Origin of the sequence: Streptomyces sp. VTCC 41912, assembly GCF_045799175.1 — a bacterium.
In the GTDB taxonomy this organism is placed as follows: Bacteria; Actinomycetota; Actinomycetes; order Streptomycetales; family Streptomycetaceae; genus Streptomyces; species Streptomyces albulus_C.
Window position 1 is genome coordinate 1 of record NZ_JBJMAB010000056.1, and the last position, 45,869, is coordinate 45,869.

Annotated in this window: 48 protein-coding genes, 1 tRNA gene and 1 riboswitch; of the genes, 13 read left to right on the forward strand and 36 right to left on the reverse strand. The window is 72.3% G+C overall.

From position 1 onward, the window contains the following. Window positions 1-148: 148 nt before the first annotated feature. From ACJ6WD_RS38410 to ACJ6WD_RS38440, 7 genes are all read right to left on the reverse strand, one after another. Window positions 149-1,006, reverse strand: a complete 858-nt coding sequence (locus ACJ6WD_RS38410) for a fumarylacetoacetate hydrolase family protein (protein ID WP_038519667.1) — start codon at window positions 1,004-1,006, stop codon at window positions 149-151. A gap of 139 nt (window positions 1,007-1,145) precedes the next feature. Beyond that, window positions 1,146-2,063 (reverse strand): YidC/Oxa1 family membrane protein insertase, encoded by a 918-nt coding sequence (locus ACJ6WD_RS38415; RefSeq protein ID WP_407617581.1) that lies wholly within the window; start codon window positions 2,061-2,063, stop codon window positions 1,146-1,148. 143 nt (window positions 2,064-2,206) lie between these two features. After that, window positions 2,207-2,512, reverse strand: coding sequence for a DUF6412 domain-containing protein (locus tag ACJ6WD_RS38420; RefSeq protein ID WP_055584800.1), 306 nt, complete (start codon window positions 2,510-2,512; stop codon window positions 2,207-2,209). Window positions 2,513-2,736: 224 nt separating this feature from the next. Continuing rightward, window positions 2,737-4,257 (reverse strand): sodium:solute symporter family protein, encoded by a 1,521-nt coding sequence (locus ACJ6WD_RS38425; protein WP_331250139.1) that lies wholly within the window; start codon window positions 4,255-4,257, stop codon window positions 2,737-2,739. After that, entirely contained in the window at window positions 4,254-4,517 is a 264-nt protein-coding gene (locus tag ACJ6WD_RS38430) for a DUF3311 domain-containing protein (protein ID WP_233659445.1), read from the reverse strand. Before ACJ6WD_RS38430 ends, ACJ6WD_RS38425 begins: the two co-directional genes overlap by 4 nt. A gap of 68 nt (window positions 4,518-4,585) precedes the next feature. Continuing rightward, window positions 4,586-5,383 (reverse strand): class E sortase, encoded by a 798-nt coding sequence (locus ACJ6WD_RS38435; RefSeq protein WP_407617582.1) that lies wholly within the window; start codon window positions 5,381-5,383, stop codon window positions 4,586-4,588. A gap of 83 nt (window positions 5,384-5,466) precedes the next feature. After that, on the reverse strand, window positions 5,467-6,837 hold the full coding sequence (locus tag ACJ6WD_RS38440) for a DUF445 domain-containing protein (protein ID WP_407617583.1): 1,371 nt from the start codon (window positions 6,835-6,837) through the stop codon (window positions 5,467-5,469). Window positions 6,838-7,220: 383 nt separating this feature from the next. Here ACJ6WD_RS38440 and ACJ6WD_RS38445 point away from each other — a divergent pair, with 383 nt between their 5' ends. Further along, a complete protein-coding gene (locus ACJ6WD_RS38445; protein ID WP_233659443.1) occupies window positions 7,221-8,531 on the forward strand; it encodes an SGNH/GDSL hydrolase family protein in 1,311 nt (436 codons plus the stop codon). A 16-nt stretch (window positions 8,532-8,547) separates the two neighbouring features. Here the strand turns inward: ACJ6WD_RS38445 and ACJ6WD_RS38450 are convergent, their stop codons facing one another. From ACJ6WD_RS38450 to ACJ6WD_RS38465, 4 genes are read right to left on the reverse strand one after another with little or no spacing between them, the layout of a single operon-like run. After that, complete coding sequence (locus ACJ6WD_RS38450; RefSeq protein ID WP_233659442.1) at window positions 8,548-9,258, reverse strand: DUF1707 domain-containing protein; 711 nt, start codon at window positions 9,256-9,258, stop codon at window positions 8,548-8,550. Window positions 9,259-9,280: 22 nt separating this feature from the next. Further along, window positions 9,281-10,306: an ATP-binding cassette domain-containing protein gene (locus tag ACJ6WD_RS38455; RefSeq protein WP_233659441.1), complete on the reverse strand. Its 1,026-nt coding sequence runs from the start codon at window positions 10,304-10,306 to the stop codon at window positions 9,281-9,283. 44 nt (window positions 10,307-10,350) lie between these two features. Beyond that, window positions 10,351-11,211 (reverse strand): ABC transporter permease, encoded by an 861-nt coding sequence (locus ACJ6WD_RS38460; RefSeq protein WP_200884765.1) that lies wholly within the window; start codon window positions 11,209-11,211, stop codon window positions 10,351-10,353. Beyond that, window positions 11,204-11,998, reverse strand: coding sequence for an ABC transporter permease (locus tag ACJ6WD_RS38465; protein ID WP_407617584.1), 795 nt, complete (start codon window positions 11,996-11,998; stop codon window positions 11,204-11,206). The genes ACJ6WD_RS38460 and ACJ6WD_RS38465 overlap by 8 nt, the downstream gene beginning before the upstream one ends. Before the next feature lie 351 nt (window positions 11,999-12,349). On the opposite strand from ACJ6WD_RS38465, the gene ACJ6WD_RS38470 reads away from it, so the two are divergent. Next, window positions 12,350-14,641 (forward strand): transglycosylase domain-containing protein, encoded by a 2,292-nt coding sequence (locus ACJ6WD_RS38470; protein ID WP_407617585.1) that lies wholly within the window; start codon window positions 12,350-12,352, stop codon window positions 14,639-14,641. 34 nt (window positions 14,642-14,675) lie between these two features. Here ACJ6WD_RS38470 and ACJ6WD_RS38475 read toward each other — a convergent pair whose 3' ends face one another. The 3 genes from ACJ6WD_RS38475 to ACJ6WD_RS38485 all read right to left on the reverse strand — a co-directional run bounded on the left by ACJ6WD_RS38475 (window position 14,676) and on the right by ACJ6WD_RS38485 (window position 15,939). After that, window positions 14,676-14,996 carry a DMT family transporter gene (locus tag ACJ6WD_RS38475; protein WP_407617586.1) on the reverse strand — a complete coding sequence of 107 codons (321 nt, stop codon included), beginning with the start codon at window positions 14,994-14,996 and terminating at the stop codon, window positions 14,676-14,678. Between the two features lie 31 nt (window positions 14,997-15,027). Then, window positions 15,028-15,089, reverse strand: a riboswitch (guanidine-III (ykkC-III) riboswitch). A 56-nt stretch (window positions 15,090-15,145) separates the two neighbouring features. Continuing rightward, window positions 15,146-15,448, reverse strand: a complete 303-nt coding sequence (locus tag ACJ6WD_RS38480) for a co-chaperone GroES (RefSeq protein ID WP_052287519.1) — start codon at window positions 15,446-15,448, stop codon at window positions 15,146-15,148. A gap of 170 nt (window positions 15,449-15,618) precedes the next feature. Beyond that, window positions 15,619-15,939, reverse strand: a complete 321-nt coding sequence (locus ACJ6WD_RS38485) for a DUF3618 domain-containing protein (RefSeq protein WP_016574829.1) — start codon at window positions 15,937-15,939, stop codon at window positions 15,619-15,621. A 255-nt stretch (window positions 15,940-16,194) separates the two neighbouring features. On the opposite strand from ACJ6WD_RS38485, the gene bcp reads away from it, so the two are divergent. Further along, complete coding sequence (gene bcp, locus ACJ6WD_RS38490; RefSeq protein WP_016574828.1) at window positions 16,195-16,662, forward strand: thioredoxin-dependent thiol peroxidase; 468 nt, start codon at window positions 16,195-16,197, stop codon at window positions 16,660-16,662. Between the two features lie 31 nt (window positions 16,663-16,693). On the opposite strand, the gene ACJ6WD_RS38495 is transcribed toward bcp, so the two are convergent. Both ACJ6WD_RS38495 and ACJ6WD_RS38500 read right to left on the reverse strand, forming a co-directional pair. Continuing rightward, a complete protein-coding gene (locus ACJ6WD_RS38495; protein WP_233659438.1) occupies window positions 16,694-17,938 on the reverse strand; it encodes a sensor histidine kinase KdpD in 1,245 nt (414 codons plus the stop codon). Window positions 17,939-17,976: 38 nt separating this feature from the next. Next, on the reverse strand, window positions 17,977-18,483 hold the full coding sequence (locus ACJ6WD_RS38500) for a hypothetical protein (RefSeq protein WP_233659437.1): 507 nt from the start codon (window positions 18,481-18,483) through the stop codon (window positions 17,977-17,979). A gap of 452 nt (window positions 18,484-18,935) precedes the next feature. On the opposite strand from ACJ6WD_RS38500, the gene ACJ6WD_RS38505 reads away from it, so the two are divergent. The 4 genes from ACJ6WD_RS38505 to ACJ6WD_RS38520 all read left to right on the forward strand — a co-directional run bounded on the left by ACJ6WD_RS38505 (window position 18,936) and on the right by ACJ6WD_RS38520 (window position 22,064). Then, window positions 18,936-20,477: an MFS transporter gene (locus tag ACJ6WD_RS38505; protein WP_233659436.1), complete on the forward strand. Its 1,542-nt coding sequence runs from the start codon at window positions 18,936-18,938 to the stop codon at window positions 20,475-20,477. 117 nt (window positions 20,478-20,594) lie between these two features. Beyond that, on the forward strand, window positions 20,595-21,257 hold the full coding sequence (locus tag ACJ6WD_RS38510; RefSeq protein WP_407617587.1) for an HNH endonuclease signature motif containing protein: 663 nt from the start codon (window positions 20,595-20,597) through the stop codon (window positions 21,255-21,257). After that, a complete protein-coding gene (locus ACJ6WD_RS38515; RefSeq protein WP_331249988.1) occupies window positions 21,254-21,931 on the forward strand; it encodes an HNH endonuclease signature motif containing protein in 678 nt (225 codons plus the stop codon). The genes ACJ6WD_RS38510 and ACJ6WD_RS38515 overlap by 4 nt, the downstream gene beginning before the upstream one ends. Window positions 21,932-21,980: 49 nt before the next feature. Further along, a tRNA-Leu gene (locus tag ACJ6WD_RS38520) sits at window positions 21,981-22,064 on the forward strand. 60 nt (window positions 22,065-22,124) lie between these two features. Here ACJ6WD_RS38520 and rdgB read toward each other — a convergent pair. The 4 genes from rdgB to ACJ6WD_RS38540 form a co-directional block, all read right to left on the reverse strand. Then, complete coding sequence (gene rdgB / locus ACJ6WD_RS38525) at window positions 22,125-22,760, reverse strand: RdgB/HAM1 family non-canonical purine NTP pyrophosphatase (protein ID WP_055584819.1); 636 nt, start codon at window positions 22,758-22,760, stop codon at window positions 22,125-22,127. Between the two features lie 9 nt (window positions 22,761-22,769). Beyond that, the gene (locus ACJ6WD_RS38530) at window positions 22,770-23,201 is read right to left on the reverse strand and encodes a hypothetical protein (protein WP_331249987.1); all 432 of its coding nucleotides are present in this window, start codon (window positions 23,199-23,201) and stop codon (window positions 22,770-22,772) included. Window positions 23,202-23,436: 235 nt separating this feature from the next. After that, window positions 23,437-24,168 (reverse strand): ribonuclease PH, encoded by a 732-nt coding sequence (gene rph, locus ACJ6WD_RS38535; protein WP_016577395.1) that lies wholly within the window; start codon window positions 24,166-24,168, stop codon window positions 23,437-23,439. Between the two features lie 91 nt (window positions 24,169-24,259). Next, window positions 24,260-24,535, reverse strand: a complete 276-nt coding sequence (locus ACJ6WD_RS38540) for a PTS glucose/sucrose transporter subunit IIB (protein ID WP_308401779.1) — start codon at window positions 24,533-24,535, stop codon at window positions 24,260-24,262. 188 nt (window positions 24,536-24,723) lie between these two features. Between ACJ6WD_RS38540 and ACJ6WD_RS38545 the strand changes: the two genes are divergently transcribed. Then, a complete protein-coding gene (locus ACJ6WD_RS38545) occupies window positions 24,724-26,055 on the forward strand; it encodes a PTS transporter subunit EIIC (RefSeq protein WP_020930345.1) in 1,332 nt (443 codons plus the stop codon). Window positions 26,056-26,354: 299 nt separating this feature from the next. Next, window positions 26,355-27,566, forward strand: coding sequence for a PTS transporter subunit EIIC (locus ACJ6WD_RS38550; protein WP_267952973.1), 1,212 nt, complete (start codon window positions 26,355-26,357; stop codon window positions 27,564-27,566). 292 nt (window positions 27,567-27,858) lie between these two features. Here ACJ6WD_RS38550 and ACJ6WD_RS38555 read toward each other — a convergent pair whose 3' ends face one another. From ACJ6WD_RS38555 to clpS, 8 genes are all read right to left on the reverse strand, one after another. Next, window positions 27,859-28,611 (reverse strand): MBL fold metallo-hydrolase, encoded by a 753-nt coding sequence (locus ACJ6WD_RS38555; RefSeq protein WP_233659431.1) that lies wholly within the window; start codon window positions 28,609-28,611, stop codon window positions 27,859-27,861. Window positions 28,612-28,959: 348 nt separating this feature from the next. Next, the gene (locus ACJ6WD_RS38560; RefSeq protein WP_038519691.1) at window positions 28,960-29,910 is read right to left on the reverse strand and encodes a PLP-dependent cysteine synthase family protein; all 951 of its coding nucleotides are present in this window, start codon (window positions 29,908-29,910) and stop codon (window positions 28,960-28,962) included. 1 nt (window position 29,911) lies between these two features. Further along, window positions 29,912-30,244: a MoaD/ThiS family protein gene (locus ACJ6WD_RS38565; protein WP_016573882.1), complete on the reverse strand. Its 333-nt coding sequence runs from the start codon at window positions 30,242-30,244 to the stop codon at window positions 29,912-29,914. A 170-nt stretch (window positions 30,245-30,414) separates the two neighbouring features. Next, a complete protein-coding gene (locus tag ACJ6WD_RS38570) occupies window positions 30,415-30,600 on the reverse strand; it encodes a putative leader peptide (RefSeq protein ID WP_016573883.1) in 186 nt (61 codons plus the stop codon). A 174-nt stretch (window positions 30,601-30,774) separates the two neighbouring features. Next, on the reverse strand, window positions 30,775-31,200 hold the full coding sequence (locus tag ACJ6WD_RS38575; RefSeq protein WP_233659430.1) for a Mov34/MPN/PAD-1 family protein: 426 nt from the start codon (window positions 31,198-31,200) through the stop codon (window positions 30,775-30,777). A gap of 102 nt (window positions 31,201-31,302) precedes the next feature. After that, complete coding sequence (locus ACJ6WD_RS38580) at window positions 31,303-32,751, reverse strand: amino acid permease (RefSeq protein ID WP_233659429.1); 1,449 nt, start codon at window positions 32,749-32,751, stop codon at window positions 31,303-31,305. 352 nt (window positions 32,752-33,103) lie between these two features. Continuing rightward, window positions 33,104-33,697, reverse strand: coding sequence for a DUF2017 domain-containing protein (locus ACJ6WD_RS38585; RefSeq protein WP_233659428.1), 594 nt, complete (start codon window positions 33,695-33,697; stop codon window positions 33,104-33,106). Beyond that, a complete protein-coding gene (clpS, locus tag ACJ6WD_RS38590) occupies window positions 33,697-34,026 on the reverse strand; it encodes an ATP-dependent Clp protease adapter ClpS (protein ID WP_020930347.1) in 330 nt (109 codons plus the stop codon). The genes ACJ6WD_RS38585 and clpS overlap by 1 nt, the downstream gene beginning before the upstream one ends. 174 nt (window positions 34,027-34,200) lie before the next feature. Here clpS and ACJ6WD_RS38595 point away from each other — a divergent pair, with 174 nt between their 5' ends. Beyond that, complete coding sequence (locus ACJ6WD_RS38595) at window positions 34,201-35,529, forward strand: nicotinate phosphoribosyltransferase (protein WP_233659427.1); 1,329 nt, start codon at window positions 34,201-34,203, stop codon at window positions 35,527-35,529. 125 nt (window positions 35,530-35,654) lie between these two features. Continuing rightward, window positions 35,655-36,251 (forward strand): isochorismatase family protein, encoded by a 597-nt coding sequence (locus ACJ6WD_RS38600; protein ID WP_233659426.1) that lies wholly within the window; start codon window positions 35,655-35,657, stop codon window positions 36,249-36,251. 33 nt (window positions 36,252-36,284) lie between these two features. Here ACJ6WD_RS38600 and ACJ6WD_RS38605 read toward each other — a convergent pair whose 3' ends face one another. Continuing rightward, window positions 36,285-36,653: a hypothetical protein gene (locus ACJ6WD_RS38605; RefSeq protein ID WP_233659457.1), complete on the reverse strand. Its 369-nt coding sequence runs from the start codon at window positions 36,651-36,653 to the stop codon at window positions 36,285-36,287. Between the two features lie 123 nt (window positions 36,654-36,776). Continuing rightward, on the reverse strand, window positions 36,777-39,167 hold the full coding sequence (locus ACJ6WD_RS38610; RefSeq protein WP_233659425.1) for an immune inhibitor A domain-containing protein: 2,391 nt from the start codon (window positions 39,165-39,167) through the stop codon (window positions 36,777-36,779). A gap of 412 nt (window positions 39,168-39,579) precedes the next feature. On the opposite strand from ACJ6WD_RS38610, the gene ACJ6WD_RS38615 reads away from it, so the two are divergent. Continuing rightward, the gene (locus ACJ6WD_RS38615) at window positions 39,580-39,888 is read left to right on the forward strand and encodes a hypothetical protein (RefSeq protein WP_233659424.1); all 309 of its coding nucleotides are present in this window, start codon (window positions 39,580-39,582) and stop codon (window positions 39,886-39,888) included. 40 nt (window positions 39,889-39,928) lie between these two features. On the opposite strand, the gene ACJ6WD_RS38620 is transcribed toward ACJ6WD_RS38615, so the two are convergent. Together ACJ6WD_RS38620 and ACJ6WD_RS38625 are read right to left on the reverse strand one after the other, a co-directional pair. Continuing rightward, the gene (locus tag ACJ6WD_RS38620) at window positions 39,929-40,693 is read right to left on the reverse strand and encodes an RDD family protein (RefSeq protein WP_233659423.1); all 765 of its coding nucleotides are present in this window, start codon (window positions 40,691-40,693) and stop codon (window positions 39,929-39,931) included. A 105-nt stretch (window positions 40,694-40,798) separates the two neighbouring features. After that, window positions 40,799-42,358, reverse strand: a complete 1,560-nt coding sequence (locus ACJ6WD_RS38625; protein WP_376557321.1) for an RDD family protein — start codon at window positions 42,356-42,358, stop codon at window positions 40,799-40,801. 252 nt (window positions 42,359-42,610) lie between these two features. Between ACJ6WD_RS38625 and ACJ6WD_RS38630 the strand changes: the two genes are divergently transcribed. Then, complete coding sequence (locus ACJ6WD_RS38630) at window positions 42,611-43,087, forward strand: SsgA family sporulation/cell division regulator (protein WP_233659421.1); 477 nt, start codon at window positions 42,611-42,613, stop codon at window positions 43,085-43,087. A 156-nt stretch (window positions 43,088-43,243) separates the two neighbouring features. Here ACJ6WD_RS38630 and ACJ6WD_RS38635 read toward each other — a convergent pair whose 3' ends face one another. The 4 genes from ACJ6WD_RS38635 to ACJ6WD_RS38650 all read right to left on the reverse strand — a co-directional run bounded on the left by ACJ6WD_RS38635 (window position 43,244) and on the right by ACJ6WD_RS38650 (window position 45,857). Further along, window positions 43,244-44,755: an NAD(P)/FAD-dependent oxidoreductase gene (locus tag ACJ6WD_RS38635; RefSeq protein ID WP_331248897.1), complete on the reverse strand. Its 1,512-nt coding sequence runs from the start codon at window positions 44,753-44,755 to the stop codon at window positions 43,244-43,246. A gap of 76 nt (window positions 44,756-44,831) precedes the next feature. Then, window positions 44,832-45,122 (reverse strand): hypothetical protein, encoded by a 291-nt coding sequence (locus tag ACJ6WD_RS38640; RefSeq protein WP_016579222.1) that lies wholly within the window; start codon window positions 45,120-45,122, stop codon window positions 44,832-44,834. 122 nt (window positions 45,123-45,244) lie between these two features. Beyond that, on the reverse strand, window positions 45,245-45,709 hold the full coding sequence (locus ACJ6WD_RS38645; protein WP_044375385.1) for an NUDIX domain-containing protein: 465 nt from the start codon (window positions 45,707-45,709) through the stop codon (window positions 45,245-45,247). Window positions 45,710-45,719: 10 nt separating this feature from the next. Next, window positions 45,720-45,857, reverse strand: a complete 138-nt coding sequence (locus ACJ6WD_RS38650; protein WP_407617588.1) for a DUF397 domain-containing protein — start codon at window positions 45,855-45,857, stop codon at window positions 45,720-45,722. Window positions 45,858-45,869: the final 12 nt, after the last annotated feature.

Consider the following 45,869-nt stretch of genomic DNA (forward strand, 5'->3'; position numbering starts at 1 on the left):
CCGTCACCGCACCCAACAGCCCCGCGCAGCGGACAACGCCCGCGCCGCAGGCGCAAACAGCAACCCCCACGGCGGGACAGCCGACCACGCCCGCGCCGTCAGGCGCAAACGGCAACCACCACGGCGGGAAAGCCGACAACGTGGGAAATCAAGCCGAGCGCAGCTCCTGCCGCTGGCGGCCCAGGCCGTCGATTTCCAGTTCCACCACGTCGCCGGCCCGAAGGTACGGCTTGGGTTCGGGTTGGCCCATCGCCACTCCGGCGGGGGTGCCGGTGTTGATGACGTCGCCTGGGTAGAGCGTCATGAACTGGCTGACGTAGCGGACCACTTCGGCCACCGGGAAGATCTGTTCGGCGGTCGTGCCGTCCTGCTTCAGTTCGCCGTTGACCCAGAGGCGGACGCCCAGTGCCTGGGGGTCGGGTACCTCGTCGGCGGTGACCAGCCACGGGCCGAGCGGGTTGAACGTCTCGCAATTCTTGCCCTTGTCCCATTGGCCGCCGCGCTCGATCTGGAAGGCCCGCTCGGAGACGTCGTGTGCCACCGTGTAGCCGGCCACGGCCGCCAGTGCCTGCTCGTCGGTCTCCAGGTAGCGGGCGGTCCGGCCGATGACGACGGCCAGTTCGACCTCCCAGTCGGTCTTCACGCTGCCGCGCGGCACGAGGACCGTGTCGTCGGGGCCGACGACGGTGTCCGGGGCCTTCATGAAGATGATCGGCTCCTCGGGGGTGGCCGCCCCGGTCTCCCTTGCGTGGTCGTGGTAGTTCAGCCCGATGCACACGACCTTGCCGATCCGGGCGACGGGCGGGCCGACGCGGAGTCCGGTGGCGTCCAGTACGGGCAGGTCGCCGGCGGCCGCGGCGGACCGCACCCGGGCCAGCGCGGCGTCGTCCGCGAGCAGGGCGCCGTCGACGTCCGGGACCAGGCCCGACAGGTCTCGCAGCACGCCGGCCTCGTCGAGCAGCGCCGGGCGTTCCGCCCCCACCTTTCCGACACGCAGCAGCTTCATCGGTACAACTCCCGTGGTCGAAGGGTCGGCCTGGGAGGGGTTCTCGCAGGCCGGCCGATGGGGGACGGCCATCGAGCGATTTGGCCGATCCTCCAAGAAGGTGGTCCACTCCGCAAGACCCCGTTCACGGACTGGACCGTTACTGAGGGGTAATAACGATTGGGTCGGTGCCGGCGGCTCGGTGGTCCGGGTCGGCCGGCCGGTCCGACGCACCCGTCCGGGCCGCGGCGTTGGCCCGGGCGCGGGCCGCCTGCTGCCGCGCGGCACGCGTCTTGGGGCCGCTCCGGCGCGCGGGCCGCGGGGTCTGCGCCGCCGGTTCCGGGGCCGTCGCCGGCTCGGGCGCCGCCGCGGGCCGGCGGTCGCGGTGCAGCAGGGCCCGCTCGCACGCCGTCCAGGTCGTGCTGGTCACCACGTAGAGCGCGGCGGCCAACGGCACCACCGCCACGGTGATCAGCGTGCCGAAGGACAGCAGCGGCATCAGCTTGTTCAGCGCGCCCAGGCCGGGCGCTGCGGTGCCCGCCGCGGGCGTCGGGGCCGCGGCCGCCGCCCTGGCCCGCCGGTAGTTCCAGGTGGCGACGGCCGCGATCAGGGCGAACAGCGCGAGGTAGACCAGGCCGTGCGGCCCGAACGGCCCGCCGTCGGCGAGCGCCTGGCGCCAGGAGCCGCCCAGCGGCGCGCCCAGCAGGGTGTGGTCGAGCAGCGTGCCGTTCCCGGTGGAGAAGAGGTGGTACATCACGAAGAAGACCGGGAGTTGGAGCAGCGTCGGCAGGCACCCGGCCAGCGGCGAGGAGCCGGAGTCGGCGTACAGGTCGGTCGTCGCCTGTTGGAGCCGCTCCCGGTCGCCGCGGTGCTTGCGCTGGAGGGCGGCGAGTTGCGGGGCGAGGGCGGCGCGGGCCTTCTCGCCGCGGGCCGCCGCGCGGGCCAGCGGGTGCAGGGCGGCGCGCACGCCGAGGGTGAACAGGATGATGGCGGCCGCGGTGGCCGCGGTGCCGAAGAGCGGTTCGATGGCCTGGGCGCCGCGCTCCAGCGCAGCACCGAGCAGGTCGAAAACGGACATGGGTGAGCCCTCCACGGGTCTCGTCGTGCCGAACGGGAGATACGGCGTGACGGACCGCGCGGGCGCGCACCGGCGCAGCAGCGGGGGAGGATCAGGACACGCATCGGGCGACTGCCGGGCGTGCGGGGAGTGCGCCGGAGCGGCTACGCGGCCGCCGGGAGGGGGCGGCCGGGTGCTCGCGGGCGCGGACGGCCGGCGGCGTCGGGATCACGCTGGGGCAGGAACGCCGTGCGGCGTTCGCGGTCGCGGATGGCCGTGCGTATGCGGCCCGGTGGGACCGGGCGGGCGGCGGCGGCCAGGGCGAGGGCGCTGCACAGCAGCAGCACCGCGGCGGTGGTCGCGGCGGCGGCGAGGGTCGTCGTCAGACCGCTCTGCGCGAGCAGGAGTCCGGCCAGCAGGAAGAACAGCGCGCTGGTGTAGAGCCGCCAGGCATCGGCGATGCGGTACATCCGGCGTCCCCCTTCCCGCGCTCCCCCGCGCCTCGTCGGTCCTCGGCCACCGGCCGGCGGTGCGAACCGCCTCGCGTACCAGGGTAACCGCACGCACGAGCGAGGGCGACAACCCGTTCGAGGGGTTCCGCGCGGCGGTCAACGGCGGTCCGCGGGGCGGGAGGTGGCGGCAGCCGGCGGGGGCGGGGTCGGCCGCCGCGGCGCGGGGCCGCGGCGGCCGTCCGTCAGCGCGGGGCGCCCGCGGCGGTCCCGGCCCGGGGGAACTCGTCCTCCAGGGCCAGGACTTCGGCGTCCGGCCGGTCGTCGGCCCGTTCCCGCGGGCCGAGCCAGGTCACCGCCAACGTCACCACGACGTTCACCGCGAGTCCGACGATGCCGGCGTTCACGCCCCAGATCGGGTCGTGGCCGCCGAAGACCAGGACGCACACCAGGGCGAAGCCCGCGGCCAGGCCGCTGACCGCCGCATACATCGTCAACCGCCGCCACACCAGGCCCAACAGCAGCATCGGCACCAGCTGCGCCATGCCCTCGTAGGAGATCAGGGAGAGGCGGACCAAGGTGGTGGGCGCGGTGTAGGTGAGCAGCAGCGCGAGCGCCCCGGCGACCACCACGACCACCTGCGACCAGGTCTTCTGCCGGGACGCCAGGCGGGGCACCGCCCCCAGCACGCTCCTGCCCCACATCGTGCCGATGACCAGCATGAAGACGGCCATCGGCACGATCGAGGAGAGCGCCGCGGCGACCCCGATCACGCCGACCGCCCAGGCCGGCAGCGAGTCCACGACCAGTTTGAACAGCGCCAGGTTGGACCCGGCGCCGGTCAGCCCCGGAACGACGAACAGCGCCGCCAGCCCCAGCAGCATCGGCACGAACAACAGCACGTTGTAGAACGGCAGGTACATCGCGTTGCGGCGGAGCACGTCGGCGTTGCGGGCGCCCAGGTAGCCGGCCACCGTCGTCGGGAAGATCACCACCGTCAGGGAGTTGATCAGGGTGGTGGTCACGAACCAGGACTGGCCCAGGCCGCCGGAGGCGTGTCCGGGGAAGGTCAGCCACTGCGGCTTCTCGGCGACGATCCGGTCCAGGAAGGGGCCGTAGCCACCGAAGTAGTGCAGCGGCACGTACACGGCGAGGAACCCGAGGGTGACGATGACCAGCACGTCCTTGAGGACCGACACCCAGGCGCTGCCGCGCAGTCCGCTGACGACGACGAAGCCGGTGGTGACCGCGAAGCCGATGAAGTAGGCCCAGTTGAGGCTGATCGTGCCGTAGGAGATGGTCGAGACGACCACGCCCATGCCGGTGATCTGGAGCTGGATGTACGGCAGCAGGCAGACGGTGGCGAGGACCGCGACGGCGGCGCCGAGCCAGGGCCGGCGGTAGCGGTGGGCGATGATGTCGGTGATGCCGACCAGCCCGTGCCGGCGGGCGTAGGCCCACAGCATCGGGCCGACGACGTAACCGATCGCGTAGCCGCAGGACATGTAGGCCAGGACGTAGAGCACCGGTGCGCCGAAGTTGTAGCCCCAGCCGGCCGCGCCGAGGTAGCTGAAGCTGGTGTAGCTCTCACCCGCCATCAGCACCCAGATGAAGACGGTGCCCAGGCTGCGCCCGCCCACCGACCACTCGGCGAGGCCCGCCCCGGAGCCGTTTCCGCCGCGCCGGCCGCGGACCGCGAGCAGACCCAGGACGACGGTCAGCACCATGAACGCGGCGAAGATCGTGGTGGAGACGGTGGCGTTCACGCGCGGCCCCCGCTCGGTGCGTCGGCCCGGCCGTGGCCCCGCCGGCGGTCGCCGCGGCGGGCCAGCCACACCGACACCGGGGTCAGCAGCGTCGCGAGCAGCATCCAGAAGAAGAGGAACGGCAGGCCGAGGACGGTCGGCGTGACCCGGTTGACGAACGGCAGCACCACCAGGAACAGCACATACGGCAGCAGCAGCCAGAGCAGCGCGGGGCGCTTTCGGGATCCCGGGGGCGGGCCGCCGGGGAACTGGTTTCGCACGTGGGGAGAGCCTAGGCGACCGGCCGGTGGGCCGGTACGGGACCTCGGCGGTCGGCGGCGGTCCGCGCTCACCGCGGCTGCGCCGTCCGCAGCACGGCCCAGACGACCAGGCGGTAGGTGGAGGTGTACTCGGGCGTGCAGGTGGTCAGGGTGAGGTACGCGCCCGGGGCGGTGAAGCCGTGGCCGGGGTGGACGGTACTGCGGGGAACGGGTGCCAGCACGCCGGTGTCGCCCGGCGTGGTCTCGGGCAGCGTCGCGCGCACCACGTAGGTGGCGCGCACCCGGGCGGTGTCGACGACGACCGTGTCGCCGGGGCGCAGCCGGTCCAGGTGGCGGAACGGCTCGCCGTGGGTGTTGCGATGGCCGGCCAGCGCGGTGTTGCCCGGCTCGCCGGGCTGTGCGGTGCCCGGGTAGTGGCCGACGTAGCCGCGGTTGAGGACGGCGGTGCGGTCGATGCCCTCGGCGACCGGGGCGGTCAGGCCGATGCGGGGGATGCGCAGGACCGCGTAGGCGAGGTCGCGGGGCGGGACCGCCGGGGCGGTGTCGGGGCCGCGCGGCGGTGCGGTGGGCGCGGCGGCGCCCGGCGCGGCCGGCCGCGCGGCCCCGGTGTCGGCCGCCGGCGGGCGGCGCACCGGTCCGGCCGCGGCCCCGTCCCGCCACTGCCGCTCCAACTGGCCGACCTCGTCGCGGGCGGCGCCCTGGGCCACGCGGTTGGTCCACCACAGTTGGTGGGCGACGAACAGCAGCAGCACCACGCCGAGCGTGACGGCCAGTTCCGCGCCGGTCCACAGGGCCCGAACGGCCGGCGGGCGGCGCCCGTAGCGCCCCCGCCGCCCTTGTACGACCACCGGTATCCGCTCCCGCACGCGGGCACCGTAAGCCCTGGGGCCGCAGCCCGCCAGGGTCGGTGCGGGTCCGGTCCGGGGGTGCGGCCCGGGGCCCGGCCGGGTCAGCCGCCGAACGCCTGGGAGACGGCGTAGATGCACAGCCCGGCGAGGGCGCCGACGACCGTGCCGTTGATGCGGATGAACTGCAGGTCGCGGCCGATGTGCGCCTCGATCTTCTTGGAGGTGTGCTCGGCGTCCCAGCCGGCGACGGTGTCGGTGATCAGTGCGGTGATCTCGCCCTGGTACGTCGTCACCACGTAGACGGCGGCGCCCTCCAGCCAGCCGTCGACCTTGTCGCGCAGCCGGTCGTCGGCCGCGAGCCGGCCGCCCAGGGACAGCAGCGCCCCGCGCACCCGGAGCCGCAGCTCGCTGTGCTCGTCCTCGGCGGCCGCCACGATCATCGCGCGGACCGCGCCCCAGGCGGAGGCGATCAGGTCCTGCACCTCGCCGCGGCCCAGCACCTCGGACTTGAGCCGCTCGACCTTCTCGCGGGTGCCCGGGTCGGAGCGCAGGTCGCCGGCGAAGTCGGTCAGGAAGCGGTCCACCGCGCCGCGCGCCGGGTGGTCGGGCATGTCCCGCATCTCGGTGACGAAGCGCAGCAGTTCCTTGTAGACGCGGTCGCCGACCTTGCGGTCGACGAACCGCGGCGTCCATCCGGGGGCGCCGCCGGAGACCGCGGCGACGACCGAGTCGCCGTGGTAGACCAGCCAGTCGTGGGCGCGGGCGCAGACCAGGTCCACCACCCGCGCGTGGCCGCCCTCGGCGACGATCTTCTCCAGCAGGGAGCCGATGCCGGGCGCGATCTCCTTGGCGTCGGCGCGGCGGGTGATGGCCTCGCCGACCACCGCCTGGACGTCGGAGTCGCGCAGCACGGTCAGCGCGCCGCGCAGCGCGGTGGACAGCTCGGCGGTGACCCGGTCGGCGTTGCGCGGCTCGGCGAGCCAGGTGCCGAGCCGGGCGGCGACGCCGACCGAGCGCAGCCGGCGGCGGACCACGTCCCCGGAGAGGAAGTTCTCCCCGACGAAGTCGCCCAGGCTCTGTCCGAGCTGGTCCTTCTTGGTGGGGATGATCGCGGTGTGCGGGATCGGCAGTCCCATGGGGCGCTTGAACAGCGCGGTGACCGCGAACCAGTCGGCCAGCGCGCCGACCATGCCGGCCTCGGCGGCCGCCGCGACGTAGCCGGTCCAGCCGCCCGCGCCGGCCGCACCGGCCCACTTCGCCAGCGCGTACACCACGGCGACGACCAGCAGCAGACCGGTCGCCAGGGCCTTCATCCGGCGGACGGCCCGCCGCTTGTCCTCGTCGGCGGCGCTGTAGCCGAAGCCGCCGGGTGCCGTCCGGCCGCCCGGGGCGCCGGCCGCTGCCCCTTCCACGGCCCGTGCCGCCCGCGGCCCGCGCGGCCCCTCCGTCTGGGTGCGTTCCATCCGCTCCACCACTCCCACCGTGTCCCCCGCCTTCCGTACGCCGTCCGGTCCGCACCGCCCGGGCCGGCCGTGCGGACGGCGCGGACCGGACCGCGCGGTCCGTCCCGGGGCGCCGGGAGCCGTCCGTACCGGCCGTACGCCCGTATGTGTCCCACAGTGCCCTACTCCCGGAACCCACCACGAGTTCCCGGTGTCCCGGACGCCGGGGCGGACCGGGGTGGCAGGCGGCCCCCCGGGGGTCCGTGGGATCATGGACCCCCGGCCGGACCGCGACGGCACCGCCGTCGACCGGGCGTCCGCCGTCCGGCCTTCCCGGTCCGGACGTCCGCGTCCCGCCGTGCCCTGTCCGCCCGGAGCACGCCGCTCCGCCAGCCCCAGGAGACGCCTGCGGCATGACCAGACGTGTGGGTTTCCTCCTGCTCGCCGGCCTGGCGGCGCTGGTACTGCTGATCTCGGCCGGCATATTCGTCGGCTTCGGCGGCTCCCGCGGCATCCCCGGCACGCCTCCGCACGAACCGCAGACCTCGGCGGCGCCGGCGGTCTCCGGGCAGTGGGTGGGCACCTGGTCGGCGGCCGCGGCGTCGGCCGAGCCAGGCACCCAGGACGGCTACGGCCAGATGTCGATCCGCAACGTCGTGCACACCAGCGTCGGCGGCTCCAGCGCCCGGATCCAGCTCTCCAACCTCTACGGCACCCGCCCGCTGGCGATCAGCCACGCCTCGCTCGCGCTGTCCGCGGGCAGCGGCGGCCCGATCGCCACGGCCGGCACCATGCGCCGGATCACCTTCGACGGGAAGCCGTCGGTGACCCTCCCGGCCGGCGGCGAGATCACCAGCGACCCGGTGCGGCTGGCCGTCCCCGGCAACGCCGACCTGCTGGTCACCACCTACTCGCCGGCCCCCTCGGGACCCGCCACCTACCACCCGTACGCCCGCCAGACGTCCTACCTGGCGCGCGGCGACCGCACCGAGGACCCGGCCGGCACCGCCTACACCGAGCAGAGCCCCTACTGGCGCTACCTGACCGGCGTGGACGTGTTCAGCACCCAGGCGCACGGCGCGGTGGTGGCGATCGGCGACTCGATCACCGACGGCATCACCTCCACCCCGGGCGCCAACCACCGCTGGACCGACTTCCTCGCCGACCGCCTGCGCAACGAGCCGGGCGCCCCCCGCTACGGCGTCCTCAACGCCGGCATCAGCGGCAACCGCCTGCTGACCGACAGCAACCGCCTCTCCCCCACCAACGGCCCCAGCCTGCTCTCCCGCCTGGACCGCGACGCGCTGTCCCGTACGGGGGTGAAGGCGGTGGTGGTCGAGATCGGCGTCAACGACCTGTTCAAGGCGCCGCGGCAGCTCGACGCGCAGAAGATCGTGGCGGGCATGCGGGAGGTGGTGCGCCGGGCGCACGCCCACGGGCTGCGGGTCACCGGCTCCACCCTCACCCCGTTCGGCGGGCACCGCGGCTACTCCCGACAGCTCAACGCGGTACGCGAACAGGTCAACCACGTGATCCGGTCCGGCACCGTCTACGACGAGGTCGTCGACTTCGACCGGACGCTGCGCGATCCGGCGCACCCGCTGCGCCTGCGGCCGGCCTACGACTCCGGGGACCACCTGCACCCCAGCGACACCGGCTACCGCGCGATGGCCGACGCGGTGGACGTCGACCACCTCCGGCAGGCCGCCCCCGCCGCGCTCTGACCGCGGCGGCGGCCGGTCAGTCCAGTTCCCGGCGCTCGCGCCGGTCCTGCCGCAGCCGCCGCTTCTCCTCCTGGCGCTCGGCCTTCAGCCGCCGCTGCTCCTCCTTGGGCAGCTTGCGCTCCACGCCGACGCCGCCCATCAGGGCCAGCCCCGAGACGATCACCCGGGGCGCCCCGGGGTCGCCCGGCACCCCGTCCTCCCGGGAGTCGAAGCCGCCCATGATGCCCAGTCCGCGGGTCTCGACCTCGACGCCCGGCGGCACGATGACGTTGACCCCGCCCATCAGCGTCCAGACGCTGATCTCGACCTCCCCGGCGGCGAAGTTGGCCTCGCGCAGGTCGAGTTCGCCGCCGCCCATGAGGCAGACCGCGGTGAACCGGCGTCCGATCGTCCACCGGCCCTTGCGCTCGAAGCCGCCCATGACGGCGATGCCCGACGTGGAGCCCTTGGCGCCCTCGGTGATCCGCTCGGACCAGGCCGTCACCGCGCCGCCGGCCGCCGGCTCCTTGCGCAGCGACAGCGGGGCCGGGGCCTGGGCGGACGCCGGCAGGTCGGCGGTGATCAGCTCCAGTTCGCCGTAGGTGCGGGCCCGGTAGGTGGCGTCGAACCGCTCGTCGAACTCGGCCATGTCCAGCCGGCCTTCGGCGAGGGCGTCCCGCAGGATCTCGGCGACCCGCTCGCGGTCGGCGTCGGAGGCACGCAGTTGGGGCAGCCGTTCGTCAGTCATGCGGACAGATTACGGCCCGGCCCTACGGCACGGGCCGGGTCGCGCCGCCCGGTGCGACGCGGGCCGCGCCGCCGCCCGCGTACAGCTCGGCGATCAGGGTCTCGACGTCGGGTTCGCGGACCGAGAGGTCCACCAGCGGATAGCGGGCGGCGACCGCCGTCACCAGGGGCGCCGCGCTGTCCGCCGCCGGGAACGCCAGCCACTGCCGGGGGCCGTCCACCTTGATCGTGCGGGCCCCGGGGACGCCCTCGATGGGCGGGAGTTCCGCCGCCAGGTCCACCACCAGCAGGCGTTCGCCGTCGGCGGCCGCCCGCAGCCCGGCCAGGTCCCCGTCGAAGACCAGCCGGCCGTGGTCGATGACCATCACCCGGCGGCACAACTGCTCGATGTCGGTGAGGTCGTGGGTGGTCAGCAGCACCGTGGTGCCCCGCTCGGCGTTGACCTCGTGCAGGAACGCGCGGACCTTCGCCTTGCTGATGACGTCCAGGCCGATGGTCGGCTCGTCCAGGTAGAGCACCTCCGGGTCGTGCAGCAGCGCCGCGGCGATGTCGCCGCGCATCCGCTGGCCGAGGGAGAGTTGACGGACCGGGACGTCCAACAGCGGTGCCAGGTCGAGGAGTTCGACGCAGCGGTCGAGGTTGGTGCGGAAGGCGCCGGCCGGGACCCGGTACATCCGGCGCACCAGTTCGTAGGAGTCCTTCAGCGGCAGGTCCCACCACAAGGTGGTGCGCTGCCCGAAGACGACGCCGATCCGGCGGGCGAGGCGGGTGCGTTCGCGGGACGGGTCGATGCCCGCGACCCGCAGCCGGCCGCCGCTGGGCGTCAGGATGCCGGTCAGCATCTTGATGGTGGTCGACTTCCCGGCGCCGTTCGGCCCGATGTAGCCGACCATCTCGCCGCGCGGCACCTGGAAGGTGAGGCCGTCGACGGCCCGCACCTGGTGCCGGGCCCGCCGCAGCCGGCCCACCTTGCGCCGCACGGTGAAGACCTTCTCGACGCCGGCCACCTCGATCAGCGGCTCCGTGTCCGCCGCGTCCGTCCCGCCCACTGCTCTCGCCTTCCCTTCTTCTCCAACTCGTTCGGTGCGTGCGGTCAGCTGCCGGTGCTGCGGTAGGCGCGCACCCCGTGCCGCCAGGCCAGGGCCGCGCCGGCGGCCATCAGCGCGGCCACCGCCGGCCCGAGGAAGGCGGTCCAGACCGGCAGCCCGAGGGGGTAGGGGCGGCCCAACAGCCACAGCGCGGGCAGCCAGTTGACGAAGGCCAACGGGACGATGAAGGTGACCCCGCGCACCAGGTCCCGGGCGAACACCGTCGGCGGGTACTGGAGCAGGGCGTTGCCGCCGTAGGTGAGGGAGTTCTGCAGCTCGGCGGCGTCCTGGGCCCAGAACTGGAAGGCCGCGCCGACGGTGTAGACCGCGCCGAAGATCACCGCGCCGCACACCGCCATCAGCGGCACCATCAGGACCCGGCCGGCCGTCCACTCCACGTCGAGCCGGCCGACGGACCACAGCAGCACCAGCAGACCCTGGGTGGTGCGGCCCAGCCGGCGCAGCGCGAAGCGGTCCGCGGCGATCTGGACGTAGACCGGGACCGGGCGCAGCAGCAGGGTGTCCAGGGTGCCGTCGCGGATCCGGGCGCCCAGCCGCTCCACGTTGCCGACCAGCAGGTCCGCCAGGCCCAGCGCGAGACTGCAGGTGCCGTAGAGGAAGGCGACCTCGGGCAGGGTGAAGCCACCGAGCGCGTCGACCCGGGAGAACATCAGCAGGATCGCGACGAAGTCCAGCCCGCTGGCGGCGAAGTTGCCGAACGTCATCAGCACGAACGACGTCCGGTAGGCGAGCGTGGAACGCACCCACATCCAGGCGATCAGCCCGAACGCGAACAGCGCGTGCCCGACGGCGCGCAGCCGCCCGTCCGCTCCGTCGTCGTCCCATCCGGGCCGGGTGCTAGCCACCGTGGACCACCACCTTGCGGGTGGCCGCGGACTGCACCAGCCGTCCCACCGCCAGCAGCGCCACGGCCCAGGCCGCCTGGAACGCCAGCCCGCCGAGCAGCGCCCGGCCGGTGCGCGCGCCGATCAGCACGTCGGCCGGCACCTGGAGCAGCGCCGCCCAGGGCAGCAGTTGGGCGAGGTCGGCGAGCCCGCCGGGGAAGACCCGCAGCGGCAGCACCATCCCGGAGAAGAACATGCACGACAGCCCGCTGATCATGGCCAGTCCGGAACTGTCCAGCAGCCAGAACGCGGAGAGCGCCACGAGGTAGCGCAGCGCGAAGCTGACGAGCACGCCCAGCAGCGCCGACAGCAGGAACCAGGCCCAGGTCAGCGGGTTGCCGGGGAGCGCCAGCGGGAACGCCAGGGCCCCCACCGCCATCGGCACCACCCCGCGGCCGATCAGTTGGAGCCCGGCCCGGCCGAGGTCCGCGGCGAGCCACCACAGCTGGAGGTCGGCGGGCCGGTAGAGGTCCACCGCGACGTCGCCGCTGCGGATGCGGTCCTGGAGCTCGTCCAGACCCCCGGTGGCGATCATGGCGACGGCCAGCAGTGCCTGCCCGGCCCAGACGAAGGTCAGGGCCTGCGCGGGGCCGTAGCCGCCGAGGTGCGGCCGCTGGTCCCACAGGGCGAGGTAGGTGTAGGCGATGATGAAGCCGAAGACGGTGTTGGTGGCGACGCCCGCGGCGGTGGCCGCGCGGTAGGTCGCGTACCGCCGGAAGCTGCCGGCCGCCACGGCCACGTACAACACGCCGTGCTCCCCCTGCTCTTGGTCGGTTCCGTCCGGTCCGTGCGAACCGCAAGGCACCGGAGCCTAAGGTCCGCGTGCAGTGGGCACCATCGATTTATCACCCGTCCGGGTGAGGCGAGGGCGCCATTCAGCCGGTCGCCGGGCGGACGCGGGTGCGCGCCACCCCTGGCGACCGGGACGGATGATGCGAAAGTTGTCCCTCGGGTGCCCGTCGACCTTCCGGCACGGTGCAGCACGGCGCAGCAGCACCGCACGCTCCGCACGGCACTCCGCACGACCCCGCACCGGTCCTGACACGACACCGCTCCGCCGCGGCCCGACCTCCGGCGGCGGCCGAGGAGTCACACAGACATGAGCGACGACGCGCGGCACGACGGCACGGGCGACGAGACCGACCACGACAGTACGGACGGCGGGACCGACGAGGAGGTCCCCGCCCGCCCCCGACGCACCGGCTGGCGCCGACTGGTGCCCACCTGGCGGATGGTGGTGGGGTCCGTCCTGCTCCTCCTGCTGCTGGTCGTGGGCGGACTGACCGCCGGCTACCTCCTGGTCGGCATCCCGCCCGCCAACAGCGCGGCCAAGGCGCAGAGCAACGTCTACCTCTACTCCGACGGCACCGAACTGGCCCGCGACGGCGACGTCAACCGCGAGAACGTGCCACTGGGTCAGGTCCCCAAGGCCGTCCAACGGGCCGTACTCGCCGCCGAGGACCGGGACTTCTACACCGAGTCCGCGGTCGACCCGGCCGCGATGCTGCGAGCCGCCTGGAACACCGTTACAGGCAAGGGCAAGCAGTCGGGCTCCACCATCACCCAGCAGTACGTCAAGAACTACTACCTCGGCCAGGAACAGACCGTCACCCGCAAGGCCAAGGAGTTCTTCATCGCCATCAAGCTGGACCGCGAGGCGAGCAAGGACGACATCCTGGAGGGCTACCTCAACACCAGCTACTACGGCCGCAACGCCTACGGCATCCAGGCCGCCGCCCGCGCCTACTACGGCAAGGACGTCGGCTCCCTGACCACCGCCGAGGGCGCCTACCTCGCGGCGCTGCTCAACGCCCCCAGCGCGTACGACGTCACCGCCCACCCCGAGAACCGACCGCGCGTTCTGGCCCGTTGGAACTACGTCCTGGACGGCATGGTCAAGCAGAAGTGGCTCAGCGCCGGCGAACGCGCCGGGCTGGCGTTCCCCGCCCTCACCAGGGCGCGCACCTCCGCCGGCCTCTCCGGCCAGCGCGGCTACCTCGTCGAAGCGGTCCGGGACTACCTCACCGACCACGACGTGCTCGACGACAACACCCTGCGGGCGGGCGGCTACCGCATCACCACCACCATCGACCACAAGCGGCAGAACGCCTTCGTCAAGGCCGTCCGCACCCAACTGATGGAGCAGCTCAGCGAGGACCGCGCGGTCGACGGCTACGTACGGGCCGGCGGCGCCTCCATCGACCCCGCCACCGGCAAGGTCGTCGCCCTCTACGGCGGCGTCGACTACGCCAAGCAGTACGTCAACAGCGCCACCCGCCGCGACTACCAGGTCGGCTCCACCTTCAAGCCGCTGGTCTTCGCCTCCGCCGTGCAGAACGGCTCGGTCACCCAGGACGGCTCCGCGATCACGCCCAACACCGTCTACGACGGCACCAGCAAGCGGATGACGATCAACCACGGCCGCCCCACCGGCTTCGCCCCCGGCAACGAGGACGACCGCTCCTACGGCCCGATCACCGTCACCGAGGCCACCGACAAGTCCGTCAACGCGGTCTACGCCCAGATGGGCATCGACGTCGGCCCGGACACCGTCCGCAAGACCGCGGTCGCCCTCGGCATCCCGGCCCGGACCCCCAGCCTCGCCACCTCCCAGGGCGCCATCTCCCTGGGCACCGCGACCCCCAGCGTGCTGGACATGACCCAGGTCTACGCGACCCTCGCGCACCACGGCCGGCAACTCCCGTACACCCTGGTCGACCACGTCACCAAGGGCGGCGAGGACGTCGACCTGCCGGAGCGAGAGGAGAGCACCGCCGTCGAGCGGGCCGCCGCCGACACCACCACCCAGATCCTGCGCAGCGTCGTCGACGGCGGCACCGGCACCGCCGCCCAGGGCGCCGGCCGCCCGGCCGCCGGCAAGACCGGCACCGCGGAGGGCGACAAGGCCGCCTGGTTCGCCGGCTACACCCCCGACCTGGCCACCGTCGTCGCGGTCCTGGGGCAGCACCCGCAGACCGCCGTCCAGGAACCGCTGTACGGCGCGGCCGGCCGGGACCGGCTCAACGGCGGCGACTTCCCCGCCCAGATCTGGGCGGACTACACCGCGGCGGCGCTCGCCGGCCACCCCGTCCACGACTTCGACCTGCAACTCCAACAGGGCGCCGAGGCGAGCGAGTCCCCCTCGCCGTCCGCCGACGACTCGGCGTCGGCGAGCGCCTCGGCCTCGCCGAGCACCGGCCCGACCGACAGCACCGGCCCGACCGGCACCGGGGCGCCGACCGGAACCGGCGCCCCCACCGGACCGACCGGCGAACCGACCCTCCCACCGATCCCCACCGAGGCGCCGACCACCGCCGCGCCCACCGAGGAGTTCCCGACCGTGGGCCCGCCGGACGTCGACGCGTACGCGCGACGATGGGGCGACGGATAGCCCACGGACAGCCGGCGACGGCCTCGCGGGCGCCTCAGTGGCCGGAGGTGGCCTTCAGCCCGACCACGGCCACCAGCAACAGGCAGATGAAGAAGATCCGCGCGGCGGTCGCGGGCTCACCGAGCACCAGCATCCCGACCACCGCGGCCCCGGCCGCACCGATGCCGACCCAGACGCCGTAGGCGGTGCCGATCGGCAGCGTCCGGGCGGCGTAGGAGAGCAGCACCATGCTGACGACGATGCCCCCGCCGGTGAACACACTCGGCCACAGCCGGGTGAACCCGTCGGTGAACTTCATGCCGATCGACCAACCGACCTCCAACAGGCCGGCGACGACGAGCAGGATCCATGCCATGACGGCACCTCCGTGAAAGGACTTCAACAGGGGTGCGTCGTCTTGTCGTGACCCGGTACGGCGCGTCTCGTCGGGTAATCACCGAGGCTAGCAAAAGGCTCCCCCGCAGGTGGTGACGTGGATCACCACCCGCAGGGGAGCCGGGTCCGTTACAGGTACAGGCCGGTCGAGTCCTCCGCGCCCTCCAGGCGCTCCGCGGCCACCGCGTGCAGGTCGCGCTCGCGCATCAGCACGTACGCCACCCCGCGCACCTCGACCTCGGCCCGGTCCTCCGGGTCGTACAGCACCCGGTCGCCCACCTCGACGGTCCGTACGTTCTGCCCCACCGCGACCACCTCGGCCCAGGCCAGGCGGCGGCCGACCGCCGCGGTCGCGGGAATGACGATGCCGCCGGACGAGCGGCGCTCGCCCTCGGGGATGTCCGTCCGGACCAGCACGCGGTCGTGCAGCATCCGGATCGGCAGCTTGTCGTGGGTGTCCTTGGCGTTATTCGGGCTCACGGCATGACCGTACCTGCCCCACGACGCCGCCCACGCACCGCGGGCGGATCCAGAAGACCCCCGCGACCCCGCGGGACGGGGCCGCTCGGCCGCTGCCCCTGCCCGTGCCGCTGCCCGTACCTCTACTTATGCCGCTTCTTGGAGCCCAGCACCAGCAGGCCCACCACGGCCACGCCCACCACGGCCACCGGAATGACCCGCTCCAGACGGGGCGCCCCGTCCTCGGACACCAGCTGGCCGCGCACGTCGGAGACCAGGCGGTTGACGGCCACGTAGGCCCGCCCCGCCGTGCGGTCCACGGCCGCGGACGCCTTCGCCTTCGCATCGTCCATGATCGTCCTGGGGTGCAGTCGAACGCCGATCTCGTCGAGCGTCACGGCGAGATCCTGCCGCCTGCGGACGATGTCCGCCTCGATCTGCGCAGGGGTCCTGGCTTCCGACACCGCGCCGCCTCCGTCATCTCGTGCCGATGCTTACGAGGTCCCAACGCCTGCCGGAACCGCCCCGTACCGAACCGGCCACCTCGATCACGTGCCGATTCGTCAGGGACAGTCTGTCAGCTCGCACCGGCAGGCGCCCCACAGCACCCCCGTTTCGTGCCGCCGCGGCGCCCCCGGCACCGGCCGGGCCCCGCGCTGGCTAGGGTCAGGGGCGTACCGACCCAGCTGCACGACCACGCAAGGAGACGGAGACCCACCATGAGCGAGCGACTCCAGCCCGGCGACACCGCGCCCGCCTTCACGCTCCCCGACGCCGACGGCCAGCAGGTCTCGCTCGCCGACCGCAAGGGCCGCAAGGTCATCGTCTACTTCTACCCGGCCGCGCTGACCCCCGGCTGCACCAAGCAGGCGTGCGACTTCACCGACAACCTCGACTTCCTCGCCGGCCACGGCTACGACGTCATCGGCATCTCCCCCGACAAGCCGGAGAAGCTCGCGAAGTTCCGCGAGAAGGAGGAGCTCAAGGTCACCCTGCTCGGTGACCCCGACAAGGAGGTCCTCACCGCCTACGGCGCCTTCGGCGAGAAGAAGCTCTACGGCAAGACGGTCACCGGAGTGATCCGCTCCACCGTCATCGTCGACGAGGACGGCAAGGTCGAGCGCGCGCTGTACAACGTCAAGGCCACCGGCCACGTCGCCAAGATCATCAAGGATCTGGGCCTGTAACACCGTTACGGACGCCAGGCGGACCACACCGCTACGGCATCGGAGCCGCAACCTCCTCCGGGACCGTCACCACGGCCCGGTCCGGCAGCTCCAACACGGCCTCGGCGCCGCCGCCCGCGGCGGCGCCGAACTCCAACCGCGCCCCCAGGACCTCCGCCTGCCCGGCCGCGATCGTCAACCCCAGCCCGTGCCCCGTACCGCGCTCCGGCGCCGCCGTACGGAACCGCCGCGGCCCCTCCGCACACAGGTCCGCCGGATACCCCGGCCCGTGGTCCCGCACCACGATCCGCGCCCCGGCGACCACCACCTCGATCGGCGGCTCGCCATGCTTGGCCGCGTTCGCCAGCAGGTTCACCAACACCCGCTCGACCCGCCGCCGGTCCGTCTCCACGATCCGCGGCTCACCCTCGACCGTCACCGACACCGACAGGTCGTCCACCCCGCGCTGCCGCGCCGCCCGCTGCACGATCCCGCGCACCAACGACGGCAACTCACAGGCGTCCAGATCGGCCCGCTCCACCCCGGCGTCCAACCGCGACACCTCCAACAGGTCCTCCACCAGCCGCCGCATCGCCTGCGCCCGATCCCGCACCAGCTCCACCGCCCGCGGCTCCGGCAACAACTCGGCCGCCGCCACCAGACCCGCCACCGGCGTCCGCAACTCGTGCGCCACGTCAGCGGTGAACTCCCGCTCGGCCTCCACCCGCGCCGCCAACGACGTCGCCATGTGGTGCACACTGCGCCCCAACTCGGCCACCTCGTCCCGGCCGTGGCTCGCCAACGCGTCCGCGTCCGGCGGCTCCCCCGCCGCGATCCGCCGCGCCGCCGCCGCACTCAACCGCAGCCGCCGCGACAACCGCTGCGCCACGAACCACGACACCACCGCCATCAGCACGACCGTCCCGCACCCCGCGATCAGCAGCGCCCGGTCCAGCGCCACCTGCGCCGGATCGTCGTCCGGGTACGCCGCCGACACCGACAGCGAACGCGTCGGCCGGTCACCGTCCCCGCCGACCCCGGTCGCCGCCCACACCCGCGGGTCGTCACCCCCGCTGAGATACGTCCCCGACCGGTTGTGGAACACCGCCTCGCGCAGCGGCGACGGCAGCGTCGCGTCGTCCAACTGCGCACCGAGCGCCAACGTCCCGTCCCGCTCGTAGACGAGCAGGGCCGCACTCAACCGCTCGTCCTGATAGGACCGGGCCGACCGCTCCCGCTCGACGTCCGCGATGTGGTGCACGGCAAAGCCGAGCACCACCACCGCAAGCGCCGTCATACACGAAATGGCCAGGGCGATCCGGCCTCGAATGCCCATCACGCGAGGTTGTACATCTCCGTCGTGTCACCGAGCGGGGTGGAGCCGTCGTACGTCACCTCCAGACCCGTGAAGGCCCGCGCGCCGTCGACCTCCTTCGCCCCGTAGAGCCGGAACGTCGCCCGGTACCCGGCGTCCGTACCGACCCCCGCCGCGGTCTTCTCCACCTGCACCACGCCCCGCCCCTCGGCCTCGTCCGCGTCATAGCGGGTCCACGTGATCCCGGTCGCCACCATCCCGGCGTCCGCACAGGTCAACGTGATCACCTGGGGCTTGATCTCCGGCTCCCCGATCCCGCAGTCGCGGACGCCCGGCAGATCACCGCTCGGCGGACCGTCCGACTTCACGTCCTGCACGGCCGAGGTCTTCGGCGCGGCGTCCACCGCCGACGCCCGGTCCGACGCCTGGCCGAACCACACCCCACCGGCCGCCACCGCCGTCACCACGAGGAAGGCCAGCAGGGCGGTGCGCCCGCGCCTCCAGCGGGCCCCTTCGCGGTCGGTCATCACACACTCCTCCCGAGGCACCTTCGCCCCGTCAACCCCACCAGCAAACACGACCGCCGCGGCAGCCCCGCACCGGCCCGGACCCCGATCACACCGTTCCGCCACCGCACCACGGCCGCCACGTCCCGCGACGAAAGGGCACCCTTCGACGGGCCTGCGACAGAAAAGGGCGGTTTCGCCACCGCCACTCTCCTCTCCCCCCGACACAGGCTGATTGCCCGAATGCCGCGGTGACCCCTCGGCTTTGTACCAGTCGTGTAACAAGCCGCCGCCGCACGGCAACCCTCCACCCCCCTGACATGCGCCGTACGGACCGGCTCCACGTGACATACCTCGCGTTCGCCGTCCACAGTGTTTTGACCCGCCCTCCAGCGTGCAGGCGCACACGTCGAAGCCCCAACGCCCCACCCGCGCAACCGAACCGCGCGCCGACCCAACGGGAGGACCGCCGCGTGCCGCACCTGAGTACCGAAGACAGCCACTCCGCGCCGGAACCGGACCGAGAGGCACGCAGACGCCACTGGGCCCTCTTCCGCGCCATCGACCGCCGCCGCAACCCCCCACTGCGCCGCACCGACATCACCGTCACGGACGAACCCACCGTCCGCCGCGCCGTGAAGGCCGCCGCACTCGGCAACGCCATGGAGTGGTTCGACTTCGGGATCTACAGCTACCTCGCCCTCACCATCGGCAAGGTCTTCTTCCCCAGCGGCAGCGCCACCACCAGCCTGTTGTCCTCCTTCGCCACCTTCGCCGTGGCCTTCCTCGTACGGCCGCTCGGCGGCGCCTACTTCGGCCCCCTCGGCGACCGCATCGGCCGCAAGAAGGTCCTCGCGCTCACCATGATCATGATGGCGCTGGGCACCCTCTGCATCGGCCTCATCCCCTCCTACACGACCATCGGCCTGTGGTCCCCGGCCCTGCTCATCCTCTTCCGACTCATCCAGGGCTTCTCCACCGGCGGCGAATACGGCGGCGCCTCCACCTTCATCGCCGAGTACGCCCCCGACAAGAAGCGCGGATTCTTCGGCAGCTTCCTGGAAATGGGCACCCTGATCGGCTACACCGGCGCCGCCGGCATCGTCCTCGTGCTCAACACCACACTCGGCCCGGACTCCATGCTCGCCTGGGGCTGGCGGATCCCGTTCCTCATCGCCGGCCCACTCGGCCTGGTCGGCCTCTACCTCCGGCTCCGACTCGACGAGACCCCGGCCTTCCAGAAGTTCGAAGCCGCCCAACACCACGCCCCCGCCGAACCCCCCGCCGGAACCGAGGACGAATCCGCCCACCCGCCCGCCGGCACCCCGGGCAAGAAGCTGGGCGAGATCCTCACCCAGCACTGGCCGGCACTCATCCTCTGCATCGCCCTGGTCGGCGCCTACAACATCACCGACTACATGCTCCTGTCCTACATGCCGACCTACCTCACGGACACCCTCAAGTACAACGAGGCCCACGGCCTGCTGATCCTCCTGGTCACCATGGTCGTGCTCATCTGCCTGCTCCCCACCGTCGGCCGGCTCAACGACCGCTACGGCCGCAAACCGCTCCTCATGACCGGCATGCTCGGCTTCCTGGTCCTCGCCATCCCGGCGTTCCTCCTGGTCAAACAGGGCTCCCTGCTCGCCGTCTCGTGCGGCATGGCCCTCCTCGGCCTCTGCCTGCTGTGCCTCCTGGGCACCATGTCCGCCGCCCTGCCGGCCCTCTTCCCCACCAGCGTCCGCTACGGCTCGCTCTCCATCGGCTACAACCTCGCGGTCTCCCTGTTCGGCGGCACCACCCCCCTGGTCATCACCGCCCTCATGGACGCCTTCAACAAGAACGTCATGGTCCCCGCCTACTACACGATGGGCGCCGCCCTGGTCGGCGTCGTCGCCGTCGCCTGCATGAAGGAGACCGCCCGACAACCCCTCGAAGGCTCCCCGCCCTCGGTCGCCACCAAGGAAGAAGCCCTCGCCCTGATCGCCGAACGCACCCAGGAGCCGCGCTTCTGAGGCCGGTCCCCCGGCCCGCCCCGGCGTGACCGCAGGCCCCTCCGATCGTTCTCCAGTTCGGCAGACGAGAGAACGCACGGAGGGGCCTGCGGCTCTCCTGCCCACGAAGGGGGAGCCATGCCGACGAGCCCGTACACCCGCGAACGGCTGGAGGCCGCGGCAGCGTCGTCGCGGACGCTGTCGGAGGCGTTGCGGAAGCTGGGGGTGGACCCGCGGAGTTCGAAGCGGGACTACCTCAGAGAGCGGATGCGAAAGCTGGGGGTGGACACGTCGCACTTCGAGCGGGAAGGGGTGCGATGGACGAGGGAAGCGCTCCAGGCCGCGGTCTCCGCCTCGACGAGTACGTACGGAGTTCTCCGGCATCTCGGGCTTGAGGCCGTCGGTGGGCACCACACGCACATCAGCCGCAGGATCAGGGCGTACGGGATCGACACCTCGCACTTCACGCCGGTGGTCCGCACCGCGCGCATGAGGGACAACCGGCGCCGTCGGACAGCCGAAGAGATCCTCGTCGAGACCACGTCAGCGCAGGCCAGGCGCACGTCGAACACCCGGCTCAAGAGGGCGCTGCGCGAGCTGGGAGTCAAGGAGCGCTGCGCCCTGTGCGGCATCGAACCGGTCTGGCTGGGGAAGCCGCTCCCCTTGGAGGTCGACCACGTCGACGGCGACTGGCGCGACAACCGGATCGAGAACCTTCGCTTCCTCTGCCCCAACTGCCATTCGACGACGGACAGTTATCGAGGGCGCGGCAAGGGACGCGGCAGGGGCGCCGCCGTATGAGCAGTGGCGTGCGCTACACCCGCGAGAGGCTGGCCGAGGCCGCCGCGCGATGCTCCGACATCGACGAGGTCATCGCGTTCTTGGGCACCCGGCCGTACGGCACTCTCCGCCGCCATCTGTTCCGTCGGTTCGACCACTTCAGTATCGACGTGGCGCACATGCCCCGTCAGCAGCGGGCGACGCCCGCGAAGCCGGACGCGGACGAACTGCGCCGGGTGGTCGCCGGGGCGACGTCCGTCGCCGGCGCCCTCCGCGCACTCGGTATGAACCCGTACAACAGCCGGATCCGCGCACTGTTCCCCACGTGGGTCGACCAGGACGGCCTCGACGTCTCGCACTTCCTGGGGCAGGCACACCAGCGCGGCAAGCCGAGCGCGACTCCTCTCAAGCGTCCCGACGACATCTTGATCAAGCACGAGGGGAGGCGCCGGACGCGCACCCTCCTCCTGCGTCGGGCGCTCCGCGAAGTCGGCGCCCCCGAGGCATGCGCCGCATGCGGCGTCGGCCCGGAATGGCTGGGGAAGCCCATGACCCTGGAGATCGACCACATCAACGGCGACTGGAGCGACGACCGTAGGGATAACCTTCGCTTGCTGTGCCCCAACTGCCATGCGGTCACGGACACTTGGTGCCGGGGTGGTCACCCGGACAGCCGCAGCCGCACGAGCCGCTAATCCGCACCCGCCACGCCGGTGGCGGGGCCGGTACGATGACTGGGAGCTGGCGGCCGTGGCGGAATTGGCCTACGCGCAGCACTTAGGATGCTGTGGGAGAAATCCCTTGAGGGTTCGAGTCCCTCCGGCCGCACTCGCAAATGGCCTGCGAATCGAAGGTTCGATGCGCAGGCCATTGGGCTGTCCGGACGTCTCAGCCCAGCAGTTCCCGCACCACCGGTGCCAGCGCGCGGAAGGCCTTGCCGCGGTGGCTGATGGCGTTCTTCTCGTCGGCGGTGAGTTCGGCGCAGGTCCGACTCTCGCCGTGGGGCTGGAGGACGGGGTCGTAGCCGAAGCCGCCGGTGCCGGCGGGGGTGCGGCGCAGGGTGCCGTCCAAGGTGCCTTCGACGACCCGTTCGGTGCCGTCGGGGAGGGCGAGGGCCGCGGCGCAGGCGAAGTGCGCGGCGCGGTGTTCGTCGTCGATGTCGGAGAGCTGGGCGAGGAGCAGGTCGAGGTTGGCCTGGTCGTCGCCGTGCCGGCCGGCCCAGCGGGCGGAGAAGATGCCGGGGGCGCCGCCGAGGACCTCGACGCAGAGGCCGGAGTCGTCGGCGACGGCCGGGTGGCCGGTGGCCTGGGCGAGGGCGTGTGCCTTGAGGAGGGCGTTCTCGGCGAAGGTGACGCCGGTCTCCTTGACGTCGGGGACGTCGGGGTAGGCGTCGGCGCCGACGAGTTCGACGTCGAGGTCGGCCGCGGCGAGGATGGCGCGGAGTTCGGTGATCTTGCCGGTGTTGCGGGTGGCGAGGACGAGGCGGCGGGGGGCCGCGGGGTGGTCGCCGGTTTGTGACTCCATGGGTGGTGATTATTCCTCGTCGCCGGGGGTGCAGGCGCTGGTGATCCGGCCCAGGGAGTTGCCGATGGGGGTGAGGTCGGGGGCCTCGTCGTCCGCGAGGGCTTGGCGGGCGTTCTTGATGCCGGTGCTCATGGTGTCGACGGCTCCGGCGAGCTCGGGGTCGTCGGTGGAGGCGCTGAGCCGGTGCAGGTCGGCGTCGAGGGTGTCCAGGGCCTTGGTGGCTTGTTGGGGGTCGTCGGTGGCGTGGTCGGCTGCGGTGCGGAGGGTGTCGACGCCGTCGACGAGGGCGGTGGCGGTGTGGGTGCAGTCGACGGCCCGTTGGACGGTGCCGCAGGCGGTCAGGAGCGGGAGGGCGATGCTCGCGGCGGCCAGTGCGGCCAGTGCGGCGAGCGGGGTGGCGGTGGGGCGGCGCGGGCGGAGGTGGCGGTGGGGGCGGGCCATGGGGCGTTTCTTCCCTTGCGGCGTACGGGGGATGCGTACGGGTGCCGGGCGCGCGGTGGTGCGTGGCGGTGCGTGCGGCGGGCGCGGCAAGGGAGGAAGCGCCGGGTGGAGGAAGCGCCGGGTGGAGGAAGCGCCGGGTGGGGGAAGCGCCGGGTGGGGAAGGGGGGTTGCCCGGTGGTGGGGGGAGCGGGGTGGAGGGGGTGTTCCGGTCCGCTCCCCCGGGTGGGGCGGCCGGTCAGAGGGTGCGGGCCAGTGCTTCCTGCTGGGCGGCGTCGAGGGTGGTGCAGCCGGCGACCGCGAGGTCGAGCAGGGAGTTGAGTTCGTCGCGGGCGAAGGGGGCGGCCTCGGCGGTGCCCTGGACCTCGACGAAGCGGCCGTCGCCGGTGCAGACGACGTTCATGTCGGTCTCGGCGCGGACGTCTTCCTCGTAGCAGAGGTCGAGGAGCGGGGTGCCGTCGACGATGCCGACGCTGACGGCGCTGATGGTGCCGGTGAGCGGGCGGCGGCCGTGCTTGATGAGCTTCTTGCCCTGGGCCCAGCCGATGGCGTCGGCGAGGGCGACGTAGGAGCCGGTGATGGCGGCGGTGCGGGTGCCGCCGTCGGCCTGGAGGACGTCGCAGTCGAGGACGACGGTGTTCTCGCCGAGGGCCTTGAAGTCGATGACGGCGCGCAGGGAGCGGCCGATGAGGCGGGAGATCTCGTGTGTGCGGCCGCCGATCTTGCCGCGGACGGATTCCCGGTCGCCGCGGGTGTTGGTGGAGCGGGGCAGCATCGCGTATTCGGCGGTGACCCAGCCTTCGCCGGTGCCCTTGCGCCAGCGCGGTACGCCTTCGGTGACCGAGGCGGTGCAGAAGACCTTGGTGTCGCCGAAGGAGACGAGGACGGAGCCTTCGGCGTGCTTGCTCCAGCCGCGTTCGATGGTGACGGGGCGGAGCTGTTCGGGGGTGCGGCCGTCGATGCGAGACATGGTCCCGACCCTATCGGCTGTGTGAAGGGCCCCGTTCCGGTTCCGGAATGCCGGGAACTTCGGGAGCGGGGCCCTGGTCATGAGCGGTGGCTCACATCATGTCTTCGATTTCGGCGGCGATCGGGTCGGCGTCGGTGCCGATGACGACCTGGATGGCGGTGCCCATCTTCACGACGCCGTGTGCGCCGGCGGCCTTGAGGGCGGCTTCGTCGACCAGGGAGGCGTCGTTGACCTCGGTGCGGAGGCGGGTGATGCAGCCCTCGACCTCTTCGATGTTGTCGAGTCCGCCGAGCCCGGCGACGATCTTCTCAGCCTTGGTGGCCATGTCCACTCCTGCTTGTCTCGGCCGTCGGCGGTTCCGCCGCACGGTTTTCTCACGGTAACGCACGTTCAGCCCACTTCTGCGGGCGTTTGACCGCAATCTGACGAAGGATGGCGATCGTCGGAGGGGGTGTCCGGAAGGCCCCCTCCGACAAGTGGTCTACACCACCAGTATGCGGCAGACGGTGGGTCGGGCGCCGCCGGGTCGGCGCCGGGGACAGGCGGAGGGCGCGGATGAGTTCGGACGCAGCGGGCGCGGCACCGGGGCAGGGGCCGAGCCCCGTCAAGGTCCGGGCGGCGGGCCTGTTCCAGGGGCTGCAGAAGATGGGGCGCAGCCTGCAGTTGCCGATCGCGGTGCTGCCGGCGGCGGGCATCTTGAACCGGCTGGGTCAGCCGGACGTCTTCGGCGCCGAGGGGCTGGGCTGGGGGAACGTCGCCAAGGTGTTCGCGGGGGCGGGCGGGGCGCTGCTGGATTCCGGGTTGGGGTTGCCGCTGCTGTTCTGCATCGGTGTGGCGATCGGGATGGCGAAGAAGGCGGACGGGTCGACGGCGCTGGCGGCGGTGGTCGGGTTCCTCGTCTACTACTCGGTGCTGCACGCGTTCCCGGCGCGCTGTGCCGTGGGGCAGCAGTACACGCAGACCGGCCAGTGGGCCGGGGTGTGCGTGGACACGTCCGCGAAGGTGACCCAGGCGGCGTTCCAGAATCCGGGGGTGTTCGGCGGGATCGTGATGGGGTTCCTGGCGGCCTGGCTCTGGCAGCGTTTCCACCGGGTGCGGCTGGTGGACTGGCTGGGCTTCTTCAACGGCCGGCGGTTGGTGCCGATCATCATGGCCTTCGTCGGGCTGGCCTTCGCGGTGGTGTGCCTGTTCGTGTGGCCGCCGATCGGCGACGGGCTGATGCGCTTCAGCGAGTGGTTGACGGCGCTGAGTGCGTGGGGTGCGGGGATCTTCGGGGTGGCGAACCGGGCGCTGCTGGTGGTGGGGCTGCACCAGTTCCTGAACATTCCGTTGTGGTTCCAGTTCGGGAGCTTCACCAAGCCGGACGGGACGGTGGTGCACGGCGACATCAACCGGTTCATGGCCGGTGATCCGACGGCGGGGCAGTTCACCACCGGTTTCTTCCCGATCATGATGTTCGCGCTGCCGGCCGCGGCGCTGGCGATGACGCACTGCGCGAAGCCGCACCGGCGCAAGGAGATCGCGGGGATGATGCTGTCGATCGGTCTGACGTCGTGCGTCACCGGCATCACCGAGCCGATCGAGTACGCGTTCATGTTCGTGGCGCCGGCGCTGTACGTGCTGCACGCGGTGCTGACGGGTGTGTCGATGGCAGTGAGCTGGGGGCTGGGGGTGCACGACGGCTTCAGCTTCTCGGCCGGTCTGATCGACTACGTCATCAACTGGGGATTGGCGACGAAGCCCTGGTTGCTCATTCCGATCGGGCTGTGCTTCGCGGCGGTGTACTACGCGGTGTTCCGTTTCGCGATCAAGCGGTTCGACCTCCAGACCCCGGGGCGGGAGCCGGACGAGGTGGGGGACGCGATGGAGCGGGAGAACGTGAAGTAGCGCTCGTCGGGGCGGGCGGGGGCCGGTCGGCCGGGTCGCGCCCGGTGCGGGGTGGTCCGGTTGGTGCCCTATGGCAGGTTCCTTGCGGTGCCCCCGCCGTGCTACAACAGGTCTACACCACCGCAGGTCTACACCACCTCGTGTGTGGTGTAGACCTGCGGCCGGTTCTGGCCGCGTCCCCCCGAGACGCCGCCATCTCCCACCACTTCGTCCAGGCGGCGCCTTGTCCACTGGAGGAAGTTGTGTCCACGGCCAGTGCCGTCCCCGCGGCCGAGAAGAAAAAGAAGGGTTCCGGCGCGATGGCTGTCATGCAGCGCATCGGTCGCAGCCTGATGCTGCCGGTCGCCGTGCTGCCCGCAGCCGCCCTGCTCGTCCGCCTCGGCAACAGCGACATGCTCGGCCGGGAGTCGTTCCCGACCTTCATCACCAAGATCGCCAGCTACATGGCCGCCGGCGGCGGCGCGATCCTCGACAACATGCCGCTGCTGTTCGCCGTCGGCATCGCGATCGGCTACGCCAAGAAGTCGGACGGCTCGACCGCGCTGGCCGCGGTGACGGGCTACCTCGTCTTCCAGAAGGTGCTCGCGACCTTCACCGACAAGAACCTGCCCAAGGTCGCCGCGGTCGTGGACGGCAAGATCGTCATGAATGAGGCGCCGGTCAACGCCGGCGTGCTCGGCGGTGTCGTGATGGGCCTCGTGGTGGCGCTGCTCTACCAGCGCTACTACCGCAAGAAGCTGCCCGAGTGGCTGGGCTTCTTCGGCGGTCGCCGGCTGGTGCCGATCCTGTCGGCCTTCGCGGGCCTGGTCGTGGGCATCGTCTTCGGCCTCATCTGGCCGGTGCTCGGCGCGGGTCTGCACAACTTCGGCGAATGGCTGGTCGGCTCGGGCGCCGTGGGCGCGGGCATCTTCGGCGTCGCCAACCGCGCGCTGATCCCGGTGGGCATGCACCACCTGCTGAACTCCTTCCCGTGGCTCCAGGCGGGCGACTACCACGGCAAGCACGGCGACATCGCGCGCTTCCTCGCCGGCGACCCGAGCGCCGGCCAGTTCATGACCGGCTTCTTCCCGATCATGATGTTCGCGCTGCCGGCCGCCTGCCTCGCCATCGTGCACTGCGCGCGCCCCGAGCGCCGCAAGGTCGTCGGCGGCATGATGCTCTCGCTCGCGCTCACCGCGTTCGTCACCGGTGTGACCGAGCCGATCGAGTTCACGTTCATGTTCATCGCCCCGGTGCTGTACGCGATCCACGCGGTGCTCACCGGTGTGTCGATGGCCCTGACGTGGGCGCTGGGCATGAAGGACGGCTTCGGCTTCTCGGCCGGTCTGATCGACTACGTGCTCAACCTCGGCATCGCCTCGAACCCGTTGGGCCTGGCGCTGGTGGGCTTGTGCTTCGCCGCGCTCTACTACGTGGTCTTCCGCTTCGCCATCACCAAGTTCAACCTCCCCACGCCGGGCCGCGAGTCCGACGAGGAACTGGCGGAACTGCAGAAGGCCGAGTCCAAGTAGCCGCTGCCGCACCGCCGTTCACCGCCGGGTTCCCCTTCCGCACCGGAAGGGGAACCCGGTTTTCTTGGCGCCACGGCTCCGGCGCGAGGCCGGCGAGGGCTGGGTGTTCCCCGTCGACGCCGACGAGGTGCGGCACTCGGAGCACGCCGGACGGCTGCGCCGGGTGCCGCGGGCGCTGGGCCGCGTCCGGCCCGACACCGGCCTCGTGGGCCGCCCCACCCTCGTGGACGTCGACGGCACCGCCTCCACCGAGGGGCGCCGCGGGTCTACGTGTCGGTGCGACGGGCCCGGCTCAGACCTCGTAGACCGCGCCGGCCTTGGCGACCTCGACCGGTCCGTCGTAGACCTTCTGCGCGTCGCGGACGCTGATGTCCGGGTCGGTCCACGGCGGGATGTGGGTGAGCACCAGGCGCCCCGCGCCGGCCCGCCGGGCGTGCTCGCCGGCCTCCCGGCCGTTGAGGTGGAGGTCGGGGATGTCCTCCTTGCCGTGCGTGAAGGACGCCTCGCACAGGAAGAGGTCGCTGTCCTCGGCGAGGTCCTCCAGCGCCGCGCAGGGGCCGGTGTCGCCGGAGTACGTCAGGGTGCGGCCGCCGTGCTCGATGCGGAAGCCGAACGCCTCGACGGGGTGGCTGACCCGTTCGGTGCGGACGGTGAACGGGCCGATGGTCGAGGTGCCCGGCGTCAGCGTCCGGAAGTCGAAGACCTCGCTCATCGCGCCCTCGTGCGGGAGGTCGTCGTGGGCGGCGGTCAGCCGGCGTTCGGTGCCGGTCGGCCCGTAGAGCGGCAGCGGCGCGCAGCGGCCGCCGTCGGGGCGGTAGTAGCGGACGACGAAGTAGCCGCACAGGTCGATGCAGTGATCGGCGTGCAGGTGCGACAGGAGGATGGCGTCCAGGTCGTAGAGACCGCAGTGGCGCTGCAACTCGCCGAGGGCGCCGTTGCCCATGTCGAGGAGCAGCCTGAAGCCGTCGGCCTCCAGGAGGTAGCTCGAACAGGCCGATTCCATGGAGGGGAACGACCCCGAGCATCCGACGACGGTGAGCTTCATGCGGGCGTGAACCTCCGTGGGCTGGGGGCACCTCCCAGCGGGAGCTGGGGGAGGAGGGCGGCCGGCACCCCCGTCACGGGTGGTCCCGGCAGTGCCGGGCCGGGCTGCTGCCGGGCCCGTGGCGGTCGGTGCGGTGCCCCCGAGCGTAAGGCGCGAAGGGGCCCGTGGCGCCTTAGGTGGGGCGAGCTGTGGGCGGAATCACCAGTCCGGGTGGGGGTTCGGCGGCGGGGCGCGCGCCGGCCTTCCGGTGGGCGGAAAGTCGGCCCGGAGCCGGCCTTTCGGGACCGATGCCGAAGGGGGTGGTCACCGGCGTGTGCCGGTGACCACCCCCTGGGGGTCGCGCGGGGCCTACGCCCAGAGCTGTCCGTGCAGCGTCGCGATGGCCGCCTCGGTCGACTCGGCGGTGTAGACGCCGGTGGAGAGGTATTTCCACCCGCCGTCGGCGACGACGAAGACGATGTCCGCGGACTCGCCGGCGCGGACCGCCTTGCGGGCGACGCCGAGGGCGGCGTGCAGCGCCGCGCCGGTGGAGATGCCGGCGAAGATGCCCTCTTCCGCGAGGAGTTCGCGGGTGCGGCGGACCGCGTCCTCGGAGCCGACGGAGAAGCGGGTGGTGAGCACCGACTCGTCGTAGAGCTCGGGGATGAAGCCCTCGTCGAGGTTGCGCAGGCCGTAGACCACGTCGTCGTAGCGGGGTTCGGCGGCGACGATGCGGACTCCGGGGACGTGCTCGCGCAGGTAGCGGCCGACGCCCATCAGGGTGCCGGTGGTGCCCAGACCGGCCACGAAGTGGGTGATCGAGGGCAGGTCGGCGAGGATCTCGGGGCCGGTGGTGGCGTAGTGGGCGCCGGCGTTGTCCGGGTTGCCGTACTGGTAGAGCATCACCCAGTCGGGGTGCTCGGCGGCGAGTTCCTTGGCGACCTTGACGGCCGTGTTGGAGCCGCCCGCCGCGGGCGAGGAGATGATCTCCGCGCCCCACATGGCGAGCAGTTCGCGCCGCTCGGCGGAGGTGTTCTCCGGCATCACGCAGACGATGCGGTAGCCCTTGAGCTTGGCCGCCATGGCGAGTGAGATGCCGGTGTTGCCGCTGGTGGGCTCCAGGATCGTGCAGCCGGGGGTGAGCCGGCCGTCCTTCTCGGCCTGCTCGATCATGTGGAGCGCGGGCCGGTCCTTGACGGAGCCCGTGGGGTTGCGGTCCTCCAGCTTCGCCCAGATGCGGACGTCCTCGGAGGGCGAGAGGCGCGGGAGGCGGACGAGGGGGGTGTTCCCGACCGCCGCCAGCGGGGAGTCGTACCGCACGTCAGACCTGCCCGACCCGTCGTCCGACCGCCGCCCCGGCGGGACGCGTCGACGCGGCGGCGGATCCGCCCGCGACGGCCGGCAGGATCGTCACGCTGTCGCCGTCGGAGAGCTTGGTGGAGATGCCCTCCAGGAAGCGCACGTCCTCGTCGTTGAGGTAGACGTTGACGAAGCGGCGCAGCTGCTCGCCGTCGACCAGGCGCTCGCGGATGCCGGCGTGCCGGCTCTCCAGGTCGGTGAAGAGCTCGCCGACGGTCGCGCCGGAGCCCTCGACTGCCTTCTCGCCGTCGGTGTAGCTGCGCAGGATGGTCGGGATGCGGACCTCGATGGCCATGGGAGTGCTCCTGTCGGAGTTCGGGGTGCGGTGGCGGGTGCGGGGTGCGTGCGGCGCGGTCGGTGTGTGCGCGGTGCGCCGCGGGGGTGCGGACGGAGCGGGCGGTGCGGGGCGCCGCAGGGCGCGGGGGCCGTGCGCGGGAGGGTGCGGCGACGCCGCGGGCGGCGGCGTCAGCCGGCGGCGCAGCGCGGACAGATGGCGCTGGAGAGGCGGCACAGGTCGATGTGCAGCCGGGCGGCTCCGCAGCCGAAGGCGCCCAGGAGGGCCGATGCGGAGCGGCGCGTGGCGAGCGGGGCGTGCGTCAGCAGCGCACCCGGCCTCTGCTCGCTCGCTCCGCACACGACATGGTCAACCATGCGGTCATCGTATCGATTCCCGGTCCGGGTTCTGGAACCTCGTCCCATGATGCGGACGTTCGCTGTACGCCAGGTGGGACGCGGGGCGGGGCCGGTCGTCCGCGCGGGCCGCGCCCGGGGGCGAACCCCCAGGTCACGGCCGCCGACCGGGCCGGACATGAGGTCGACCACGCGTCAGGCGTAGCTCTCCACGATCCGGACTTCCTCCTCGGTGACCTCGCCGTCCACGATGCGGTACGAGCGGAACTGGAAGGGGCCCGCGTCGTCGGCGTCGGCGGTGGAGACCAGGACGTAGTGCGCGCCGGGCTCGTTGGCGTAGGTGATGTCGGTGCGCGAGGGGTACGCCTCGGTGGCCGTGTGCGAGTGGTAGATGACGACCGGCTCCTCGTCCCGGTCGTCCATCTCGCGGTACAGCTTGAGGAGGTCGGCGGAGTCGAACTCGTAGAACGTGGGCGAGCGGGCGGCGTTGAGCATCGGGATGAACCGCTCGGGGCGGCCGCTGCCGGCCGGGCCCGCGACCACGCCGCAGGCCTCGTCGGGGTGATCCTGGCGGGCGTGCTCGACGATCTGGTCGTGGAGGGCCTTGGTGAGGGTCAGCATGCGGCCAAGAATAGACAGCTGGCCCGCGCGTACCGAGGGGTGGTACGCGCGGGCCCGAATGCTGGACAGCCGGTGCAATTCCGGCCGGTTCGGCGCGGTGTGTCAGCTCTTCTCGGCGGCCTTCGCCGGCCCCTGGGACAGCTGGGCGGTGTCCCGGCGCTTGATGGCCAGGTAGCCCACGGCCATGATGATCGCCCAGACGGGAGCCGCGTAGAGCGAGATCCGGGTGTCCGGGTCGACGCCCATCATCACGATCACCATGCCGATGAAGGCCAGCGCGAAGATCGAGGTGTACGGGGCGCCGGGGGCCTTGAACTCGGACTGCGGCAGCTCGCCGCGGTTCGCCTTGGCCCGGTAGCGCAGTTGCGAGAGCAGGATGACGATCCACGCCCACATGCCGGAGATGGTGGCGAAGGAGACGACGTAGTTGAACGCCTCGCCGGGCCACTGGTAGTTGATGTAGACGCCGAACAGCATCAGGGCGACCGAGATGCCGGTGCCCCGGGTGGGCAGGCCGTTCTTGCTGAGCTTGGTGAAGAACTGCGGGCCCTGGCCGTTGAGCGCGAGGTCGCGCAGCATCCGGCCGGTGGAGTACATCCCGGAGTTGGCCGAGGACAGCGCCGCGGTCAGCACGACGAAGTTGACGATGCCCGCGCCGGCCGGCAGGCCGATCTGCTGGAAGGCGGCGACGAAGGGGCTGACGCCCGGCTTGAAGACCGTCCAGCTGACCACGGACAGGATGATGATGAGCGCGCCGACGTAGAAGAGGCCGATCCGCCACGGCACGGTGTTGATGGCCTTGGGGAGCACCTTCTTCGGGTCGGTCGCCTCGCCCGCGGTGACGCCGACGAGTTCGACGGCGAGGAAGGCGAACATCACGATCTGCAACGTCATCAGCGTGCCGCCGATGCCCTTGGGGAAGAAGCCGCCGTCCGACCAGAGCAGGGTGAACGAGGCGGTGTCACCGGCCTTGGAGAAACCGAGGGTGATGACGCCGATGCCGATCAGGATCATGCCGATGATCGCGGTGACCTTGACCATCGAGAACCAGAATTCGAGTTCACCGAAGATCTTCACCGAGATCAGGTTGATGCCGAAGAGCGCGACGGTGAAGACCAACGCGGAAACCCATTGCGGTATGCCCTTGTTCCAGTACTGGATATAGGTGGCCGCAGCAGTTACTTCGGTGATGCCGGTGACGACCCAGAAGAGCCAGTAGGTCCAGCCCGTCACGAACCCGATGAACGGGCCGAGGAATTCCCGGCCGTACTCGGAGAACGAGCCGGAAACGGGCCGGTACATGAGCAGTTCGCCCAGGGCCCGCATGATGAGGAAGATGACCAGACCGACGATGGCGTACGCCAGGATGATGCTCGGCCCGGCCTTGGAAATGGCCTTGCCTGCTCCGAGGAACAGACCGGTACCGATGGCGCCACCAATGGCGATCATCTGGATCTGGCGATTGCCCAGACCCCGCTGGTAGCCCTCTTCGGGAGCCTCGCCAGCGGCCTCGTTGCCGTCGTGATTCTTGTCGACCTGCACAGAGGTCATGAGTGGTGCGCCTTTCTCCATACCGACCCGGTTCTTTCCGGATCGGGTCCCGATCCCCCCGGATGGAGTTCCTGCACGCCGACGGTCGGCCGGCTCAGCGCCCCCGCAGCGACAGGGGTGGCGTCACTGAGGCAGGTCGAGAACTTTTATCACGAGCTGACGGAGATCGACCAGAGTCGCCGTGGGACGGATCACAGCGAAATCAGGACAAAGAACGGAATCCCCAACACAGCGCACGGGTGTGGTGACGCGATCGTTATCCGGATTTGAGCCTCCGCTGAGCGAACGCGGTGTAGGCGCCCGGGGCCTTGCGCCCCGGTTCGCGCCGGCGCCGCCGGGACGGGCCCGGCGGTCAGCCCATCAGCGCCTCGACGAGCGTCTCCTGGAGGCCGCCGAGCCAGTAGTAGGCGAGCACCATCGGCTTGCGCGGGTCGCTGTCCGGCAGCCGCAGCAGCTCCCCGCCGTCGTCCTCGTCGGTGACCTCCAGCCGGGTGCCGATGGCCAGCCGCAGGTCGTTGAGGGCGCCGAGCCACTGCCGGCACTCGTCCGGCTTGAGCCGCAGCACCGCGCCGCCGTTCTCGGCCGACAGCGCGTCCAGCGCCCGGACCAGCGCCAGGGCGTCCTCGCGCTTGCGGGCCCGCAGGTCGTTCTCGGTGTAGCGGCGGAACTCGGCGGAGGCGGCCCGGACGTCGTCGTCCGGGACCAGGTCGGGGCCGCCGTAGGCGTCGGGGAAGAGGCGGGCCAGCACCGGGTCGGAGGGCGGCTCACTGGGGCCCTCGGCGAAGAGCGCGGCCAGCATGTCGTCCTCGCCGGCGCCGGCGGGCTCGGTGCCCGGGCCGACCAGTTCCAGCAGTTGGACGGCGAGGCTGCGCAGGATGGAGATCTCGACCTCGTCGAGCGGGGCGGCCGCGCCGCCGCCGGGCAGCGGTTCGAACTGGCCGGTCATCAGCGGTCCTGCTGGAGGGTCGCCCAGAGGCCGTAGCCGTGCATGGCCTGCACGTCGCGCTCCATTTCTTCGCGGCTGCCGCTGGAGACGACCGCGCGGCCTTTGTGATGGACGTCGAGCATCAGCCGGTGCGCCTTGTCCTTGGAGTAGCCGAAGTACGTCTGGAAGACGTAGGAGACGTAGCTCATGAGATTCACAGGGTCGTTGTGAACGATCGTGACCCACGGGACGTCGGGTTCGGGAACGGCGAAGGGGGCTTCGCTCGCCTCCGGACGCTCGATCTCGACCGGCACGCTGAGGCGCGCGTGGTGCGGTCGGAGGGTGCTCATGGGTGACGGGTGGGCGCTCACAGGGCCCATGCTGCCACCCGGGGGCGGGGGACGCACAAACGGCCCTGGCGTGCGGCGCAACGGCGCGGCGCGGCGGTGCGCCGGGGCGATGCGCCGGGGCGGCCCGGGCCCACTATCGTCAAAGTGACGAGTATTAGGGGTAGCATCTCCCCCATGAACACAGCAGACCTGGGGCTGCCGGTGGCCGTGCCGTCGACGGCACTCTTCACCGACCAGTACGAACTCACCATGCTGCAGGCCGCGTTGCGGTCCGGGACCGCGGACCGCCGGTCGGTCTTCGAGGTCTTCACCCGGCGGCTCCCCGAGGGCCGCCGCTACGGCGTGGTGGCGGGCACCGGGCGGGTGTTGGACGCGGTGGAGAACTTCCGCTTCGACGACACGATCCTGGGCTTCCTGCGGGAGCGCGGCATCCTCGACGGGCCGACGCTGGACTGGCTGGCCGACTACCGCTTCCGCGGCGACATCTGGGGCTACCCGGAGGGCGAGGTCTACTTCCCCGGCTCGCCGATCATGCGCGTCGAGGGCACCTTCGCCGAGGCGGTGGTGCTGGAGACGGTGATCCTGTCGATCCTCAACCACGACTCGGCGGTGGCCGCGGCGGCGTCCCGGATGGCGGTGGCGGCCGGCGACCGGCCGCTGATGGAGATGGGCGCCCGGCGCACCCACGAGCTGTCGGCGGTGGCCGCGGCCCGCGCCGCGTACGTCGGCGGCTTCCACGTCACCTCCGACCTGGCGGCGGGCTTCCGCTACAACATCCCCACCGTCGGCACCAGCGCGCACGCCTTCACCCTGCTGCACGACAGCGAGCGGGACGCCTTCACCGCCCAGGTCGACACCCTCGGCAGCGGGACGACGCTGCTGGTGGACACCTTCGACGTCACCGAGGCGGTGCGCACCGCCGTGGCGGTGGCCGGCCCGGGCCTGGGCGCGGTGCGGATCGACTCCGGCGACCTGCTGCTGATCGCGCACCGGGTGCGTCAGCAGTTGGACGAGCTGGGCGCGACCAAGACCAAGATCGTCGTCACCAGCGACCTGGACGAGTACGCCATCGCCTCGCTCGCCGCCGCGCCGGTGGACGCGTACGGGGTCGGCACCCAGGTGGTGACCGGCAGCGGGCACCCGACCTGTTCGATGGTCTACAAGCTGGTCGCGCGGGCCGACGGCAACGAGCCGGGCGCGCCGCTGCGGCCGGTGGCGAAGAAGTCCATGGGCGCCAAGTCCTCGATCGGCGGCCGCAAGTGGGCGGCACGCCGGCTGGACGAGGACGGGGTGGCCGAGGCGGAGGTGATCGGCACCGGCCCGGTGCCGGCCGACCTGACCGACCAGCTGCTCCAGGTCCCGCTGGTCAGCGGCGGCAAGGTGGTGGCCCGGGAGCCGCTGGACGCGACCCGCAGCCGGCACATCGCGGCCCGCGCCGGGCTGCCGCTGTCGGCGACCCAGCTGTCGCGCGGGGAGCCGGTGCTGCCCACGGAGTTCGTCTGATGCACGGCGGGCGGCGGGGCGGGGGCGGCGCGGGCGCGCCCACCCCTCCCGCCGCGCGTCCGCAGTGGCTACCCTCGGTCACATCACGCCTCGCCCCCCGAAACCCCAGCCGGAAGGCACGCACCATGCACCGGGCACTGATCGTCGTCGACGTACAGAACGACTTCTGCGAGGGCGGCAGCCTCGCGGTGGCGGGCGGCGCGGACGTCGCGGCGGCCATCACCGACCTGGTGGGCGCCGCGGCCGGCAGCGGCTACCGCCACGTGGTGGCCACCCGCGACCACCACGTCGATCCCGGCGCGCACTTCTCCGACCGGCCGGACTACCGCACGTCCTGGCCCGTGCACTGCGTGGCCGGTACCGAGGGCAGCGGCTTCCACCCGAACTTCGCGCCGGCCATCGCCTCCGGCGCGGTCGACGCGGTGTTCTCCAAGGGCGCGCACGCGGCCGCGTACAGCGGCTTCGAGGGCGCGGACGAGCACGGCACGGCGCTCGCGCAGTGGCTGCGGGAGCGGGACGTCACCGAGGTGGACGTGGTCGGGATCGCCACCGACCACTGCGTCCGCGCCACCGCCTTGGACGCCCTGGCCGAGGGGCTGCGGACCCGGGTGCTGCTGGACCTGACGGCGGGCGTCGCCCCGCAGAGCACCGAGGCGGCCCTTCAGGAGCTCCGCGCGGCGGGTGCGGAGCTGACCGGCAAGCCGGTGGTGGCCGGCGGCTGACGGGCGCCTGGCGCGCCCGGACGGGCGTGCGCCTCACCCGCCGGTCGGGCTGCCCGTCGCCGGGGTCCGGGCGGCCTCCTGCCTCAGGAGGGCCCGTATCGGGTGCCAGGACTCGGTGTCGTCGTCGGGGGCCTCGCGCCAGACCAGGCCGTCGGGGTGATGGAGCACCGCGGTGATCTCGTCGGGGGTCGGCGGCGCGGTGTTGCCGCGCAGGTAGACGGCGCGCAGGCCGAGGTTGCGCAGCCTGGTCAGGGCGCGCTGGCGGTTCACCGCGTGGACCAGGACCCGGATGCGGCAGCCGCCGCCGTACGGGTCGCAGAGCGGGCCGTGGCCCGGTCTGGGCAGCGAGAGGGCGACCACCACGCTCCCGCCGGGAAGCCTGGTGAAGCCGCCTCTGGTCATCGTCATATCTCCCCCGTGAGACTCGGCGTCAACAAGGAACTGCAAGACGCATCTAAACGCCTATCGGCCGCCGCCCGCTAGGGGGCGACGGCCGATAACGCTATGACCTGCGGTTTTTACTTTTTACTTACCGGCGGGGCCCACCGTGAGGTTCACCGTGGAGCCGTCCTTGGCCTCCTTGGTGATCGCGATCTTGGTGTTGGTGTCAGGAACGACCACGCCGCCGGTCGGGTTCGCCTTGTCGTAGTAGACGCCGTTGCGGTCGTCGAAGACCCGCACGCCGGGCTTCGAGGCGATCTTCACCGCGACGCCGTCCTTGTGCAGGGTCAGGGCGTCGGTGCGGGCACCGGTGAAGGTCGCGTCGTAGGTCTGGAAGCGGTTGCGCATCAGGGTGCCGTCGGCCCAGCGCTCGGCCCGCGGGTGCGCGTCGACCGGGAGGATCCGCCCGACGCCGGGGTGCATGCCGACGTTGTTGTCCCGCTGCGAGGTGTCCCACAGCCAGATCAGCACGCCGTTCTGGAACGGGAAGTGCTCCACCCAGCCCGGCCGGGCGGTCTTCCAACCGAAGTTGTACGGGCCGGACTTGAGGGTCTTGTCGTAGGAGACGTACTGGCGGTTCTCGGCGAGGTAGTACTGCGGGTAGTCCTTGGTGAAGGACGCGCCGATCCGCGAGAAGCCCTTGCTGGTCCAGCCGTTGTCGCCGTGCTCGGCGTCGTCGGTGAAGAGCGGGGCGCCGTCGGCGGTGAGGGTCAGGGCGTCGGCGGTGAAGCCCTTCTGCGCGACGCCGCCGTCGGTCTGGTAGCGGAAGCGCAGGTCGATCTTCTTGCCGGCGTACGCGTCCAGCGGGAAGGCCAGGTCCTGGTGGTCGGTGACGGTGCCGCTCAGCGCGGGCTTGCCGGAGGCGTCGCGCGGCAGCGCCTTGCCGTTCGCGGTGCCGTCCAGGGGCGTCCAGTTGGCGCCGCCGTCGGTGGAGACCTCGGCGTAGACGTAGTCGTAGTCCTTCTCGGTGTCCCACCAGCCCTTGAGGGTGAGCGCCGCGCGGGACTTGCCGGTGAGGTCCACGGTCCGGGTCAGGGTGTTGGACAGGTCGTCGCCCATCCCGCTCCACCACTGCGTCGCGCCCTCGGCGGGCTTGACGATCTCGGTGGTGACCTTCTTCGCGGGCAGCTCGACGACGAGCGCCTGCTTGTTCTTGGTGTTGTACTCGGCGACGCCCAGGGTGTGCCGGGACGGCGTCGCGGCCTTGGCGGTGCCGTAGTTGAGCCAGCCGAGCTGGAGCTTGTCCCAGGCGCTCATGTCACCGGGCAGGTCGCCGATGGCGTCCTTGCCGCGGCCGAGCCAGGAACCGGCCGACATCAACGACCAGAAGTCCACCGAGGATTCGCCCTTGCCGGTGGTGTCGTACTCGTCCGGCAGGCCCAGGTCGTGGCCGTACTCGTGGGCGAAGACGCCGAGTCCGCCGTTCTCCGGCTGCATGGTGTAGTCGCCGACCCAGAAGCCGGTGTCGCCGATCTGGGTGCCGCCCGCCTTGTTGTCCGCGGGGCCCGTCTTGCCGGCGTCGGTGCCGTACGCGTACCAGCGGTGCGCCCAGATGGCGTCGGTCTTCTGGACGCCGCCGCCGGCCGACTCGTCCTCACCGGCGTGCACGATCTGGAAGTGGTCGAGGTACCCGTCCGGCTCGTTGAAGTTGCCGTTGTGGTTGTAGTCGTTGCGGTCCCACTGGTCGTACTGGGCGAGGTCGGCCTTGATCTGGGCGTCGGTGCGGCCCTGGGCCTTCTGGTCGGTGACCCACTGGTTGACCGCGTCGCGGATCAGGTCCCAGGCGCTGGGGCAGTTGGTGGAGCCGCAGTAGTTGGAGCCGTAGCGGGCCTCGTTCCACGGGACGCGGACCCAGTCGGAGACCTGGCCGTTCACCGAGTAGCGGCCGGAGGACTGCCGCTCGTAGTACTTGGCCAGCGACTCCTTCTTCTTGTCGTGCGAGAAGTACAGGTCCTGGTAGTGCTGCCGGTTGAAGTCGGCCTGCCAGGCGGTGCTGTTGTCCTTCTTGCGGTCCGGCTTGGCGATCGTGTTGTGCGCCGGGCCGGGCGTGCCGCCGTACTTCTTGACCGGGGGCAGCGGACCGTCGCCGTCCGGGTCGTACATCGTGGTGTCGTCGACCTTGTCCCCGAAGTCCACCAGGATGGTGAAGATCTTGTCGGTCTTCTCCCGGGCCAGTTCGACGTACTTGCCCTTGCCGAGCTTGACGACCTTGGAGCCGTTGCGCTCGGTCGCCTTGGCGTCGCCGGATATGACCTGCTGGAGCGCCTCGGTGCGCTGCGCCTTCTGCCGCTCGCTGAACGGGCCCTTGAGGTCGTGGGCGTCGGCGCGTTCGGGTGCCGGGTCCGTGCGGACGGTGGGCGCGGCGGCCGGGGTGGCGTCGGCCGCGGCCACCCCGGTCGACAGAACGGCCGCCCCGGTCGCGGCGAGCGCGGTGGCCAGGGCGGCCGTCCCGAACAGTCTTCGGTGCTTTCTCACTTGGCCAAGTCCTCCCCATCAACTGCCCAATACTGGAGGGCATTCGACCGGATCTGGGGAAGAAAAGACAGATCTTGACGTGTACGCGGACACCGAAGTACGTTATCCGGCTTGCGTTGCACAGCTATCGGACAGCGGACGCACAGATTCCGAATCGCCCGGCCCACGGCCGGAACGCCGCGGGGGGATATGCCCGACGGGCATGCGCCCCCGCCGCCAACAGGCCGGACGGCGCGCACGGCGCCTTGTCGCACGGATCCGCGACCGCGCCGTGCGCCCCCGTGCTCCACGCCGGTGGGTTAGGTCACGCTTACCTGGCGTTCCGCTCGGGCACAAGGGACCGTAGGCTCGTTCGGTGGCGCGTCGCCGGACGCCCGACACCCCCGCCGACCCTCCGAGGACGGATCCCGCCATGCCTCGTCCGACCGCCACCCAGCTCGTCTACGGCTCGGCCACCGTCTTCCTCTCCACCCTCGCGATGCTGCTGCTCTCCCAGACGCAGACCGGGATCGGGGTCGCGGTCATCGCCCTGGCCGGCCTCGGATTGGGGCTGTTGGTGGCGATGACGGTGCCGATGCCGGGGCTGTCGCGGGTGGCGCGCCGGGCCGGCGGGAGCGCCTCGGCCCCCGACGGGCCCGCCCCGCTGCGGGCCGTGCCCGCCCCGGCCGAGCGCCTGCCGCGGCAGCGGACCCGCGCCCGGGTTGGCGAGCGGGCCCGCTGACACCCGTCCCCCCGCAATGAGTTGACGGTCCGTCACGCCGTCAGTCCGTGGCAACCACCACGGTCCTGGCCGCCTTGTCGTGCAGGCACTGCTGGTACGGCTTGTCCCAGGTGCACCACAACACGTTGACCAGCCAGAAGATGAAGCCGCAGCACGGGATGATCTCCGGCAGGGTGTAGACCGCGGCCCGGGTCCAACCGGCCTGCGCGGTCGGGATGGCGCCGTCCGAGAGCATCGCCACCCGGATCCGCATCGCCATCTTGCCGAGCGTCTGGCCGCGGCTGGTCAGCATCAGCCCCTCGTAGATCAGGTACGCCAGCATCGTCACGCCGGACACCGTCGCCTGCTTGCTGGTCTCCACGCTGCTGGTGCTGAAGTAGTCCACCCAGCCGACGATCGCGTTCATGATCAGGGTGACCGGGACGCCGATGATGAGCGCGTCGATGATCCGGGCGACCAGTCGCTTGCCGCGATTGGCCAGCGGCGGCATCCCCGCCAGGGGGTCGGCACCGTACTCCCCCGCGCCGCCATAGGGACCGCCCGCCGGGGGCCCGCCGTACGGGCCGCCGCCGTAGGGCGGCGGCTGGCCAGCACCGGGCGGCGGCGGGGGCGGCGGGCCACCGGGAGGCGGCGGGGCTCCACCAGGGGGGCCGCCGCCCTCGCCCGGGCCGGCACCGTGCGGGGAGCCGTTGCGCGGTGCGCCGTCGTGCGGGGCGCCGCCCGCCGGGGGCCCCGGCGGCTGCTTCAGGAACGGGTCGTGCTCCGGCGGTTCACCGGGGCCGGGCCGGGGCTCGTCGGTACTCATGGCCCGAGTCGAACCCTTGCGGGCCGGCGCCGCATCCGGCGGGGTCCGATCGGCGTACCCGGGCCGTCAGGGCGGGTGACGGCCCGGGCAACGACCGGGTGACGGTCAGTCGGACGCCGCGTCGGAGGCGACGAAGGTGCGGGCCAGCTTGTCGTGCCAGCACTGCCGCCACGGCTGGTCGAACACGCACCACAGGGCGTTGACCACGCCGACCACCGCGACGCCGAGCACGCCGTAGACCAGCCAGCGCTTGATGGCCTGCGCCAGCTGCGGGGTGTCGTGGCTCTCGATGTCCAGTACCCGCACGCCGCAGAGCTTCTTGCCCAGCGTGCGGCCCCACTTGAGGGTCGGCAGCACCTCGTAGAGGCCGCCGCCGATCAGGATGACGGCGAGGATCGTGAGGTAGACGGGGGCGGTGGTGCCGTCGACGAGGTACACCGTCACCTGACGGCCGGACTGCTTGGCCGCCTCGACCTTGGCGTCGAGATGGTCGGTGACCGTGGACCACATGGGCAGCGCCACCGCGAGGGCGACCAGGGCCAGCACCAGGGTGTCGATCAGTCGGGCCGCGAGCCGGCGGCCGAGCGGCGCCGGGTGGCCCTGCGCGGCCTGCGCGGCGGCGAAGAAGACGTCGGCGGTCGGCGGCTTCCAGGGGATGACGCCGTCGTCGCCGGCGGCACCGCCCTGCGGCGGCAGGCCGGGCGTGGAGGTCGGGGCCGCCGGGGCGACCGGCGGCTGCGGGGCGACCGGCGGCTGCGGCGCAGCCGGCGGCTGGGCCTGGCGGGCCGCCTGCTGGGCGGGGGGCTGCTGGGCGGGCGCCCCGGTGGCGGGCAGGGACTGCGGCGCGCCACCGGCCGGGCCGGCCGTGGGCCGGTCGCCCGCCGGGAGGCGGAAGGCCATCGTCTCGTTCTTGACGGCGGGGCGGTCGTCCGCGGCCGGGTCCGGCCGGACGGCGCGGAAGGCGGTGGTGCCCCGGTCCGGGGCGGGCGGGGTGGGGGCCGGGGTGCCGGGCGGGTTCCCGGGCCGTACCGCGCGGATCGCGGTGGTCCCCTGGTCGCCGGACCCGCGGCGGGCCGCCGGGTTGACGGCGCGGATCGTCACCGTCCCGTCGGACGGGGCGTCCGGCGCGGGCGGGCCCGCGGTGCCGGCCGCGTCCGCGGCGGCGGCCCCGTCGGTCTCCGCGGCGCGCTGCGGCGGCAGCCCGCCCCAGGCCGCACCGCCGGCCGGGGTGCCCGCGGGGGCCTGGCCGGGCGCGCCCCAGGAGATCCGGCCGTCCTCGCCGAAACCGGCCTGCCGGGAGGCGTCGGCCTGCCAGGAGGGCGCGGCCTCCGGGCTGGTGCCGTGCAGCCGCGCCGGATCGTCCCAACTCGCGCCGGGCACCTCCATCTCGCCGCGGGGACGGACGGTCGGCAGGCCGGAACCGGTCGGGTCCGCTCCGTCCAGGAAGACCGGGCCGGTCTCCTCGACGGCGGCCTGCGCGGGGGTCGCCGGGGCCACGCCGGGCGGCGGCGCGGGCATCGGTTCGCCCTCGGCGGGGGCCGGCCGGCTGGTGCCCGGCGCCCATGCGGCACCGTTCCAGTACCGGATGTAGCCGGGGATGGACGGGTCCGGGTAGAAGCCTGGCGTGGGGCTACCGCCGGCGGATCCTGAGGTAGGGGCGCTCATGTCCGAAGTCCCGTATCTGTTCTCGGCCTGGTGGGTGTCGGGGTGCAGTCTGCCGCAACGCGGCGTCCACATCTATCAGACCCCGGGTCGTAACCGTGTTCCTCCCCTGCCCCGGCAGCTGTCGGCAACTCCCGGAGAACTCCCGGAAAAAAGTTGCCCGAAGTCGTGTAAGAGTCCGGCCGTCGCGCGCTCTCTCCTGGTGCGGGCCCGCAATCGGGTCCCGCGCGAGAAGTCGGAGAGAGGCGGAAACCCATGCACACCGTGGTGGAACGAGAGCTGGAACTGGGCCTGGTGGTGTCGCCGGAGCGAACCATTCCGGTACCGGCCCGGTTGACCTACCGGACCGAAGACCCCTATGCCGTGCACGTCACCTTCCACGTCGGATCGGACTCCCCCGTCCACTGGACGTTCGCCAGGGAACTGCTCGTCGAGGGCGTCTTCCGGCCGTCCGGCGAGGGCGACGTGCGGGTCTGGCCGACGAAGTTGGACGGCCGCAGCCTGGTCTGCATGGCGCTGGACTCGCCGGACGGGGACGCCCTGTTGGAGGCGTCGGCCGCCGTCGTCTCCGCCTGGTTGGAGCGCACCCTGCGGATCGTGCCGCCCGGCTCCGAGAGCGTGCACCTGGGCATCGACAAAGGACTGAGCGCCCTGCTCGCACTGGCCTCCCGGGACGACGCCGGGCCGAACGGGCCCTGGCCGACGGAGGAGTCCCCCGAACCCGGCGCGTGAGCGGTGGCGTCGTACCACCGCCCCACGACCGTGGGCCCGTCGACTGCTGGCCCGCCGACCGCCAGCCCGTCGACCGCCCTTGTGGAAGGCGTCCACCGCGGCGCGGGCCCGGGGCCGGGTCCGCGCCGGCACACCCGGCCGCGGACCGGCCCCCGTTCAGTCGCCGCGGTACGTCTCCAGCAACCGGAGCCAGATCTCGCTGATCGTCGGGTAGGACGGGACGGCGTGCCAGAGGCGTTCGATCGGGATCTCCCCGGCGACCGCGACGGTGGCCGAGTGCAGCAGTTCCCCGACGCCCGGCCCGACGAAGGTGGCGCCCAACAGCACCTCGCGGTCCAGGTCCACGATCATCCGGGCCCGCCCGCGGTAGCCGTCGGCGTACAGGGACGCGCCGGCCACCGCGCCCAGGTCGTAGTCGACGACGCGGATCCGGTGCCCGGCGCGTTCCGCCTCGGCGGCGCTCAGGCCCACGGCCGCGGCCTCGGGGTCGCTGAAGACCACCTGCGGGACGGCGTGCCGGTCCGCGGTGGCGACGTGCGCGCCCCAACGGTCGGTCTCCAGCAGCGGGATCCCGCGGGCCCGGGCCGCGATCACGGCACCGGCGACCCTCGCCTGGTACTTGCCCTGGTGGGTGAGGAGGGCGCGGTGGTTGACGTCGCCGACGCCGTACAGCCAGCCGCCGGTCACCCCGTTGACCCGCAGGGTGTCGTCCACGTCCAGCCACGCGCCGGGCGCCAGCCCGACGGTCTCCATGCCCAGGTCCTCGGTGCGCGGCGCCCGTCCCGCCGCGATCAGCAGTTCGTCCGCGACGATCTCGTCACCGGTGTCGAGCAGCACCGTCACCGGCCCGCCCGGCGCCTCCCGGCGCACCTCGCGCACCTCCACACCGGTCCGCAGGAACACGCCCGCCTCGGCCAGCGACTCGGCCACCAGGTGGCCGGCGAACGGCTCCATCCGGGGCAGCAGCCCGTCCCCGCGCACCAGCAGCGTCACCGAGGCGCCCAGCGCCCGCCAGGCGGTCGCCATCTCGACGCCGACCACCCCGCCGCCGACGATCACCAGCCGGCCCGGCACCGTCTTGGCGCTGGTGGCGTCCCGGCTGGTCCACGGCTTGGCCTCGGCGAGCCCCGGCACGTCCGGCAACACCGGGCGACTGCCCGTGCACACCGCGACCGCGTGCCGGGCCACCAGCGTCCGCCCGCCCTCGACGGTCACCCGCCGCGGCCCGGCCAGCCGCGCCCGGCCGCGCACGAGGTCCAACCCGGCCGAGTCCAGCCAGCGGACCTGCCCGTCGTCCTTCCAGTAGGAGACGGTCGCGTCCCGGTGGGCGAGGACCGCCGGCGCGTCCAGGGGCCCGGCGACCGCGTCGCTCAGCCCCGGCACCCGGCGCGCCTCGGAGCGCGCCGTCACCGGCCGCAGCAGCGCCTTGCTGGGCATACACGCCCAGTACGAGCACTCGCCGCCCACGAGTTCGTGCTCCACCACCACCGCGCTCAGTCCGGCGGCGTGCACCCGGTCGGCGACGTTCTCGCCGACCGGCCCGCCGCCCAGCACGATGACGTCGTACGTGTCGGGGGCGGCCCCGTCACCGCCGGCCGGCTCCGCGCCTCCGGACGCCGCGGTCGCCCCGCTCTCTTCGGTCGCTTCGGTCGGTCGCTCAGCTGACATCGGCGGTCGCTCCCTGCTGCGGTGGGGTGGGCCGGGGTCACACGCCCCTAACGGCCATCCTCTTCCCGCCTCGGGCTCAGCGCATCCGGCGCTCGACTGCTTCCTTCGCCTCCACGAGCCCCGCACCGGTCACCTCGCGGTAGAGCTTGATCGCCGCGACCGTCTTCTTCTCCGCCAGCAGGGCGTCGATCTCCGCCATCCGCGGGTCCTCCGGCTCCTCCACCCCGAGGTGCGCCATCACCAGGTCCACCTTCTGCTCCAGCCGCGCCATGCGCCGCTCCAACGGCTTGGTACGACGGTCGAGCGAGGAGGCGAGCACGGCGACGGCCAGCACCAGGATGGCCAGGGCGGTGAAGGTTGTGTCCATGCCGCAAGCGTAGATCGTTTAGCCGGGACGGACGTCGGCGAGCGCGTGCGGGGGCGCAGGGGCGGGCGGATGGGGTGGCGGTGTCCGCCGGCCCTTGGGTGAGCGCCCCTTCTGCCCAACGGCTACCGCACCGCGGGCATGGCGCCGGAGCGCCAGTCGGCGACTCGCTTCCTGATGCTCGACACCATTGCCAACTCGTCAGTCTCATCGGGCGCGAACCATCGCACGTCCGTCGACTCCTCGGACACCGCGAGTCCTCCGGACACCGGGCGCGCCAGAAAACACACGGAGAATTCCTGCCGCACCTCACCGTCGTCGTAGGCGAAGACGTGGCGCGGGTTGGAATACGTACCGACGATGCCGGTGATTTCCACCTCAAGTCCCGTCTCCTCGCGCGTTTCCCGCACCGCGCAGTCCGGCAGCGACTCCCCGATGTGCATGACTCCACCAGGAAGGGCCCACATGCCGTTATCACGACGGCGCTGGAGCAAAATGCGGCCGGCCTCATCGACGACCACGGCCGAGGCTGCCGGAACGAGACTGTTCGCCGCCGGGGCGTTCGGGTCGTCTTCGTAGTCGCGCCTCACCGCAGCCGCCTCAGACAGGGAACTCGCCGCGCTTGACGGCAGCGGCGAAGGACCACCAACCGTCCGCCGGAACCACCAACACAGGGCCACGCGGATCCTTCGAATCACGAACGGGGACGACGCCGGGGAAACCGGGGGCCACCTCGATGCAGTTGCCGCC

What these genes read in the sequence shown, in the direction of transcription:
- ACJ6WD_RS38410 (WP_038519667.1), bottom strand. Translation starts at nt 1,006, where the DNA reads ATGAAGCTGCTGCGTGTCGGAAAGGTGGGGGCGGAACGCCCGGCGCTG.
- ACJ6WD_RS38415 (WP_407617581.1), bottom strand. Translation starts at nt 2,063, where the DNA reads ATGTCCGTTTTCGACCTGCTCGGTGCTGCGCTGGAGCGCGGCGCCCAG.
- ACJ6WD_RS38420 (WP_055584800.1), bottom strand. Translation starts at nt 2,512, where the DNA reads ATGTACCGCATCGCCGATGCCTGGCGGCTCTACACCAGCGCGCTGTTC.
- ACJ6WD_RS38445 (WP_233659443.1), top strand. Translation starts at nt 7,221, where the DNA reads ATGACCAGACGTGTGGGTTTCCTCCTGCTCGCCGGCCTGGCGGCGCTG.
- ACJ6WD_RS38450 (WP_233659442.1), bottom strand. Translation starts at nt 9,258, where the DNA reads ATGACTGACGAACGGCTGCCCCAACTGCGTGCCTCCGACGCCGACCGC.
- ACJ6WD_RS38470 (WP_407617585.1), top strand. Translation starts at nt 12,350, where the DNA reads ATGAGCGACGACGCGCGGCACGACGGCACGGGCGACGAGACCGACCAC.
- ACJ6WD_RS38475 (WP_407617586.1), bottom strand. Translation starts at nt 14,996, where the DNA reads ATGGCATGGATCCTGCTCGTCGTCGCCGGCCTGTTGGAGGTCGGTTGG.
- ACJ6WD_RS38480 (WP_052287519.1), bottom strand. Translation starts at nt 15,448, where the DNA reads ATGCTGCACGACCGCGTGCTGGTCCGGACGGACATCCCCGAGGGCGAG.
- bcp (WP_016574828.1), top strand. Translation starts at nt 16,195, where the DNA reads ATGAGCGAGCGACTCCAGCCCGGCGACACCGCGCCCGCCTTCACGCTC.
- ACJ6WD_RS38495 (WP_233659438.1), bottom strand. Translation starts at nt 17,938, where the DNA reads ATGACGGCGCTTGCGGTGGTGGTGCTCGGCTTTGCCGTGCACCACATC.
- ACJ6WD_RS38500 (WP_233659437.1), bottom strand. Translation starts at nt 18,483, where the DNA reads ATGACCGACCGCGAAGGGGCCCGCTGGAGGCGCGGGCGCACCGCCCTG.
- ACJ6WD_RS38510 (WP_407617587.1), top strand. Translation starts at nt 20,595, where the DNA reads ATGCCGACGAGCCCGTACACCCGCGAACGGCTGGAGGCCGCGGCAGCG.
- ACJ6WD_RS38515 (WP_331249988.1), top strand. Translation starts at nt 21,254, where the DNA reads ATGAGCAGTGGCGTGCGCTACACCCGCGAGAGGCTGGCCGAGGCCGCC.
- rdgB (WP_055584819.1), bottom strand. Translation starts at nt 22,760, where the DNA reads ATGGAGTCACAAACCGGCGACCACCCCGCGGCCCCCCGCCGCCTCGTC.
- ACJ6WD_RS38530 (WP_331249987.1), bottom strand. Translation starts at nt 23,201, where the DNA reads ATGGCCCGCCCCCACCGCCACCTCCGCCCGCGCCGCCCCACCGCCACC.
- rph (WP_016577395.1), bottom strand. Translation starts at nt 24,168, where the DNA reads ATGTCTCGCATCGACGGCCGCACCCCCGAACAGCTCCGCCCCGTCACC.
- ACJ6WD_RS38545 (WP_020930345.1), top strand. Translation starts at nt 24,724, where the DNA reads ATGAGTTCGGACGCAGCGGGCGCGGCACCGGGGCAGGGGCCGAGCCCC.
- ACJ6WD_RS38550 (WP_267952973.1), top strand. Translation starts at nt 26,355, where the DNA reads ATGGCTGTCATGCAGCGCATCGGTCGCAGCCTGATGCTGCCGGTCGCC.
- ACJ6WD_RS38555 (WP_233659431.1), bottom strand. Translation starts at nt 28,611, where the DNA reads ATGAAGCTCACCGTCGTCGGATGCTCGGGGTCGTTCCCCTCCATGGAA.
- ACJ6WD_RS38565 (WP_016573882.1), bottom strand. Translation starts at nt 30,244, where the DNA reads ATGGCCATCGAGGTCCGCATCCCGACCATCCTGCGCAGCTACACCGAC.
- ACJ6WD_RS38570 (WP_016573883.1), bottom strand. Translation starts at nt 30,600, where the DNA reads ATGGTTGACCATGTCGTGTGCGGAGCGAGCGAGCAGAGGCCGGGTGCG.
- ACJ6WD_RS38575 (WP_233659430.1), bottom strand. Translation starts at nt 31,200, where the DNA reads ATGCTGACCCTCACCAAGGCCCTCCACGACCAGATCGTCGAGCACGCC.
- ACJ6WD_RS38580 (WP_233659429.1), bottom strand. Translation starts at nt 32,751, where the DNA reads ATGACCTCTGTGCAGGTCGACAAGAATCACGACGGCAACGAGGCCGCT.
- ACJ6WD_RS38585 (WP_233659428.1), bottom strand. Translation starts at nt 33,697, where the DNA reads ATGACCGGCCAGTTCGAACCGCTGCCCGGCGGCGGCGCGGCCGCCCCG.
- clpS (WP_020930347.1), bottom strand. Translation starts at nt 34,026, where the DNA reads ATGAGCACCCTCCGACCGCACCACGCGCGCCTCAGCGTGCCGGTCGAG.
- ACJ6WD_RS38595 (WP_233659427.1), top strand. Translation starts at nt 34,201, where the DNA reads ATGAACACAGCAGACCTGGGGCTGCCGGTGGCCGTGCCGTCGACGGCA.
- ACJ6WD_RS38600 (WP_233659426.1), top strand. Translation starts at nt 35,655, where the DNA reads ATGCACCGGGCACTGATCGTCGTCGACGTACAGAACGACTTCTGCGAG.
- ACJ6WD_RS38605 (WP_233659457.1), bottom strand. Translation starts at nt 36,653, where the DNA reads ATGACCAGAGGCGGCTTCACCAGGCTTCCCGGCGGGAGCGTGGTGGTC.
- ACJ6WD_RS38615 (WP_233659424.1), top strand. Translation starts at nt 39,580, where the DNA reads ATGCCTCGTCCGACCGCCACCCAGCTCGTCTACGGCTCGGCCACCGTC.
- ACJ6WD_RS38620 (WP_233659423.1), bottom strand. Translation starts at nt 40,693, where the DNA reads ATGAGTACCGACGAGCCCCGGCCCGGCCCCGGTGAACCGCCGGAGCAC.
- ACJ6WD_RS38625 (WP_376557321.1), bottom strand. Translation starts at nt 42,358, where the DNA reads ATGAGCGCCCCTACCTCAGGATCCGCCGGCGGTAGCCCCACGCCAGGC.
- ACJ6WD_RS38630 (WP_233659421.1), top strand. Translation starts at nt 42,611, where the DNA reads ATGCACACCGTGGTGGAACGAGAGCTGGAACTGGGCCTGGTGGTGTCG.
- ACJ6WD_RS38635 (WP_331248897.1), bottom strand. Translation starts at nt 44,755, where the DNA reads ATGTCAGCTGAGCGACCGACCGAAGCGACCGAAGAGAGCGGGGCGACC.
- ACJ6WD_RS38640 (WP_016579222.1), bottom strand. Translation starts at nt 45,122, where the DNA reads ATGGACACAACCTTCACCGCCCTGGCCATCCTGGTGCTGGCCGTCGCC.